The 40,590-nt window shown below is 69.7% G+C and carries 39 protein-coding genes; 17 read left to right on the top strand and 22 right to left on the bottom strand.

Annotated features, from left to right (window positions below):
- From EYA84_RS03125 to EYA84_RS03135, 3 genes are all read right to left on the bottom strand, one after another.
- The coding region (locus EYA84_RS03125; RefSeq protein ID WP_131051474.1) for a hydantoinase B/oxoprolinase family protein at window positions 1-1,887 on the bottom strand (1,887 nt) is incomplete at its 3' end.
- Window positions 1,884-3,944 carry a hydantoinase/oxoprolinase family protein gene (locus tag EYA84_RS03130; RefSeq protein ID WP_201272280.1) on the bottom strand — a complete coding sequence of 687 codons (2,061 nt, stop codon included), beginning with the start codon at window positions 3,942-3,944 and terminating at the stop codon, window positions 1,884-1,886. The genes EYA84_RS03130 and EYA84_RS03125, both read right to left, overlap by 4 nt.
- Before the next feature lie 121 nt (window positions 3,945-4,065).
- Entirely contained in the window at window positions 4,066-5,679 is a 1,614-nt protein-coding gene (locus EYA84_RS03135; protein ID WP_131051476.1) for an ABC transporter substrate-binding protein, read from the bottom strand.
- A 355-nt stretch (window positions 5,680-6,034) separates the two neighbouring features.
- Here EYA84_RS03135 and EYA84_RS03140 point away from each other — a divergent pair, with 355 nt between their 5' ends.
- From EYA84_RS03140 to EYA84_RS03150, 3 genes are read left to right on the top strand one after another with little or no spacing between them, the layout of a single operon-like run.
- Window positions 6,035-6,823 (top strand): cupin domain-containing protein, encoded by a 789-nt coding sequence (locus tag EYA84_RS03140; RefSeq protein ID WP_131051477.1) that lies wholly within the window; start codon window positions 6,035-6,037, stop codon window positions 6,821-6,823.
- Window positions 6,820-7,266 (top strand): dimethylsulfonioproprionate lyase family protein, encoded by a 447-nt coding sequence (locus EYA84_RS03145; protein WP_131051478.1) that lies wholly within the window; start codon window positions 6,820-6,822, stop codon window positions 7,264-7,266. Before EYA84_RS03140 ends, EYA84_RS03145 begins: the two co-directional genes overlap by 4 nt.
- 50 nt (window positions 7,267-7,316) lie before the next feature.
- Window positions 7,317-8,807: a CoA-acylating methylmalonate-semialdehyde dehydrogenase gene (locus EYA84_RS03150; protein ID WP_131051479.1), complete on the top strand. Its 1,491-nt coding sequence runs from the start codon at window positions 7,317-7,319 to the stop codon at window positions 8,805-8,807.
- 61 nt (window positions 8,808-8,868) lie between these two features.
- Here EYA84_RS03150 and EYA84_RS03155 read toward each other — a convergent pair whose 3' ends face one another.
- Window positions 8,869-9,378 (bottom strand): MarR family winged helix-turn-helix transcriptional regulator, encoded by a 510-nt coding sequence (locus EYA84_RS03155; RefSeq protein ID WP_131051480.1) that lies wholly within the window; start codon window positions 9,376-9,378, stop codon window positions 8,869-8,871.
- A gap of 108 nt (window positions 9,379-9,486) precedes the next feature.
- Between EYA84_RS03155 and EYA84_RS03160 the strand changes: the two genes are divergently transcribed.
- The 3 genes from EYA84_RS03160 (at window position 9,487) to EYA84_RS03170 (ending at window position 12,473) form a co-directional block, all read left to right on the top strand.
- A complete protein-coding gene (locus tag EYA84_RS03160) occupies window positions 9,487-10,458 on the top strand; it encodes an aldo/keto reductase (protein WP_131051481.1) in 972 nt (323 codons plus the stop codon).
- A 137-nt stretch (window positions 10,459-10,595) separates the two neighbouring features.
- The gene (locus EYA84_RS03165; protein ID WP_131051482.1) at window positions 10,596-11,264 is read left to right on the top strand and encodes a TetR/AcrR family transcriptional regulator; all 669 of its coding nucleotides are present in this window, start codon (window positions 10,596-10,598) and stop codon (window positions 11,262-11,264) included.
- A 225-nt stretch (window positions 11,265-11,489) separates the two neighbouring features.
- A complete protein-coding gene (locus tag EYA84_RS03170) occupies window positions 11,490-12,473 on the top strand; it encodes an NADP-dependent oxidoreductase (protein WP_161594893.1) in 984 nt (327 codons plus the stop codon).
- Between the two features lie 64 nt (window positions 12,474-12,537).
- Here the strand turns inward: EYA84_RS03170 and EYA84_RS03175 are convergent, their stop codons facing one another.
- The 5 genes from EYA84_RS03175 to EYA84_RS03195 all read right to left on the bottom strand — a co-directional run bounded on the left by EYA84_RS03175 (window position 12,538) and on the right by EYA84_RS03195 (window position 16,334).
- Window positions 12,538-13,065: a nuclease gene (locus EYA84_RS03175; RefSeq protein ID WP_236145570.1), complete on the bottom strand. Its 528-nt coding sequence runs from the start codon at window positions 13,063-13,065 to the stop codon at window positions 12,538-12,540.
- Window positions 13,066-13,241: 176 nt separating this feature from the next.
- A complete protein-coding gene (locus EYA84_RS03180) occupies window positions 13,242-14,138 on the bottom strand; it encodes a hypothetical protein (protein ID WP_131051485.1) in 897 nt (298 codons plus the stop codon).
- Window positions 14,135-14,515 carry a PadR family transcriptional regulator gene (locus tag EYA84_RS03185; protein ID WP_131051486.1) on the bottom strand — a complete coding sequence of 127 codons (381 nt, stop codon included), beginning with the start codon at window positions 14,513-14,515 and terminating at the stop codon, window positions 14,135-14,137. Before EYA84_RS03185 ends, EYA84_RS03180 begins: the two co-directional genes overlap by 4 nt.
- A 320-nt stretch (window positions 14,516-14,835) precedes the next feature.
- Window positions 14,836-15,606, bottom strand: a complete 771-nt coding sequence (locus tag EYA84_RS03190; protein ID WP_131051487.1) for a DUF6585 family protein — start codon at window positions 15,604-15,606, stop codon at window positions 14,836-14,838.
- A 281-nt stretch (window positions 15,607-15,887) separates the two neighbouring features.
- Window positions 15,888-16,334, bottom strand: a complete 447-nt coding sequence (locus EYA84_RS03195; protein ID WP_131051488.1) for a VOC family protein — start codon at window positions 16,332-16,334, stop codon at window positions 15,888-15,890.
- A gap of 235 nt (window positions 16,335-16,569) precedes the next feature.
- Between EYA84_RS03195 and EYA84_RS03200 the strand changes: the two genes are divergently transcribed.
- Window positions 16,570-17,010: a hypothetical protein gene (locus tag EYA84_RS03200; protein WP_131051489.1), complete on the top strand. Its 441-nt coding sequence runs from the start codon at window positions 16,570-16,572 to the stop codon at window positions 17,008-17,010.
- A 114-nt stretch (window positions 17,011-17,124) separates the two neighbouring features.
- Here EYA84_RS03200 and EYA84_RS03205 read toward each other — a convergent pair whose 3' ends face one another.
- Window positions 17,125-17,967 carry an alpha/beta fold hydrolase gene (locus EYA84_RS03205; RefSeq protein ID WP_236145572.1) on the bottom strand — a complete coding sequence of 281 codons (843 nt, stop codon included), beginning with the start codon at window positions 17,965-17,967 and terminating at the stop codon, window positions 17,125-17,127.
- Window positions 17,968-17,982: 15 nt separating this feature from the next.
- On the opposite strand from EYA84_RS03205, the gene EYA84_RS03210 reads away from it, so the two are divergent.
- Window positions 17,983-19,074 (top strand): YafY family protein, encoded by a 1,092-nt coding sequence (locus EYA84_RS03210; RefSeq protein WP_236145573.1) that lies wholly within the window; start codon window positions 17,983-17,985, stop codon window positions 19,072-19,074.
- Between the two features lie 115 nt (window positions 19,075-19,189).
- Here the strand turns inward: EYA84_RS03210 and EYA84_RS03215 are convergent, their stop codons facing one another.
- On the bottom strand, window positions 19,190-19,957 hold the full coding sequence (locus EYA84_RS03215; RefSeq protein WP_131051491.1) for a trypsin-like serine protease: 768 nt from the start codon (window positions 19,955-19,957) through the stop codon (window positions 19,190-19,192).
- Window positions 19,958-20,223: 266 nt separating this feature from the next.
- Between EYA84_RS03215 and EYA84_RS03220 the strand changes: the two genes are divergently transcribed.
- On the top strand, window positions 20,224-21,057 hold the full coding sequence (locus EYA84_RS03220) for a phytanoyl-CoA dioxygenase family protein (protein WP_131051492.1): 834 nt from the start codon (window positions 20,224-20,226) through the stop codon (window positions 21,055-21,057).
- A gap of 90 nt (window positions 21,058-21,147) precedes the next feature.
- Window positions 21,148-21,978, top strand: coding sequence for an RNA methyltransferase (locus tag EYA84_RS03225; protein WP_131051493.1), 831 nt, complete (start codon window positions 21,148-21,150; stop codon window positions 21,976-21,978).
- A gap of 69 nt (window positions 21,979-22,047) precedes the next feature.
- On the opposite strand, the gene EYA84_RS03230 is transcribed toward EYA84_RS03225, so the two are convergent.
- Both EYA84_RS03230 and EYA84_RS03235 read right to left on the bottom strand, forming a co-directional pair.
- Window positions 22,048-22,767, bottom strand: coding sequence for an alpha/beta fold hydrolase (locus EYA84_RS03230; protein ID WP_131051494.1), 720 nt, complete (start codon window positions 22,765-22,767; stop codon window positions 22,048-22,050).
- A gap of 273 nt (window positions 22,768-23,040) precedes the next feature.
- Window positions 23,041-23,580 carry a hypothetical protein gene (locus EYA84_RS03235; RefSeq protein WP_131051495.1) on the bottom strand — a complete coding sequence of 180 codons (540 nt, stop codon included), beginning with the start codon at window positions 23,578-23,580 and terminating at the stop codon, window positions 23,041-23,043.
- A gap of 706 nt (window positions 23,581-24,286) precedes the next feature.
- Between EYA84_RS03235 and EYA84_RS03240 the strand changes: the two genes are divergently transcribed.
- Window positions 24,287-24,673 carry a RidA family protein gene (locus EYA84_RS03240; RefSeq protein WP_131051496.1) on the top strand — a complete coding sequence of 129 codons (387 nt, stop codon included), beginning with the start codon at window positions 24,287-24,289 and terminating at the stop codon, window positions 24,671-24,673.
- A 9-nt stretch (window positions 24,674-24,682) separates the two neighbouring features.
- Here EYA84_RS03240 and EYA84_RS03245 read toward each other — a convergent pair whose 3' ends face one another.
- Entirely contained in the window at window positions 24,683-25,066 is a 384-nt protein-coding gene (locus EYA84_RS03245; protein ID WP_131051497.1) for a helix-turn-helix domain-containing protein, read from the bottom strand.
- A 205-nt stretch (window positions 25,067-25,271) separates the two neighbouring features.
- Between EYA84_RS03245 and cpt the strand changes: the two genes are divergently transcribed.
- On the top strand, window positions 25,272-25,799 hold the full coding sequence (cpt, locus tag EYA84_RS03250; protein ID WP_131051498.1) for a chloramphenicol phosphotransferase CPT: 528 nt from the start codon (window positions 25,272-25,274) through the stop codon (window positions 25,797-25,799).
- A gap of 49 nt (window positions 25,800-25,848) precedes the next feature.
- Here the strand turns inward: cpt and EYA84_RS03255 are convergent, their stop codons facing one another.
- The 8 genes from EYA84_RS03255 to EYA84_RS03290 all read right to left on the bottom strand — a co-directional run bounded on the left by EYA84_RS03255 (window position 25,849) and on the right by EYA84_RS03290 (window position 35,202).
- Entirely contained in the window at window positions 25,849-26,385 is a 537-nt protein-coding gene (locus EYA84_RS03255; RefSeq protein WP_131051499.1) for a hypothetical protein, read from the bottom strand.
- Between the two features lie 84 nt (window positions 26,386-26,469).
- Entirely contained in the window at window positions 26,470-27,747 is a 1,278-nt protein-coding gene (locus EYA84_RS03260) for a HAMP domain-containing sensor histidine kinase (protein ID WP_131051500.1), read from the bottom strand.
- Window positions 27,747-28,418 carry a response regulator transcription factor gene (locus EYA84_RS03265; protein ID WP_131051501.1) on the bottom strand — a complete coding sequence of 224 codons (672 nt, stop codon included), beginning with the start codon at window positions 28,416-28,418 and terminating at the stop codon, window positions 27,747-27,749. The genes EYA84_RS03260 and EYA84_RS03265 overlap by 1 nt, the downstream gene beginning before the upstream one ends.
- A 52-nt stretch (window positions 28,419-28,470) precedes the next feature.
- Window positions 28,471-29,739: a cation:proton antiporter gene (locus EYA84_RS03270; RefSeq protein WP_131051502.1), complete on the bottom strand. Its 1,269-nt coding sequence runs from the start codon at window positions 29,737-29,739 to the stop codon at window positions 28,471-28,473.
- A complete protein-coding gene (locus tag EYA84_RS03275; RefSeq protein WP_236145574.1) occupies window positions 29,736-31,073 on the bottom strand; it encodes a cytochrome P450 in 1,338 nt (445 codons plus the stop codon). Before EYA84_RS03275 ends, EYA84_RS03270 begins: the two co-directional genes overlap by 4 nt.
- Window positions 31,070-32,131 (bottom strand): alpha-hydroxy acid oxidase, encoded by a 1,062-nt coding sequence (locus tag EYA84_RS03280; RefSeq protein ID WP_131051503.1) that lies wholly within the window; start codon window positions 32,129-32,131, stop codon window positions 31,070-31,072. Before EYA84_RS03280 ends, EYA84_RS03275 begins: the two co-directional genes overlap by 4 nt.
- Window position 32,132: 1 nt before the next feature.
- Window positions 32,133-33,695: an NAD(P)-binding domain-containing protein gene (locus tag EYA84_RS03285; RefSeq protein ID WP_131051504.1), complete on the bottom strand. Its 1,563-nt coding sequence runs from the start codon at window positions 33,693-33,695 to the stop codon at window positions 32,133-32,135.
- A gap of 10 nt (window positions 33,696-33,705) precedes the next feature.
- Complete coding sequence (locus EYA84_RS03290) at window positions 33,706-35,202, bottom strand: aromatic amino acid ammonia-lyase (protein WP_131051505.1); 1,497 nt, start codon at window positions 35,200-35,202, stop codon at window positions 33,706-33,708.
- A 63-nt stretch (window positions 35,203-35,265) separates the two neighbouring features.
- Here EYA84_RS03290 and EYA84_RS03295 point away from each other — a divergent pair, with 63 nt between their 5' ends.
- From EYA84_RS03295 to EYA84_RS03315, 5 genes are all read left to right on the top strand, one after another.
- Window positions 35,266-36,810 (top strand): NAD(P)-binding domain-containing protein, encoded by a 1,545-nt coding sequence (locus EYA84_RS03295; protein ID WP_131051506.1) that lies wholly within the window; start codon window positions 35,266-35,268, stop codon window positions 36,808-36,810.
- Window positions 36,800-38,230, top strand: a complete 1,431-nt coding sequence (locus EYA84_RS03300; protein ID WP_131051507.1) for a class I adenylate-forming enzyme family protein — start codon at window positions 36,800-36,802, stop codon at window positions 38,228-38,230. Before EYA84_RS03295 ends, EYA84_RS03300 begins: the two co-directional genes overlap by 11 nt.
- A gap of 84 nt (window positions 38,231-38,314) precedes the next feature.
- Window positions 38,315-38,893, top strand: coding sequence for a hypothetical protein (locus tag EYA84_RS03305; RefSeq protein WP_131051508.1), 579 nt, complete (start codon window positions 38,315-38,317; stop codon window positions 38,891-38,893).
- A gap of 290 nt (window positions 38,894-39,183) precedes the next feature.
- Window positions 39,184-40,113 carry an ABC transporter ATP-binding protein gene (locus EYA84_RS03310; RefSeq protein WP_131051509.1) on the top strand — a complete coding sequence of 310 codons (930 nt, stop codon included), beginning with the start codon at window positions 39,184-39,186 and terminating at the stop codon, window positions 40,111-40,113.
- The coding region (locus EYA84_RS03315) for an ABC transporter ATP-binding protein (RefSeq protein WP_131051510.1) at window positions 40,110-40,590 on the top strand (481 nt) is incomplete at its 3' end. The genes EYA84_RS03310 and EYA84_RS03315, both read left to right, overlap by 4 nt.

A 40,590-nucleotide genomic window follows, 5' to 3' on the forward strand; every position in this document is an offset into this window, starting at 1 on the left:
GCCGGGTCCGGTGCCGCCGGTGGGCTGCGCGGACGCGCGGCTGGGTGCCGGTTCGCGGGGCGGTTCCAGGCCGGTCTCGGTCCGGCAGCGGGCCCGCAGTTCCTCGACCGTGCCGCCGCGGTGGAAGCGGGGCAGCTCCGCACGGTTCGCGGCGATCTCGGCGCGGAGTCTGCGGGTCTGCTCCTCGTCGACGCGGTCGCCGACCAGGACCACCCCGTAGCGGCGGGCGCCCTCGACGGTGACCAGTCCCCGTTCGACGTCGTGGCGCACCTGGTCCGGGTCGCGTTCCAGCGGGTCGCCCCAGCCGCCGCCACCCCACGTGACGAAGTGCAGCAGGTCGCCGGGGCGTACGCCGACGTGGTCGCACTTGGCCGGCACGGTCTGCTGCGATCCGTCGGCCCGTTCCAGGATCTTCGTGCCGCGCTGGCCCGGCTCACCGCCCAGCACACCCCAGGGTTTGGTGAACCACCGGTCGTCGTGGATGGAGACCTCGCCCGGTTCGAGGAACCGGTAGCCCACCCGGATGCCGTTGCCGCCGCGGTGGCGGCCGGCGCCGCCGGAGTCCGGGATCGACTCGTAGGACTCGATGCGCAGCGGGTAGTACGCCTCCAGGTACTCGTTCGGCACGTTGGTGAACGAGGGCCACATCGAGTGGCCGTCGAAGCCGTCGCCGATCGGTCGGGCGGGTACCCCGCCGAAGCCGATCTGGTAGAGCTGGAACCAGGTGCCGGAGCGGTCCAGGCCGGAGTACATCAGGTGCGGGCTGGACGAGAAGCCGGCCGCGCAGAGGAAGTCCGGCTGGCACTGGCCGAGCAGCCCGGCCAGGACGTCGAAGAGGCGGCCCAGGGCGTGCGTCCGGCAGGACAGTGCCGCCGGTCGTCGGGGCTTGAGCAGGCTGCCCTCGGGGATGCGGACGTCGACCAGTGGATAGAACCCGTCGTTGAACATGATCAACGGGTCGACGGCCATGATGGTGTACACGCCGAAGAACATCCGCAGCACGTTCTCGTTCAACAGGAAGTTGATCGAGCCCTCGGCCTGGTCGCTGGTGCCGGTGAAGTCGAGTACCACCCGGTCGCCGTCGCGCCAGAGGGTGCACCGGATGCGGAACGGCCCGCTGCCGCGCCCGTCGTCGTCGATGTAGTCCTCGAAGGTGACCGGCTGTTCGGGCACGACCTGCCGGAACAGCTTCGCCATGGCCTGCCGGTTGCGTTCCAGCAGCAGGTCCAGCGTCGATAGGTAGGTGTCCAGGCCGAAGCGCTCGCACAGTTCCCGGACCCGGGTCTCGGCGGTCCGGCAGGACGCCAGCACCGCGTTGAGGTCGGCCCGGTTCCAGTTCGGCAGGCGCACCTGGTTCAGGACGGTGTCCAGCAGCTGCTGGTCGAGCGTTCCGCCCCGGACCAGTTTCACCGGCGGGACGATGACGCCCTCTTCAAAGATCGACACCGCGTCGGTCGGGAGGCTTCCCGGCACCTTGCCGCCGACGTCGCTCATGTGGCCGAACATCGCCGCCCAGCCGACCAACGTCCCGTCGGCATAGATCGGCAGCAGCACCAGCCAGTCGTTGGCGTGGCTGATCGCGCCGTCACAGGCGTACGGGTCGGAGGTGAAGAAGACGTCGCCCTCCTCCACCGTGCCGTCGTAGCCGGAGAGGAAGCCGTCGATGAAGGAGCCGAACTGTCCGGCGACCATCCGACCCTTGCGGTCGGCGATCAGCGGGAAGGCGTCGTTCTGTTCGCGGATGCCCGGGGACATCGCGGTGCGCAGGACGACCGCGTCCATCTCGAAACGGGCGTTACGCAGTGCGTTCTCGACGATGTCGAGCACAGCGGTCTCGACCTCGACCGGACGCTGGGGCCGGGTCGTCTCGACGATGACGGCACTCATCGGAGCCCTTTCTCCTCGGCGGGCAGGATGAGCAGGTTGCCCAGCCTGTCGACGCGCGCGACGCAGCCCGGCAGGACCAGGCTGGTGGAATCCATCTCGACCACGATCGCGGGCCCGCGCAGTTCGTCGCCGGCACGCAGGGCGGTGCGGTCGTAGAGGGCCGCTTCCTGCCAGCCGCCGTCGACGTACACGCGTTGGCGGCCGATGACCGCGCGGGAGGCGTCGTGGTCGCCCGACTCGATCTCGACGGGTCTGATCCGTTCGGCGTCGGAGACCCCCACCGCGCGGATGTTGACGATCTCGTGCTGCTCGTCGAGGGCGAAGCCGAACAGGCGTCGGTGGGCCTCGTCGAAACCGTCGCGCAGCGTGGGGATCAGCGGCTCCTGGCCGGACGCCGGGACGCCGACGGGGACCTCGAAGCCCTGCCCGTGATAGCGCACGTCGGCCTCGAAGCGGACCGTCCGGGCCTCGGCGGGCACCTCGGCCCGGTCGAACTCGGTGTCGATCTGGGCGGCCAGGTCGGTGAACTCGCGCCGCAGGTGCGTCTCGTCGAGGTCGTCGAGGGGGCGGACCAGTGACTTGTTCGCCTCGGCGCGCACACCGGTGGAGGCGTCTCCGTAGGCGCAGAGCACCCCCGGGGACTGCGGGATCACCACCGGCCACGAGCCGAGGAGTTTGGCCAGGGCATTGGCGTGCAGGGGGCCCGCACCGCCGAAACCGAACAGGGCGAAGCGTCTCGGGTCGTAGCCGCGCTGCACCGAGACCAGTCGCAGGGCGCCGAGCATGTTCTCGTTGACGATGTCGATGATCGCGGCGGCGGCGGCCTCCACCGTCACGCCGAGCCTGGTCGCCACGGTGCCGACGGCGGTGCGGGCCTTCTCCACGTCGAGGGGCATCGCGCCGCCGAGCAGCGCGTGCGGCAGGTAGCCCAGCACGACGTTGGCGTCGGTGACCGTGGGCAGGACGCCGCCGCGACCGTAGGTGGCCGGTCCGGGCAGGGCGCCGGCGCTGGCCGGGCCGACCCGGAGCGCGCCGGTCAGTTCGGGCACGTGGGCGATGGAGCCGCCGCCGGCGCCGACGGTCTGTACGTCGATCGAGGGTGATCGGACGGCGAGGTCGGCCACGGTCGTCTCGCGGCGGATGACCGGGGTGCCGTCCTCGATCAGGGCGACGTCGGTGGAGGTGCCGCCCATGTCGAGGGTGAGCAGGTCCCGGAAACCGGCGGCCGGTCCGAGGGCCACCGCTGCGGCGACGCCGCCGGCCGGTCCGCTCATCAGCAGGCTGACCGGGATGTCCTCGGCCCGTTCGAAGGTCATCAGTCCGCCGTCGGAGCGCAGCACCCGGCGGTCGCCGACCAGTCCTTCGGCGACCAGTTTGCTGCTGAGGTTGCGCAGGTAGGCGCCGACGCCGGGCCGGACGTAGGCGTTGGCGACGGTGGTCAGGGTCCGCTCGTACTCGCCCAGCTCGGGCAGGACGCCGGCGGAGGTGGAGACCGGTACGTCGGGTGCCTCGGAGGCGGCGATCTCGGCGGCCCGCTGTTCGTGGGCGGGGTTGGCGTAGGAGTTGACGAAGCCGATGGCCAGGGCGTCCACACCCCGGTCGACCAGGTCGCGGACGGCGGCCCGCACGGCCGACTCGTCCAGCGGGTCGATCTCGGTGCCCCGGGCGTCCAGGCGGCCCCGGACCTCGCGGACGTCCTCCAGTGCGACCAGTTCGGCGGGTCGGTCCCAGACGATCCAGCCGCCGAGTCCGCCGGGCACGAACGACCGGGCGATGTGCAGGACCTGCCGGTAGCCGACGGTCACGATCAGGCCGACCCGGGCGCCCCGGCGTTCCAGGACGGCGTTGGTGGCCACGGTCGTGCCGTGCAGGAACTGACGGATGTCGGCCGCGCGGGCGGTGGCGTCGGCGAGGACCCGGGTCACGCCCTCGACGACGCCGACGGACTGGTCCTGCGGCGTGGAGGGCACCTTCGTGCGGCGGGTCCTGCCGGTCGCCTCTTCGATCAGAAGGACGTCCGTGAACGTGCCACCGACGTCGACTCCAAGTCGGTACATCAACGACCTGCTTTCTCGGGAACGTCAGCTGTCTCGGAACGTCGTCGTCGGCCCGACGGGGACCGGGTGTGGGCCCCGCCGGTCGGCGTCCCCGGCGTGTGCACCGGGGACGCCGGCCGGGTCAGGAGACGGAGATGTCGTAGTAGTTGACGTGGCCCTGGGAGTAGCTGACGAAGCCCGTCACACCGTCGCGGAAGGCGTAGAACTTCTGGGAGTCGACCAGCGGGATGGCCGGCATGTCCCCCACCATGAAGTCGTTGACCTGCTTGACCAACGCCTCCCGCTCGGGGCCGGGCTGGGTCTCGAGGATCTGCCGGGACAGCCCGTCGACGGTCGTGGAGCTGTAGTTCTGCAGGTTGGTCAGGCCGCCGGTGGAGTAGAAGACCTGCAGGTAGTAGGCGGGGTCGGGCACCAGCGGGGTGCTCGTGGCCAACCAGCTCTGCAGCTTGCCCTCGCGCTTGGCGGCGTCGAAGTCGGCGCCGGAGGCGACGTTGTTCAGTTTGACCTCGATGCCGACCTTGGCCAGTTGCGACCGCAGCAGGACGGCCACCTGTTCGCTGTGTGCGCCGACGTTGGCCGCGTTGTAGGCCAGCTCCATCGGGAAGCCGTTGGGCAGGCCGGCCTCGGCCAGCAGTTGCTTGGCCCGGTCGATGTTGTGGGTGAAGGGCTGCGCCGCCGCCGGGGCGCCGAAGTCGTCGTGGATGAAGTCGCTCGACGCCGTGGAGTACCCCTGGTACGCGGAGTCGACGATCGCCGTGCGGTCGACGGCGTAGGAGATGGCCTCGCGGACCCGCTTGTCGTCGAAGGGCTCGGCCTTGAGGTTCGGCACCAGCACGTCGATGTTGGGGTAGAGCACCCGTTCGAGCCGGACGCCGTCGCTGTTCTCCAGCGAGGAGAGCTGGTCGAAGGTGAGCGCGCTGGCGACGTCGACCTGCCCGCTCTGAGCCAGCTGGAGCCGGTTGGAGGTGTCGGCGACGGCACGCACCACCACGTCGGTCACCGTGGGCGTACCCCGGAAGTAGTTCTTGTTGGCGGTGAGCCGGACTTCCTTGCCCGGGTCGAACGAGCGCACCTCGTACGGGCCGAAGGTGGCGGTGTTCTCGCCCAGCCACTTGTAGGCGTACGGGTCGTCGCCGGTGGCGTGCTTCTTGGCCTCGACCGAGTCGTAGATCGTCATGAAGAAGGTGCTCAGGATCGAGACGCTGACCGCGTTCGGCTGAGCGACGTTGATCGTGACGGTCCGGTCGTCGGTGACGGTGACCGGGTTCTCGATGTCCCAGCCGCCGATGCCCATGAGGATCTTGGCGATCGGTACGCCCTCGCTGTTGACCATGCGGTCCACGGACCACTTCACGTCCTCGGCGGTGAGGGCGTTGCCGAACTGGCTCTTGGCGTCGCGGAGGGTGAAGGTCATCTGCTTGCGGTCGTCGCTGAGCTCCCAGGATTCGGCGAGCTCGGGCTCGATCTGGTCCGGGGTCTGGAGGGTCGTCGCGCCGGCCTCGGGCTTGGTGAAGCGCACGAGCGTTCCGGAGATGTTGGGTAGCAGGTCGATCGAGATGAAGCCCTGGTAGCGCTCGGAATCGAGGCTGGAGACCACGCCGGGCGCGGCGACGGTCAACGCCTGGCTGCTGCCGGCGTCCGTGTCGTCGCCGTCGTTTCCACTACAGCCCGCGACTACCAGGCTCGTCACGGCGAGCGCCGCCACGGCGCGCATCCGAACGGAAGTCGTTCCCATGCCGACACCTCCACATTGTGTGCAAGGTTGCTTTATCAGGCGTACTTGACTTGGTGAAGCGGATCACAGGATGCGATGTTTGTATACAGGTTGCCGGCTGTCAAGGCCTCGTTCAGCCAGATCGGGGCCACCCCGACGGGCCAGGAGCGGGCACCCGACGGTCAGCACGGCAGACGCCCGCACGCACCGGAGCACGTGCACCCCTGCCAGGCTTTGCATACATGGACTTTGCGACACCCTAGCGCCGCACTGAGCCCAGAGCTACTAGCTGCGAAGCCAGCGCGAGTGCCACTCGCGGACCTAGACGCCCTCCCACGGATTACATACAATCCGCCTCAACGTGAAGGAGGTCACCGTGACTCATGCCGGTAAGCGACGGGTCATCATCGATCAGGTGCCGCACCGCGTGTGGCGGGCAGCGGGTCTGCCCTTCGGACTTCTCACCCGCGAGATCAACGCCGACCCGGAGACCGGAGCGCAGACGCTGGTCGTCGACGTCCCGCCCGGCTGGCACATGCCGGCGCACTGGAACGGCGCCGACCTCGAACTGCTGGTCCGCGACGGCGACCTGACCATCGCCGGGCGCCAGTGCCGCCCCGGGCACTACCTCTTCCTGCCCTCGGGCACCGAACTCGGCCCGATCTCGTCGGAGCACGGCGCCACGTTGATCTTCTGGACCGACTCCCCCTTCGAGGTCCGCACGGACGCACCACCGGCACCGTCGACACCGCTGGGCGAGACCGTCGACATCTTCGACCAGGCCAACTGGCAGCCGGTGCGGGAGGCATTCGCGGGGGTCACCGACACCAGCAGCCACGGCGACCTCGAGGTCCCCACCCAGTGCATCCGGCTGCGCAAGGTCGAGGAGAGCGGCAAGGACACCATCCTGTTCGTCCTGCCCCGGAGGTTCGCCAAGACCGCCCTGGAGTTCCACCACAGCACCGAGGAGATCTTCTTCCTCGGCGGCTGGTGCGCCACCGACCCGGAGCACGTGTACCACGCCGGTGAGTACCTGTGCTGGGCGCCGGGCGTCATCCACGGCGTGGTCACCGGCTGGGAGGCCATCTGCCTCTCCAAGCACCACGGACCACTCACCAGCCCGCAGATCCCCCTCGGCGCCACCAGCGTGGACGCCGAACGGTGACCCGGTTACCCCACGAGGGCCACCGCCGCAGCGCACCGGGGACGCCGCGCCCGCCGTTCGTCGTGCGCCGCGACGAGCTGGAGTACGAACTGATCTCCGCCCTCAACCACAACCCCGACGACGAGGGACTGGTGCACCGTCTCGTCGACCGGGACACCACCGGCGATCCGGAGTGCGAGTTCCTCACCGGCGTCTACCGCATGGAACCCGGGATGGCCCACCCGCTGCACCTGCACGCCGACTCCGCCGAGTTCTACTACGTGCTCTCCGGGACGGCCCGGTTCACGCTGGCCGACGAGGAGTTCGAGGCGGGACCGGGCACCGCGATGTACATCCCCGCCGGCGTCGCCCACGCCATCGAGACCGGCAGCGCCGACGGCATGGAGCTCGTGTACTCCTTCAGCACCCCCGACCTGCGGGGAATCGGCACCAGGTGGCTCTAGCCGGACCCACCGCACATCGACGCAACCGTGGATCGACGAAGGAGACGAGGGTGCGCAGCATCGAACATTGGATCGCTGGGGCGTCCGTCGCCGGCAGCGGGTACGCGACCGTGTACCAGCCCGCGACCGGCGAGCCCCAGGCACAGGTCGCGATCGGCGCCCAGCCCGAGATCGACCAGGCCGTCGCGGCGGCCACCCGGGCCTTCGAGTCGTGGGGCGACGTGTCCCTGTCCCAGCGCGCGAAGGTCCTCTTCCGCTTCCGTGACCTGGTCGAACGGCACGAGGACGAGTTGGCGAGGCTGGTCACCGCCGAACACGGCAAGACCGTCGAGGACGCCCGCGGCGAGGTGATCCGGGGCCGGGAGGTCGTCGAGTTCGCCTGCGGCATCCCGCAGCTGCTCAAGGGCGCCTACTCCGACCAGGTCTCCACCGGTGTCGACTCGTACTCCCTGCGCGCGCCGCTCGGGGTCTGCGCCGGCATCACCCCGTTCAACTTCCCGGTGATGGTGCCGATGTGGATGCATCCCATCGCCATCGCCTGCGGCAACACCTTCGTCCTCAAGCCCAGCGAACGCGACCCGTCCGCGTCGAACCTCGTCGCGCAGCTCTACGCCGACGCGGGCCTGCCCGACGGCGTGTTCAACGTGGTGCACGGCGGTAGGGAGGCGGTCGACGCGCTGCTCGACCACCCGGACGTCGCGGCGGTGTCGTTCGTCGGTTCCACCCCGGTCGCCCGGCACGTGCACCAACGCGCCGCCGCCTCCGGCAAACGGGTGCAGGCGCTGGGCGGAGCGAAGAACCACGCCGTGGTGCTGCCCGACGCCGACCTGGCCGAGGCGGCACGGCAGATCACCTCGGCGGCGTACGGGTCGGCCGGGCAACGGTGCATGGCGATCTCGGCCGTGGTCGCGGTCGGCGACGCCGGTGACGAACTGGTCGACCTGCTCAGGCGGGAGGCCACGGACATCGTGGTGGGCCCCGGCGACCAGGTGTCGTCCCAGATGGGTCCGGTGGTCACCGACGAGGCGCGCGACCGCGTCATCACCTCCGTCGACGGTGCGCAGAAGGCCGGGGCCACAGTGGTCGTCGACGGCCGGGACCTGCGGGTGGACGGCCACGACAACGGATACTTCGTCGGCCCGTGCCTGCTGGACCGGGTGACCCCTGACATGGAGGCGTACCAGCAGGAGATCTTCGGACCGGTGCTGGTGGTGTTGCGGGCCGAGAGCCTGGACGAGGCGATCAGGATCATCAACGCCAACCCGTACGGCAACGGCACCGCCCTTTTCACCTCCGCCGGAGCGGCGGCCCGCCGTTTCGTGCGTACCGTCTCGGTCGGCATGGTCGGGGTGAACGTGCCGCTGCCGGTGCCGATGGCCTACCACTCCTTCGGCGGCTGGAAGGCGTCACTCTTCGGCGACACCCACATCCACGGCCAGGAGGGCGTGGCGTTCTACACCCGTGGCAAGGTCGTCACCTCCAGGTGGCCGGGCACCACCCCGACGGCCCGCCCGGACTTCCACTTCCCCACCGCCACCTGACCGGTCGGCGCTGACCGGCGCGGACCTTTCTACGCCGGTCAGCGCATCCGGCCCCTCGCGGCTATGGCGCGGATGTCCCGGACGGGGCAGTGGCGCTGATGGCGGCCTCGACCGCAGTCCCTATGCGGTTCAAGGCCGCCAGGTCGCAGGGTTCGAGCTGGTCGATCAGGTACTCGCGGACCGCCGTGACATGTCCCGGCGCCGCGGCCACGACAACCTGGTGGCCGGCCTCGGTGAGGGTCGCGTTGGTGGCTCTGCCCGCGCCGGGGATCCGTGAGCGCGCGATCAGTCCACGTTTCTCCAGCCGACCGACGACGTGCGACAGGCGGGACAGCGATGCCGCTGCCCGCGCTGCCAGACGGCTCATCTGCATCGTGCGCTCCGGCTCCTCGGACAGCACCGAGAGCACGATGTACTCGAAGAACGTCAGCTCAGACTCACGTTGCATCCGCGCGTCCAGGGCAGCCGGCAGGCTGATCATGATCGCCGAGTTGGCCAGCCATGCCGCCCGCTCGTCGTCACTCAGCCACCGGGTTCCGGTGGACCTCGCCGCTGCCCCTTCCCTGGTCATGAGGGCACCCTACGCGTCAGTTGTTGACGCTTCAAGTTCAGGCAGGTAGAACTTGAAGCGTCAAGTTAGCCGGGTGGCGCCGGTGGATCGACCGGGAAGGACCACGCAATGCACACCACCTCACTGGGCGGACTCGACGTCTCGCGCGTCGGCCTCGGGGCCATGGGAATGTCGGCCTACTACACCGGAGCCGGCCGCGACGAAGCCGAGTCGATCCGGACGATCCGGCGTGCTCTGGACCTCGGCGCCACCCACCTGGACACCGCCGAGGTGTACGGGCCGTACACCAACGAGGAACTGGTGGGTCGCGCGATCAGGGGCCGCCGCGACGAGGTCGTCCTGGCCACCAAGTTCGGCCTCGTCTCGCACACCGGCAGACCGGGAACGGACAGCACCCCCGCCAACATCCGCATGGCCGTGGAGGGCTCCCTACGACGGCTCGGCACCGATCACATCGACCTCTATTACCAGCACCGGGTCGACCGCGGCACCCCCATCGAAGACACGGTAGGAGCGTTGCGCGAACTGGTGGTCGCGGGCAAGGTGCGCCACATCGGCCTGTCCGAGGTGTCGGCGACGACGATCCGCCGGGCCCACACGGTGCATCCGGTGGCCGCCGTCCAGACGGAGTACTCGCTGTGGACCCGCGACCCCGACGGCGCCGTGCTGAGCACGCTGCGGGAACTCGGCATCGGCCTCGTGCCCTACTCGCCGCTCGGACACGGCTTCCTCACCGGCGACATCCGCTCCCTCGACGGCCTGGACGCCACCGACTGGCGGCGCACCAACCCCCGGTTCACCGGCGACAACCTCACCCGCAACCTGCGTATCGTCGAGGAGGTCCGCGACGTCGCCGGCGAGGTGGGTGCCACGCCCGCGCAGATCGCGCTGGCCTGGCTACTCGCGCAGGGTGAGGGCATCGCGCCCATTCCGGGCACCAGGCGCGTCGACCGACTTGAGGAGAACTGCGCCGCCGACGGCATCCGCCTCACCGCCGGCCAGATCGCCCGCCTGAACAACCTGACCCCGGCCTCCGGCGATCGACACGCCGCGGCCGACATGGCCGGCATCGAAGGGTGAGGACAGTGGCCGATCAGGGCGGTCGTGCTCATCGCGTAGATCCGGTGGAACGCACCGGCCCAGGCGTCCGGTTGGCACCGCGTGCGGGGTGAACCCCATAAGTAGAATTGCCCATTCCACTTGGTACGGTGAGGCCCATGCAGGAGTCCGTGGGATCCGGCCGGGCGTTGCGGCGTGATGCGCAGGCGAACCGGCAACGCATCATCGAGGCCGCCCGCCAGACGTTCGCGACGCGCGGAGTGTCCGCGACCTACGACGACGTGGCCCAGCAGGCCGGCGTCGGTGTCGCCACCGTCCACCGACGCTTCCCGACCAAGGAGTCGCTGCTCGCGGCCGCTCTCGAGGAGCGGCTGGAGCGGCATGCCGCAGCGATCGAGGCAGCGCTGCACGCACCGACCGGCTGGGACGGCCTTGTGCGTTTCCTGTGCCGTGCCGCGCAGTTGCACGCCACCGACCGTGGTGTCCGCGACGTCGAGCTGGGAACGGGTTTCGACGAGCGTTACCTGGCGCAGATCCGTGCCCGGATCATGCCCACCATCCGGCAGTTGGTCGAGCGGGCCCGCACAGAGGGCACGTTGCGTCCGGACGTCACCGCCGAGGACATCCCCGTGCTGCTGACCATGATCAGTGAGGTCGCGCACCACAGCCAACAGGTCCGCCCCGAGACCTACACCCGCTACCTGCGGCTACTCATCGACGGCCTGCGCGCCTCGCCGGAGGTGAGCGATCTGGGCACGCCGACCACCAGCGCCGATGTCGACGCGCTGCTACGGCAATGGCTACCCGGTGCTCGACGACGCCCCTGACGTCGTCCACGAACCCGGGTGTGGGCTCGCCTCTCCGGACGGCGCCTGGCACGCCGTCGATCCGGTGCCCGCCCGACCTCGCCTGGGCAGCACGCCGTCTGCCCCGAGACAGACATCGACCCGATCTGGAGACCTTCATTGCGCGCGTACGAGCTGACCAGATTCGGCGGCCCGGAGGTTCTCCGCCTCGCTGACCGCAGTGACCCGGTCCCGGGAGCCCACGACGTGGTCGTCGACACCCGCGCGGTCGGCCTAAACCCGATCGACGTCCTGCAACGCTCCGGCACCTTCCGGTTCGCCAATCCGATGCGGTTTCCCGTCGTACCCGGGAACGAGTTCTCTGGCGTCGTGTCGGCCATCGGCTCCCGTGTGACGGGCCTCGCCGTCGGCGACGCCGTCTTCGGCCGCACCAACAAGGCACGCCTCGGCGCACTGGCAGAGAAGGTCGCCATCGAGGCAGACCTGGTCGCACCGATGCCGCGCACACTCGACTTCACCGCCGCTGCGGCCGTCCCGCTGGCCGGCACCACCGCCCTCCAGGCCATCCGCGACGCCCTCGCGGTCCAGGCCGACGACAGGCTACTCATCACCGGTGGCTCCAGCATGGTGGGCATGTTCGCGACCGCACTCGCCGCCCAGGCCGGCGCCCACGTCGTGACCACCGCCTCCGCCGCGTCCGAACCGCTCCTGCGTAACCTCGGCGCCGCCGAGGTCATCGACTACCGATCCCGAGGCGCCGACGCCGCCCATGGGCAGTTCAGCAGGATCTTCGACCTCGTCGGCGGTCCTCAGATGACCGCATTGCTGGAGTTGGTGTCCCCTGGCGGCCGGTTCGTGACGATCACCTCGACCCCGACGCCCGGATCGATCCGGCACGACTACCCGATGCCCGCCTGGCGTGCCGCAGCCCTCGAGACGGCCCTGTGGCTCGCCACACTCGTGCCCCGGCGGCGCGCACGCGCCGGAGACTTCACCTACCGGTTCCTGTCCATGCGTCCCAGCGGACAGGACCTGCGTGATCTGGGCAGGCTCGTCGACAGCGGCACCCTACCGGTGAAGATCGACAGCACCTACCGCTTCGACCAGGCGGCGGAGGCGTTCGCCAGGGTCGAGACCCGCCGGGCCAAAGGCAAAGTCGTCGTACGGGTCATTGATGACCGCCAGGACAGCGAGCCTGACGAGGCGTCGGCGAAGGTGCCCGTCACCTGATCAGGGTCGAGCCAGGGGTACGGCGCCGGCCGCCCCTGCGGCCGGTCCCTGGATGCGGTCCGGCCTACAGGAAGCGCTCGGGGTCGAAGCTTTCGAGGTCGATGATGCGCACTCGCGGAAGCACGTTCGTGAAGCAGCCCGCGTCCTCTTCGATGTCGAATATCTGCAGGCCCGGCAGGTCGGCGAAGCCGGCGTTGAGGAACTCTTTGAATCCGACGATCGCGACCTGATGATCACGTTGCAGGAGTTCGCCGACCTGCGGTAGGAAGTCGCCGTCATGGCTTGCCAGCATGACATTGCCCGAGCGCCGGGCGATGGCCTCCAACGTCCGCTGGATGCCGATGTCCACCACCTTCTGATCCGGCGACCCCGCGAGCGGGATGGGCCGGTACTCCATGCTCAGGAGGGCCCGGACGAAGGGCATCGGCAGACCGCCACCCGAGGCGTTGAGGAAGAACAGTCCCTTCACCGGCCGCTGCCACGTGTCCCGCGCGAACTCCCGCAGACGCTCCCACCGGGGTCGCTCGGCGGGGGCCGGCCGGCGTTCCAGAACACTGTTGCCGAGCGTGGCATCGATGTTCTCCCCGTCCACGATGAGATATGTGACGGGTTCCGGTGTTTCGGGCATAGACGTGCCTCTCAAGTCGAACAGCGAGCGCGGACCGGTCGAGCCCGCGCGGTGACGCGCCGGAGAACACTGTGCTCATGGTCAGGGTATTGCCTACCAGCCCGGGCGGTCCGGCCGAGGCCGGACCGCCCGGGGATCGGTCAGGCGCGGGTGCGCTGCCGCAACCTGGTCGACGCGACCGCGCCGATCGCCATGAGGACCGCGACGACCAGGGACGGCAGGGCGTCCGGCCGGTACAGGAGTTCGCCCGACGGCCCGGCGTTGCCCAGTTGGTGGAGCGTGCCCAGCAGGAGGGTGGGAGCGGCGGCGATCAACAGGCGCTGGTCGGCCGTCGCCACCCACAGGAAGGCGGCCGCACCGGCTATCACCGTGCCGGCGGCAACGATCTGTGCGCTCGTGTCGACCCTGCGCAAGCCTCCGGCGGAGATCAGGTGCAGGGCGAGGATCCCGGCGGTGACCAGAACGGCGTTGGCCCGGGGTGCTGGCGGCACGTCCGCCGGACGCCGCAGACCCACCACGATCAGAGGCGTGGCGAGAACCGGCGCCCACCACTGTGGCAGGGAGTTGAGGAACAGGTACTGGGAGATCGCGGTCGGCACCACCGCCGCAGCCACCACCAGGACGGCAGCGGTGCGGGTACGTCCCGCGACGAGCGCCACCAGGGCCGCGCCCACCATGATCGTGTGGATGCCCTGATTCCGCAGGACGGCCAGAGGGTCCGAGAGTCCGCCGAACTGGAACGCCTCGACGATGTCGTCCAGGCCGATGAGCACACCCAGCGCCAGCAGCGCCATCGCGGCCAGATGGATGCCCTGCCAGAGCAGGACGGCGGTGGGTCGCGCCGCGGTGCTGCCGCCGTGTACCCGGAGGGCGCCCCGGATCAGCGAGGCCGCCTCCCGGACGCTGGGCCAGCGGCGGGTGGTCGGTTCGTCACCGATCAACGTGTCGATCAGCTCGTCGGCACGTTCGCGGCGGTAGCTGGCCGGGTACGCCCGCAGCAGCACGCGGTAGCGCTTCTCCAGAACATCAGAACTCATGCTGGTCTGATCCTCCCGATAGAAGGTCGGGCGCTCCCCTGGGGGGAACCCCCTTGCGGCAGGCGGTCCATGACCACCCGGGCGGCGCGGGCGAGCCGGTCGGCTTCCTCGGCGAGTACGTGGTAGCCCTCGTCGGTGAGCCGGTAGTAGCGACGGGCACGCCCGTTGACGATCTCTTCACCATCGGCGGTGATGAGTCCCTCGCCGAGCAGCCGGTCGATCACCGAATACAGCGAGCCGGCAGCGAGTGTCACCCGCTCGTCGGACAGCTCGGTCACCCGCTTGATCACGGCATAACCGTGGAGCGGGCCACCGAGCAGGGCAGCAAGGACGAAATACGACGGTTCTCGGAGCGCGGGACGCGAAGTAGATCGCATGACGCTCAATATACAAGCTAGATGAGTATCCAGCTAGGGTGACCATACCGTCCACTGGAGCTGGATCGAGCTGTGCGTCGCCACGCCCGCCGGTCGAGCGTCACCGTCGGACAATGACAGCATCTATGCAAATCGATCGAGAAGGGACTTGCTGGTCCTGTTGCCCCCCGGGCGACGGCCCAGAGGTCGCGCTGGGCTGATCGAATGCGACCGCAGAGGATCGTCGTTGTCGTGGCAGCGCGTCAGTGAAGTCGCCCGCGCTCGGGCGGGTTCCGGATGCCTGTCGCACTGCTTCCCCGACGCGTGTGCTCGGCTGTCCGTTACCGACTGATCTCGGTCGGTAGACCGTTGCGTTCGAGGAGCAACAACAGCACCCGCAGGTTCGGCACCCGGCGGACCTGGACCGAAACTGGCTTCTCGGCGCCGCGGATCCAGATCTTGAGCCGAACCCGACGCAGTCGAACCACGGCGACGTCGGAGAAGGACGCAAACCCGCCGGCCGAGGCGATCCCGTCCGGGGTCACCGTGAGCGGTCCGAACTCGACGCGTCCAGCCGACTCCAGTTCGGCGAGCACCTGCGGGAGGCGAACCGAGGCCGAACGGCGCTCCACCTGCTCACCCAGGTCCTCACCGTCGACCAGCGGCGGCTTCTCCAGGTTGATCCTGGTGCCGTCGGCGAGCCGCAACCGACAGCGGTGCATCGTCGTCGCGCCGCTCTCGCTGTACATGCGAAGGTGGTAACGCCAGACCTCGGCGATGTCGGTCCAGGCGATCACGTGGGTGAGTCGGGTGTGGTCCTCGGCGGCCAGCAGGCCGCCCTCGCACAGGTAGAACCGGCGCCTGATCAGCCGCCGGGTGTCCACCGCGCCCCACCCGGCGAGCAGCACGGCCGCACCGGTCAGACCACCCATGACCACGATCCCGACCGTGGCGGTGACTGCGGTCGTGGCGAAGCCGAAGATCACTGCGAACCCGAGGAAAGCCAAGGTCGAACTGACGCTGAGCGAGTAGGTCGGCCGGAAGGCCCGCTCCACCCGACCGAATCCGATCTCCCGCGCGGCGTCCCCTATCGAGTCTGGTAAGCCGGACATGCTTTCAGGCTAGAGCGCCCAGGCCACGTCGAGGTTCTGGAGACGCCGAAGCCGCCTGGCAGGTCCTTGGAGAGGCCGAGGAGTACCGGTCCCGGAGACTGACCAACAGCGACGCTGGCCGGAGAGACTCCGGCGGTGGACAGACCGCTATCGCTGACATCGCGCCCTGCCACGGCAGGAACGGGCATTGCCGGGAGGTAATCACAGTGGAGCCTGCGGGTTCGAGGGCCATCGTGGGGGTGGATCCCCCGCTGTGCTCCCGTCACGGCAGGTCCAGGGTGTCAGGACTGACCGAGCCGCTCGGCCAGGGAAACGATGATCCCTTCCGGCCCTCGGACGTAGGCCATCCGCCACGCTCCCTCGTACTCACCGATGCCGCCGACCAGTCCGTAACCCTCATTCGCCGCCCACTCGACAACGGCGTACACGTCATCGACCTCGAAGGCCACGTTGCGCAGTCCCAGCTCGTTGGCCATGGCGGTCGGCGAGCCCGTTACAGGCTCGGGCCGCACGAACCTTGAGAGCTCCACGCGGGCGCCGCCGTCGGGCGACGTCAGCATGACGATCTCGGTACGGGAGTCGGGAATGCCGCAGACCGTGTCCAAGAATTCGCCCTCCACGAACGTCCTACCCTCGACCTGCAGGCCGAGCGCCACGAAGAAGGCGCACGCCACATCGAGATCCGCGACGGTGATGCCGACGTGGTCGAAGCGCCGCACAAATGACATGAGCTGATCTCCAATCGCCCTGCCGACCGCGCCTCTGCCCCGGTCGGCGTTCTCGGCACCCGAGCCGATTCACCGGGCCTGTCGCCACCTTATGCATCCATGACTCGGGGAGGCCGAAGTCCAGGACCGTGTCGGTCTCCGGATCACGGCATTGCATTCCGGGAGCAGCCCGCACCGTTTCGTTCGCTCTGACCGCCCGACGCCGAGCCGGGGGCTGGCAGGCTAGGTTGCTCGGATGAGTCTCCTCGATGACGTCGCGAGGCGTGACAACTGGCGATGCTGGGTCTGCGACGAGGTGGTCGACGCCCACATGTCGGTGAACGACCCGCGCGGTCCCAGCGTCGACAGCCGGACCGCCGACAAGAAGGCCAAGGTCACCGAGCGGCTCGCGCATCGTGCCTGTAACACTCGCAAGGGCGCGGTCAAGGTGGTCATCGCCTGGCCGGACCGTCTGCACGTGGTGGAGCCCGCACCGCTCATCGCCGTCGCCGAGCGACTCGAACGCAAGGGGGGCCGCGAGTTGGTCGCCCGCTGTCCGAGCCGGAAGGATGCCCAGGAGGCGGCGGACTGGCTGGTCGACCGGTTCTCCCGGCTGGTGCCCGGGTTGCCGGTGACCGCGAGTGTCGACGCGGGCGGCGGGCAATACCTCGTCGCCTTGGCCACCGGTCGCCGCTGACCGACTGCCGGGTCGATCAGGTCGTCGCCGACCCGGGCAGCCCGCAGGATGATCAGCGACGACGGTCCGCACATCCTTCATGCGACCTGAAGCAGCGGATCTGCTGCGAAAGCGCTAGGCGGGATCCCGCTGGTCCAGCCACGCGAGGATCACCTGGTTTGTCTCGTCCGGCCTCTCCTGTTGGATCCAGTGACCGCAATCGAGGCTGACCACGTCGGCGTTCGGCACGAAATCTGTCAGTCTCTGCGACCTCGCGACCGTGTCGCGGTCGCCGTAGATCATGAGGGTGGGTTGTCGGATGATCGGGTCCACGTCCGCCAGCAGATGCCAGTTGCGGTCCAGGTTTCGATACCAGTTGACGCTGCCGGTGAATCCGGTTGCTTCGAAGGCGGAGACGAAGACGGCCAGTTCGCTGTCGCTCATGATGGGCTCGCCGGGTGGGGTTTTCCTCCTGGCGAGGTTGATCATCGCGTTGCCCGGCTGCGGCGCCGTGAGGGGCACGTCCCTGCGGTACAGGTTCCGCAGGAACTGGAACGTGTTCTCCTCGAAGACGGCGTCCGCGACGCCCGGCTGCCGGTTGAAGTGGACGAAGTAGAAGTCGCCTCCGAGCATCTCCTCCATGGCCTCGATCCAGGGCCTGTCCCCTCGCTCGAGGTACGGCAGGCTCAGGTTGATCACCGTGTTGACCCGCTTCGGATGCAACAGGGTCAGGCCCCAGACGACGGCGGCACCCCAGTCGTGGCCGACGAAGGTGGCGTCGGCGTATCCGTAGTGATCGAGCAGTGCGACGAGGTCACCCGACAGGTGGGTGATGTCGTAGTCGGTGACGTCGGTCGGGCGGGACGAGTTTCCGTAGCCTCGTTGGTTCGGGACGATGACGTGGTAGCCCGCTGCCGCCAGGGCGGGCATCTGATGGCGCCAGGAGAAGGCGTGCTCCGGCCAGCCGTGACAGAGCACGACGGGGTTCCCCGCGTGCTGCCGGCCGACTTCGAAGACTTCGAGTTCCACCCCGTTGACGGCGATGCGGGTGGGCTCGGGAAAACCGTTTGTCATGCCGGCATCCTGCCGACCGATACCGGTCACCTCCTGACCGGTTTTCGTGAAAGTGTCGGCGGGGTGCGAGCCGACCGGTTGATGGCCATCCTCCTGCTGCTGCAACGGCGCGAGCAGGTGACAGCAGCGGAGGTAGCCCGGGAGTTGGAGGTATCCGAGCGCACCGCCCGCCGCGACCTCGACGCCCTGGGTGTGGCCGGGGTTCCGGTGTACTCCGTGCAGGGCCGGGGCGGCGGCTGGCGCCTCGTGGGCGGTGCCCGCACCGACCTGTCCGGGTTGACCGCGGGTGAGGCCCGCGCCCTCTTCCTGGTCGCCGGCCCGGCTTCGTCCGCGACGCCGGCCGTGAAGGCGGCGCTGCGCAAACTCGTCCGAGCTCTGCCGGAACCCTTCCGGGTGCAGGCCGAGGCGGCAGCGTCGTCGCTCGTCACGGACCCGCAGCGATGGGGGTGGAGCCGGGTCGAGCCCCGACCGCCTCGCTTCCTCGACGCGCTCCAGGACGCGGTGATCCGTGGCGTCCAGGTCCGGCTCGGCTACGTCGACCGCGACGGCACTGCAACCGAGCGCACCGTGCACCCGCTGGGCATCGTGGCCAAAGGCCCCTCCTGGTATCTCGTCGCCAACACCGACGCCGGTCGGCGGACCTTCCGCATCGACCGTGTGTCCACCGCCGTTGCGACCAGCGACCCGGTGCACCGGCCCGACGACTTCGACCTCGCCGAGAGTTGGCGCGCGATCGCCGACGAGGTCGATCGCAGGCGGACACCTCTCGAAGTGCAGGCAGTGTGTACGCCGCAAGGGATAGGCGTGCTCCGGATCGGATTCGGCAGTCGGCTCGAGGTGGGAGGTTCCAGGCCCGACGGCCGCATCGAGGTCGTGATCCGCGGCAACGACGAACACACCCTCGCTGGCGAGTTGGCCGGGCTGGTCGAATGGATCGAGGTGACCGGCCCTCCGGGCGTACGAGGCCACCTGGCCTCGATCGGCAACGCGCTCGTCGGACGATACGGGTAGGCGTGGCGTGCCCTGGCTGGGGCCCGCGCGTACTCGGTCTCAGATGTGATCCGGACACGGCGCCGACGCGAGTGTCGGCGCCGTGTCCGGTGGGGCTGCCTCTGCCGGGTGGTGATCAGTTGGAGCGTGAGAGCAATTGGTCGGCGGCGCGTTGGATGCTCTGGCTGAAGTAGGCGACGTCGGTGTAGTTGGGGGTCGGCTCTTCTCCGTTGTCCCAGTCACAGTCCGAACCGGCGCTCACGATGCCGACCTGCTCCCAGATGCCGTTGGGGAGACGGTGCAGGGCGGGCCCACCGGAGTCACCGGCGCAGTGACTCTTCTGGTTCACCGACTTCGCGCAGATCGTCGACCTCGGGTACTCGGGGTGCTCATCCCACCAGGGATCGTCGAAGCACTGCTCGTCCGGCAGGAACGGCAGCTTCACCTTGTGGAGAAAACGTTCCTGAGGGTCGCCTGACTTCTTCGTGCCCCAGCCCGCCACGGTCAGCGTCCGCACCTGTCGGGGCTCGGTGGCCAGCCGCAGGGCGGGCAGGTCCAGTGGCCGCTCCAGCTTGACCACCGCCCAGTCCGGTCCATTCCACCACTCGGTTCCGCCGATGTGGGCGGTGGATCGGGTCGTCGTCCGGCGCGGGTGCTTGAGGTCGACGGCGCCCGAGACGACGGTGAAGCTGTCGCCGGGCTGTTCATCGACGCAGTGCTGGGCGGTGAGCACCAGTTGCGGGTGGATGAGGGTTCCGCCGCAACCCACCGGCAGGAGCCGGACCATCCACGGGAACTCACCGGGCGCGGCCCGTTCACCGCCGCTGATGGCGGCGGCCGGGGCGGCCGACACCAGCACGGCGGCCACCGCCACCACGGCGACCAGGAGTCGTTTCACACGCATCTGACACCCTTCGAAGATCTACCGGTACGGAGGTAGAACGGAACTCGAGGGCATCTTCGTTGCATTCCGGCGGCAATCGGCGCGCCGGATCGGAGAGCGCATCGCGCAACGCCCGAGCGGCACCTCCACTGAGCTGGCATTCCGCATCGCGCCACGGCTGTCGGGGTGGAGCCATCCTGGTGACCTCGGCGCACCGGTGGGCACCCGACACAAGAGGTACGGAAAGTGTCGGGTGATCGGGGCCGGCGCCGTCGCACGATGGGGGTATGGATGACAAAACCCTGGTATCCCGTTTTCTTCGGGACGGCTTCGTCAAGCTGGAGGGCGCCGTCGCGCCGCGTGTCGCGGCGGACTGCGCGCGGCTGCTCTGGCGGGAGACGGGTTGCGACCCGGACGATTCAGCGACGTGGACGCAGCCCGTGCACTGGGTGCCCGGCTTGGCGCAGGGGCCGTTCGCCGCCGCTCCGAACTCCCCGTTCCTCCATCACGCGTACGACCTGCTCGTCGGTGCGGGACGCTGGGAGCCGCGTTACTCGCTGGGCGCGTTTCCGCTGCGCTTCCCGCACGAGGAGGAGCCGGACGACGCGGGCTGGCACATCGAGGGCAGTTATCTGCCGGAGGGCGAGAGTTGGTACTTCACCAATCTGCGCTCCCAAGGGCGGGCACTGCTGATGCTGTTCCTGTTCAGTGAGGTCGGTGAGGCGGACGCCCCGACCCGGATCCGGGTCGGCTCCCACCTCGACGTGCCGAAGGTGCTGGAGAAGTACGGGGAGGACGGAGCGAGCGGACTGGCTCTTGCGCCTGACCTGGTGGCGGCGTCCGAGCACCGGCCACTCGCCCTCGCGACCGGATCTCCGGGTGATGTCTTCCTGTGCCACCCGTTCCTGGTGCACGCGGCGCAGCCGCACCACGGAACGCGGCCCCGCTTCATGGCGCAACCGCCGCTGATGCCAGCCGCGCCGTACGAGCTGGAGCGGGCCGATGGCGCATACTCACCCGTAGAGATCGCGATCCGTCGGGGTCTCGGACAGGATGCCCTCGGTCCGGACGGGGACGGCACCGACCGCAGCGCCGTGGCGACTCGCTCCGTGCGTTCCTGAGCGCCTGGCCGAAGGTCTTGTCGGTAACCCCGGGAGGCCGGAGGCCGGTGACGGGTGGCAGGCAGGGTATGGGCGAGTACGGAGACGGGGTTGGCAGTGGTTCTGCGAGTGAGTGGCCGCAACGCGCGGTTCCAGCAGTGGGAAGCTCTCCTCGGTAATCGGACCAAGCGGCAGCGGCGTGGCGAGTTCCTCGTGCAGGGCGTACGCCCGATCACCATGGCCGTCGAACACGGCTGGCAGATCAGAGAGCTGCTCTACGACAGCAGTGCTCAGCTGTCCGGCTGGGCCCGCGAGACCCTGGACGCCGTCCGGGCCGACACGTTCGCCGTCTCCCAGGACCTGATGCACGAGTTGGGAGGCAAGGCAGACACTGTTCCCGAGCTGCTGGCCGTGGTCGCGTTGCCGGAGGACGACCTGCGTCGTGTCCCGGTCGGTCCGACCATGCTCACCGTCGTGTTCGACCGGCCCACCAGCCCCGGCAACATCGGGACCCTCGTGCGGTCGGCGGATGCCTTCGGCGCCGGTGGTGTCATCGTCACCGGCCACGCCGCCGACGTGTACGACCCGAAGGCGGTCCGGGCGAGCACCGGCTCGCTGTTCGCCGTGCCCGTGGTCCGGGTGCCCTCCCACCAGGCCGTTCTCTCCTGGGTAGCGGACCTCCGCGCCCAAGGCATCGGCATGAGCATCGTCGGCACCGATGAGCGCGGCAGTCTGGACGCCGCCGAGTACGACTTCGCACAACCCACCCTGGCGTTGATCGGCAACGAGACCACCGGCCTCAGTTCCGGCTGGCGCGAGGCATGCGACCAACTCGTCCGGATCCCCATGGTCGGATCCGCCAGCTCCCTGAACGCGGCGACCGCCGCGACTGTCGTGCTGTACGAATCGGCACGTCAGCGGGCCGCCGTGGCCCGGCGGTAGGGTCCTCAGGCCACAACGTCTAGCCACGATAGCGGCCCAGGAAGGCCGACACGGGAGCGGTAGCTCGTGTCACCTGCGGACGTGGTTTGCCGGCGTGGCGGTCCGGGATTCGGCTGCTGTCTTGATGAGACCTGCCGCTTCATCGGGGTGAGAGACCATCGAGACATGACTGGCGGGGACCTCGACACTGGTCGCGCCCATACGGCTGGCGAACATGCGCTGGGCCTCCGGTGGGATCGCCTCGTCCTGCGTGCCGATCAGGTACCAGGACGGCAGGGACTTCCAGGCCGGCACCCCCATAGCTTCGGAGAAGATGGAAGCGGCGACGGGCTGCTGCACTGCGTGCATCACCTTGGCCTTGATGGGGTCCACGTCAGCGGCGAAGTGCCTAACGAAGTCGTCCTGCGATAGCCACGCGAAGCCCTGCTTGTCGGTGACCAGGTGCGCCAGCGCCGGTGGCGTCGGGCCCTGCGACTGCAAGGCGGCGAGAGACTCGCCTTCGTCGAGTCCGAACGCCGATATGTACGCCAAGCCGACCACGTTCGGTGCGTCGGTGCCCAGGGCAGTCATGATGGTGCCGCCGTACGAGTGTCCGGCCACGATCGTCGGGCCGTCCTGCATGTTCAGGACTTGGCGTAGCCGGCCGACATCATCGGCCAGCGCCGTCAGTGGAAACTGCGGGGCCGTCACCTGGTAGCCGTCGGCCTGTAGTCGCTCGATAACGCCGCTCCAACTGGAGCCGTCGGCCCACGCCCCGTGGACGAGTACGATCTTGGGTCGACCATTCATGTAGGTTCCTCCCCGATAACGTGAAGCGTCCTGTCTGCCGTGGTCGGCATGCCGGTTAGCTCCGGACCCCTCGCTGACCGTGGGGGTGTCGGAGATGAAGGACGCCGTCGTATACCAGATCGCCGTGCACCTAAACGTGCGCCGTAGGCTTCGCCGACAGCGACGACCGCGTCGATGTCGAGCGGTGCTGCATCGAGGTTCGTCCGCCGGCCAAGCCGGACGTCAGCGACAGCGCCCCGAGAGGTGTGCCCGTGACCGCCCGCGTGCCGGAGTTCAGCACGCGTTCCTTCCCAAGCGTGCGAACTCGTCGAGGGAAACGGTCTTCTGTACCTCTTCGTTGGCCACGATAGTGGTGATCAGGACCGATCCTGGTCTCAGGTCGGCCAGTTCAGGAAGCCGGAAGCTCACGTCGTGGGAGGTGAAGCTGTTGTTCCTGGTAAGAACCCGCATTTGGAAGACTGTGCCCAGGTCAGGGCCTGGCGAAGGCGGGAAGCCGGTCAGCTCGACGGTGGCCGGTGAGGTCGCGTCGCGCTGCGGTACGTCGTACCACCACTCCGGCCAGTTCACCGACGGAGCCGGTGCGGCGGACGGGGACGGCGATGCCAGATCGCCTGCGAGGCGGAGGACCACGACGTCCGGCGGCCGGTCCGCGCACCAGGCCAGAGCCGCGAGCGGCCGGCCGTCGGCGGCCGAGGTCAGGCCGGTGACGGCTCTGATCGCGGGTGTGCAGGACGTCAATCCCGCCAGGACCATCAGAGCGGCGGTCAGCGACGCGGCGGTTCGCTGCGCCGTCGTCATCGCGTGAACAGCCATGCTCCGACAATCGCAGCGTTGCGTCGATCTACGACCACGGTCTCGTCTCAGATCGATGACGGCTCGCGGCCAAAGCGAAGCGCCCGCTCAGCGGCAGATCCGTGCACTTCGTCGTCACCGTCTGCTGACGCACTCATGACGGTGAAACCTTGAAGTCCGGCCCGTCGTCTGGCACGACGAACGGAGAATGCCCTACGCCGACTGCGCGAGGGCCGGCTCCCTACCGATCGCCCGGGCCAGGGTGTGCCGGTTGGACTGGCGACGGCCGTAGGCGACCAGCGCCGCAAGTGCCTGCGGGGTACGGCCGGGACCGTTGCTACCATCCGAGCGTGAGCGGCTGTGTCGAAGCGAGGTGACACTGCCCGACCACCTTGATCGACTCGCCCCCCGGGGATCCTGGCCGGTTCGCCGGCCGTGCCCGGCGGACGTTCCCGACGAGCTGTAGCTCGTCCAGAGCATCGCGGACGCCATGGCCTGTCCGAAGCGAACAGGTCGCTTCCCGGCCCGAACGGGTCGCCCTTGGCGAGGCGGTAACGAGACCTCTGACAAAGCGGGTCCCGGACGCCTTTCGGTTGGCCCGTGTGGCTGGAAATCGCGGCGATGCGTTGATCGGTCGCAGCGCCGCACGACGCGGTTACCAAAAGGTGCCCTGGGCTCGGCAAAGTGCTCTCTTCCGGGCCTGGCTCCTTGCCCGTACGGTCGGTTCATGGCTGTTCACCTGATCGATCCACCCGGGTTGCCCGAGATCCCGATCTACAAGCAGGTGTCGGTGGCAACGGGTTCGAAACTTGTCCACGTCGCCGGTCAGGTCGCGTGGGGAGGCGGCGATCTGGCCACGCAGGTCGAAGAGAGCTACCTCAATGTGGGCACGGCGCTGGCCGGCGTCGGGGCTACGTTCGCTGACGTGGTCAAGCTGACGATGCACGTGGTCGACTGGAAGCCCGAGCTCATGCCGCAGGTGCTGGACGGGATCGCCCGCGCCTCGGTGAAGCTGGGTGTCACCATCGAGGCGCCCGCGTCGCTGTTCGGCATCGTGGCCTTGGACGTCCCCGAGCACTTGGTCGAGATCGAGGCGACGGCCGTGATCGACTAACCGCACCGATCAATTCGGGAAGCGTGTGCGCGAGTCCTCGATGTGGCCCAGGTATGTCTGGGTCCAGTCGCACATGCCGTCGACCACTGTGCGTAGCGCCTGGCCGGCCTCGGTCAGCGAGTAGTCGACGCTGGGCGGCACAGTCGGGTGCACGGTGCGCTCGACCAGGCCGTTGCGCTCCAACGTACGAAGGTTCTGCGCCAGCACCTTGTGGCTGATGCCGCCCACCTCGCGGCGTAGCTCGTTGAACCGCATGGTCCGCAGGCCGAGGAACTCGATGATGAGAAAAGACCACTTGTTGGCGATGTCCGAGAAGATCTCCCGCGCCAGCGAATCGGCCCGAGCCAGGTCGGCCTCGGGCGGCAACGCGCCGACCTCCTGTCTGTTCCCCATCCGGCCCACCCTAGTTCACCCCCGAGAAAGGGCGCCCGGACTCTGACTCCTGGGCGCCCCTGTCGACCTGTCGGCCGCCACTGCCGCAGCCGTTCGCGCCCGACGCTGATCGGGCGGGCGGCCAGTGCGGCGAGGCGGTCGGCGCGCGTGCGGACACTCCCAGATATCCAGCGACACTGCAGGTGCGGGACCGTACCGTGAGCTCATGCCCACGCAGGTGACCGTGCTCAACGGCGGATCGAGCGCAGGGAAGTCGGGGATCGTCCGGTGTCTCCAGGCGATCCTGCCGGATCCGTGGCTCGCCACGGGGGTCGACCGGCTTATCGAGGCGATGCCCGCGACCAGGCGTTCGCCGGAGAGTATCGAGCTTGCCGCAGACGGCACCGTCATCGTCGGGCCGGAGTTCGACCAGTTCCAGGAGGCGTGGATGGCCGGGGTCGCCGCGACTGCTGGCGCCGGTGCCCGGGTCATCATCGATGACGTCTTCCTCGGCGGCGCCGGATCTCAGCAGCGGTGGCGGGCCGTGCTCGACGGCCTGGACGTGAGATGGGTCGGTGTCCGCTGCGATGCGGAGGTCGCCGCCGGCCGGGAGATCGCCCGTGGCGACCGGATTCGAGGGATGGCCGTCGCGCAGGCTGACGTGGTTCACCGGGGCGTGGTGTACGACCTGGAGGTCGACACCACGCATACCGAGTCGATCCGGTGTGCCCACGAGATCGTGGCGCGCCTGTAGTAGTCCTCGGTATCCGACTCGCCGTGGAGCCCTATGAGCGGGACACGGTTCAGTAGCCGAGCAGGGCGATGATCAGGGAGGAGACGGCGGCCGTGAGGAGCACACCGCCGGTGCCGAGCCCGGTGACCGCGCTGACCGGCAGTGCACGGTTGCGGGCCACCGGCACGGCTGCGAGCGAGACCAGCGTGATCAACGCCGCCACCACGTGGATCAGCGGGTAGCCGATCAGGGCGGCGACCGGGAACAGGTGCACGCCGACGACGAACGCGATCCAGGCCGGGATGATGTCGCGGCGGCGTACGGCGGCAAGGATGCCGGCACCGAGCGCGGCGAGCCCGAATTCGATGCCGACCACGATGCCGAAGGTGCGGCTGGTCTCCGCGGTGAACGACGTGCCATCCGACCAGTGCCGCCAGGCCACGAGTGCTCCGAGTACCAGCACGAGCACGGCCGCGATCGAGGCGGCGACGAGTGGCTTGCGCCAGCGCGGTGGAGGTGCTTCCTGTGCCCAGCCGAACCAACTCATGGCGAAGAACCCGAAGACGACAGCGGTGGCTGCCGCATCGCGGACGTGTTCGGCGATCATCGATCTCCCACGGTGGCGGCGGCTCTGCGGTAGGAAGCTACCAGGTGGGCGGTCGCCGACCGAGCGGCCCACCTGGGCAGTTGTTCACGTACCGACTCGTAGCTGCCGTGTCCGGAGCTTTCTGATCCGTGCCGCTCTCCGCGTGCGGATCGGTGACCTCGTGGGGAGGCGCACCGTGAAGCGGGCGCCTCGGGCCGGATGGCCCTCGGCCTCGATGGTGCCGTGGTGGCTCGTGACGACTTCCTGGAGCAGCGCCAGTCCGAGGCCGAATCGGCGGTCTCCGGAGCCTGGGCCGCGGTGGAACCGGTCGAAGATCCGTCTGGCGTCCGCCTGGTCGAACCCTTTTCCGGTGTCGGCGATGACGAGTTCGGCGCAGTTGTCGACGGTCCGCAGCGTGACGGTGATCCGGCCTCCTGCGGGGGTGTGGGTCAGCGCGTTCGCCAGAAGTTCGCCGACGACGCGGCGCAGGGCCGACTCGACACCGGGCACCGGCAGCGGGTCGGCGGGGATGTCCAGGGCGAGGGTGATCTGACGTTCGGCGGCGCGTTCGGTCTCGGCGGCGACCGTCGTCGCGATCAGTGCGGTGAGGTCGACCGGCGGGTCTGGTGGCCGGTCGGCGGGGGCGGCGGCGAGGCGCGCGGAGAGCAGCAGGTCGTCGACGACTTCGCCGAGTCGGCGGGTGGTGCCGATCAGCCGCTCCAGGTCGTCGAGGTTCGTGGGGGTGCCGTCGTTGCGGGCTCGTCGGGCCATCAGTTGGGCTCGGGTGTGCACCTGGGCGATCGGGGTGCGCAGTTCGTGGCTGGCGTCGGCGACGAAACGGCGTTGTCGGGTCAGGGCTTCGGCGAGTGGTGCGACGGCGCGGCGGCCGACGATGACACCGGTCAGCATGGCGGCGAGTACGCCGACCGCTGCGGCGAGGCTGAAGGCGAGCAGAAGGTGCCGGCGGTCGGACAGTTGGAAGCGGGCGTCGAACACCGCTTGGATCACGCGGTCGCCGCGGGCTTCGGTGCGGATGTGGTAGGTGGTGCCGTTGCGCGTGAGCGTGGTGGTCTCGGTGGTCCGGGTGGTCGCCACGGCGTCCAGTGCGCCGGTCAGCGGGAAGCCCGGTGGCGGTGGGTTGAGGCCGGTGTGCACGGTGGTGCCGTCGTAGTGGAAGATCCAGCTGCAGGCGGGTGGGCCGGCGATCGAGCCGTGTGCGGTGCCCCACGCCAACTCGCGTTGGATCTGCGCTTCCTGGCTGTGGACCAGGATCGCGTAGGAGATGCCGCCGGCCAGGAGTAGTAGGGCGCCGATGGTCAGGCCGACGAACAGGCCGATGCGGAGTCGGGTCCGTCGGAGGATCGCGTGGTCGGTCGCCTGCATCAGAGGGTGCCGAGCCGGTAGCCGAGGCCGTGCACGGTGCGTATGACCGTGCGGCCGAGTTTGCGGCGGAGGTAGTAGACGTAGGTGTCGACGATGGATGCGGCGGCGGCCTCCTCGAAGACCCTGCGGCGCAGGGTGGTTCGTGGGTGGACGGTGGTGGGTTGGGCTGCCAGGACCCGAAGGAGTTCGAATTCGCGGGTGGACAGGGCTATTCGGGTGCCGTCGGGGAGGACCGCGTCGCGGGGTGCGAGGTCGAGGAGTCCGGCGCCGATACGGAGTACGTGGGTCGGCTCGGTGGTGCGTCGGCACAGGGCCCGGACGCGGGCGCTGAGTTCGTCGAGGTCGAAGGGTTTGATCAGGTAGTCGTCGGCGCCTGCGTCGAGTCCGGCGATCCGGTCGCCGACGGTGCCCAGCGCGGTGAGCATGAGGGTCCGGGCGGGGATCGCGCGGGCGCGTAGCCGGGTGACGAGGTCGAGGCCGTCGAGGGCGGGCAGCTTTCGGTCGATGACCATGACGTCGTAGGGTCGGGTGAGCCCGAGATGCAGTCCGCGTTGGCCGTCGGAGGCGCGGTCGACGAGGTAGCCGTCGTGGCTGAGCGTCTCGGTGAGTAACTCGGTCAGGTCGTCGTCGTCCTCGACCAGCAGTAGCCGGTTCGATCTTTCCCCCCGCATGTGTCCACGATCCCATAGATCCATGCCGATGCAATAACCAATAGTTGTCTCTTCAACTATGTGAAACCGCCATCGCGGGTGGGTGTGTGGTGTCGGAGTGTCGGGCTTCCCGACGCGCGATCCAGCTCAGCATCGGCGTGGTCATCAGGGTGGTGACCAGCGCGACCAGGACCAGCACGGTGAACAGGGCGGGGTTCACGATGCCCGCCTCCAACCCGACGTTGAGCGCGATGAGCTGCATGAGGCCGCGGGCGTTCATCAGTGCGCCGACGCGCAACGCGACACCCGACGGCTCCCCTCGAAGCCTGGCCGCAGCCCAGCAGGCGCCGAACTTGCCGACGATCGCCGCGGTCACGCAGGCCAGGGCGAAGAGCAGCACCGGCGGTGAGCCGAGCAGTCCGAATTCCGTGCGCAGACCCGAGTAGGTGAAGAACAACGGCAGGAAGAGCGTCGCCGCGACGGGCGTGAGGGTGTCCACCACCCGGTCGGTGTTGTCGGTGCGCGGCATCACCACGCCGACGGCGAACGCGCCGAAGACCGCGTACAGCCCGATCTCGTCGGTGTACCAGGCGACCAGGAAGAGCAGCGCGACGGTGCCGAGCAGCCGGGCGCGGTCGTTGAGAGCGCGGTGGGTCATCAGCGCGGTGGTGATCGGACGTCCGCCGAACCAGAGCAGAAGTCCGAACAGGAGCGTGCCGCCGGCGGTGACGATCGCGGGACCGGCGCGGCCGGAGGCGACAGCGAGGACGGCGGCGAGCATGATCCAGGCGGCCAGGTCGTCGATCGCGCCGCTGGCCAGGGAGAGTGTGCCGTGCCGGGTGCCGGCGTGGCCGCGTTCGGTGATGATGCGGGCCAGCATCGGGAACGCGGTGATGGCCAGGGCGACGCCGACGAACGCGGCGGAGACCCCGAGTGAGGTGCCGTCGGCTCTGACCGGGACGGCGTCGGCGGTCACCAGGACCAGCAGCACTCCCAGCAGGAGCGGCGCGAGGACCCCGGCCAGGGAGACCACTCCGGCGGTGCCGGCGAGGCCGGCGACCCGGTGGGCGCTGAACGCGTACCCGGCCTGGAACATGAACAGCACCAGACCGACCTGGCCCACGACGTAGAGGATCGGCAGCAGGGGTGCGGGGAACAAGGCGTTCTGCACGTCGGGCAGGAAGAGTCCGAGCAGCGACGGACCGAGCAGTACGCCGGCGAGCATCTCGCTGACCACGGCGGGCTGGCCGGCTTTGCCGAGGAGCCAGGCGACTCCTTTGCAGAAGATCAGGATCACCGTGACGGCGATGAAGAACCGTGGTGCCAGCTCTGTGGGGGTCATCGGACCGCCTTCTCGAAGTAGGTGGTGCACAACCGTTTCCGGCGGGCGTCGACGACCATGAAGGTGCCGAAGACCAGTTGTCGGACGCTGCGGCCCACATCGGCCCACCGGTCCCGCAGCCGCATGGCGGCCAGCCGCAGCCGTCCCGGGCCGGGGTGCCCGGGCGGGGTCAGGTAGGCGGGGCCTCGGCTCGGCAGCGACCGGGTGTGGGAGGCCGAGGAGGTCAGGGCGTACCGGCGCAGGACCTCGCGGGTCGCCGCGCGCAGCATGATCGGCGCGGTGCCGCGGGCCGGGCAGGCCCGGTTGGCGGGTACGCCGAACGGGATGAAGTGTGCGTCGCCGCGCGCGAGCGTGCGCCAGCGGTCCGGGGCGAACCGGCCATCGGCGGCGGCTCCCCCTCGGTGGAAGGCCGGGTAGTTGAACAGCAGCACCGACCCGGTGGGCAGGGACAGCCCCGTGGGCAGCGTGATCGGTGCCGAGGTGATCCGGTGGGCGACGCCGAAGAGCGGGTACACCCGCAGTGTCTCGTCGATGACCCGGTCGAGCGCGTCGTCGTCGGCATCGTGTTGGAGCTCGGGATGTGTGGCCAGCGCCAGCAGCACGTGCGCCATCGCCTCGGACATCTGCACGATCGCGGTGTTGAAGAAGGCGCCCTGTAGGTACCAGGCGGTGTCCTGGGTGGAGAACGGGGGTGGCAGTGTCACCGGACACGTGCCTGCCTCGATCCGGTCGCGCAGGTGTCGGGTCAACCGGTCGCGTCGGTGCATGTGGCGCGGCCCGAGGCACTTGAGCGCGGTGACGACGTCGTCGGCGTTGGCGACGATGAGGGCCCGGGCGGCGGGTGTGGCCACCTCGTCGAAGACCAACTCGTGGTAGACCTCGGCCCAGACCGGCATCATCAGGTCACGCAGCCGCACGTGGCTGGTTCGGTCAGCGGGTAGTTCGTCGAGCACCCGGCGGGTGGCGGCGGTGGCGAGGGCGTCGGCGCGTTCCCGGCGGATGGCCAGGACCCGTCTGGTGGTGGCGGCGACCGTCCGGTAGCGCTCGCCCGGCTCCAGGTGTTCCTGGTGCATCTGCGGCCCGGGTGCCAGCCAGTACCAGAACAGGTCCGACAGTCCGGCTCCCCGGCTGCGGCCGTCGGCGGCCGGGTCCGCGTACACCCGCTCGAAGTGGTCCATGCCGACGGTGGGGCCCGGGACCGGAATGCCCTCACTGCCGTTGACTCTGGCGAAGACCCATTCCCGGAGTCGGACGACGGCCGGTGGCAGCCAGTACGGGACGGTCCAGGCGGCGCCGCACACCATCAGGACGGTCAGGACGGTCGTGGTGCTCATCCGGGTGCCGCCGTGGTGACCAGGTCGCCGGTCAGGTCGCCGGGTACGGCGGCGCCGGCCAGCGCCATCGCCCGGTCCAGGTCGGCGTGCAGCAGGTCGAGGACGTGCCGCACGCCGTCGGTGCCGCCCACGGCGAGGCCCCAGAGCACCGGGCGTCCGATCAGCACTGCGGTCGCGCCGAGTGCGAGCGCCACCAGGATGTCGGTTCCCCGGCGGATGCCGCCGTCGAGCAGCACCGGTAGTCGACCCTCGACGGCGGCGACGATGCCGGGCAACGCGTCGAGGGTGGCGACCGCTGCGTCGAGTTGTCGGCCGCCGTGGTTGGAGACCAGCACACCGTCGATGCCGTGTGCGACGGCCAGCCGGGCGTCGGCGGGGTGCAGGATCCCCTTGAGCAGGATCGGCAGCGTCGTCAGTTCCCGCAGCCGGCCGACGCGTCCCCAGTCGAGCCCGGCGTCCATCTCGATGTCGCGGATCCGGCCGCTCGGGTCGCGCATGTTCTCGCAGACCAGGCCGGGTGGCAGGTCGACGAAGCGGTGCCGCAGGTCGCGTTCGCGTCGGCCGAACACGGGCGAGTCGACCGTGACGACCAGGGCGCGGCAACCGGCGGCCTCGGCGCGCCGGACCAGGGCGGCGGTGAACGCGAGATCCGACTGTGGATAGAGCTGGAACCACAGCGGTCCGCCGACGGCGGCGATCTCCTCGACCGGCCGGGTCGCGGCCATGCTGACCACCATGATCGTGTCGACGTCGGCGGCGGCGCGCGCGGTGGCTACCTCTCCCTCGGGGTGGGCCAGCCGGTGGAAGGCGGTCGGTGCGATCAGCACCGGCATCGAGACTCGACTGCCCAGAAGTGAGATCCGCAGGTCGCGGTCGCGCGTGCCGCGCAGGATCCGGGGCAGGATCCAGCGTCGGGTGAAGGCGTCCTCGTTGGCGCGCAGCGTGCGTTCGTCGCCGGCCCCGCCGGCGAAGAAGTCCCAGTGCACGGGGTCCAGGCGACGCCGTGCACCGTCGGCCACGTCGGCCAGGTTGAGCTGCGTTCCGTCCAGGGTGAGCATGTCAGCCCTGTGCGCTGCTCAGGCAGCGGTCGAGGAACGCGGTCAGCGGCGCGACGTGGACATCGGGTCGGTCCCACTGGTTCTCCAGGTTCTCCGCCAGGTGGTGGGTGTCCACGACCTGCCCGTCCCGGTGGTAGCGGACGACGGGGTGCAGGTAGGCGGCGGCGTGGGCCTGGCCGACGACGTTCTGGGCGACCCGGCCGACCGTGATGTCGAACGGATCCACCTGGTCGTGCTCGGGGCCGTACTCCAGGGTCACGACGAAGGCGTGCCGGTGGTCGTGGTCGGCGGTGCGCAGGCCGGTCTCGGTGAAGTAGTCGACGGGTACCTCGTCGTGGTAGCGCGCGTGTGGTCCGGCGACGGTGACCACGTCGGCGAGGAAGCCGAACTGCTGCCACAGGGCGGAGGTGCGGTTGACGCGGGCGATGATGGCGTCGGTGATCGACTCCGCGGTGGCGTCCAGCGCCGCCGACGGCCAGGGCGTGTCGTCGTACCGTCGTTCGAGGATCTTGTGCAGGGCCCGCACGGCGTACCGGAAGCCGTGGATGAAGCCGCTGGTGGAGCGTTTGAAGTCGCGTTGCTGGCTGAGGGTGCCGGCGAAGTAGAGGTCGGGGACGTTCACCGACTCCCAGGCGGGGGTCTGGGCCGGGAAGCGGTCCTTGATCGTCAGTTCCGGGCGGCAGGTGTCGTCGAAGATCGACGGGTCGAAGGCGAATCCGGTGCAGGCGAGCACCCGGTCGTACCAGAGTTCCTTGGTCACCTCGTCGGCGCGGGAGAACGCGAACGTGACCCGGAAGCCGGTGCCGTCGCGCTCGATGCGTCGGACGTCGCCGTCCAGGATCGCGTTCGCGGACTTCAGCTGGTAGGTGTCGAGGAAGTTGTTGTTGACCGCGCGCAGGTGCCCCACGTAGTGGGTCCGCCAGGCCATCCGGACCGAACTCGGCCCGGCGAGATGGATCAGGGTGGTGGTCTCCATCAGGTTGTCCGCGGTCTCGAAGGCGGAGTTTCCCTTGCCGATGATCAGGACCTTCTGGTCGAGGTAGTCGCGCGGGTCGACGGACATGTCCGCGTACTGTTCGGCGAGTTCCAGGCCCGGGATCTGCGGGAGGTACGGCCGGGAGACACCGGTGGCGACGATGAGGCGCCGCGCCCGGTAGGTCTGTCCGGCCTGGACCTCGAAGATCCCGTCGACCTTGCCGACCGACGTCACCCGGGAGTCGTAGCGGACCTTCGCGCCCGTCTTCGCGGCGAAGTCCGCCAGGTAGCGCAGCATCACGTCGGCGTGCGGGAAGTACCGCTCGGTGTAGCCGGTGAACCGCAGTGCGGGATCGTCGCTGAGCAGCGAGTTCCAGTCCAGCCGCAGATTCGCCTCGGGATCGTCGGAGCCGGTGTGCGGCTTGTTGATGGAGATCAGTTGCCGGTGGCGGGGATAGCGGGCGAAGAACGCCCCCGGGATGTCCGCGCCCTCCAGCACCAGATAGTCGTGCTTACCGTCGGCCTCCAGCAGGGCGGCGAGCTGCAGGCCGGCCGGCCCGGCCCCGATGATCAGATAGTCAAGCGTCACAGCAGCCACCTCAGGTGAGAGAGTTCGGAGAAACGTCGACAGTCGCGATGACGTCGGCGGCGCGCCGTACGTCACCGTCCAACGGCCGGTCCGGGTCGACCGGCGGTACGGCCGCGACCAGCGCGGCCAGCACCTCGGCGCAGCCGGGCGCGGTCGGTTCACGGGCACCGACGTACGCGGCCTGGCGCAGCCCCACCGCGAGCGACCCGACGATCAGGTGCAGCAGCCGGGCCTGGTCCAGCGCCCGCAGCGCGGCCTGGGTGCCCAGCGGGATGACGTCCTGGTTGTGCAGGTTGGTCGGCAGGCTCTGCATGCTCGCCGGTACGGCGTCGCGGCGGATCTCGGCGACCAGCGCGGTCGCGGCCAGTTGCACGCCCTGTAGGCCGTGCTGCTGTCCCGGTCCAGCGGCCAGCATCGGTGGCAGACCGCCGTTACGGTGCGGGTCGACGAGCAGGTCGAGTTGACGTTCGGCGAGGTTGCCGACCTGCGCCACGACCATCGACAGCAGGTCGGCGGCGAACGCGGCCGGTTGGCCGAAGAAGTTGCCGCCGTGCACGACGAGGTCCTCGTCGGGAAAGAACAACGGGTTGTCGCTGACGCCGTCGAGGTCGGCGGTGACGACGGAGTCGACGTAGCGCAGGGCGTCCTGCGCCGCGCCGAGCAATTGTGGTGTGCAGCGGATGCTGTAGGGCTCCTGTAGTGGGCGTGTGCCGGACGGCACGAGCCCGGCGCTGACCCGGCGCATGTACGCGCCCACGTCGGTGGCACCCGGGTGGCCGTAGGCGCGCAGGAGCCGGGCGTCGAGGAACTGCGGGTCGCTACCGAGCAGGTCGGCGAGCAGGCAGGTGAGCATCTGGACCGCCCGGTGCGAGGCGCGCACCGAGTCCAGGGCGAGGGCCGCCGCCGCGGTGGTCAGCGACGTGCCGTTGACCAGGGCCAGGGCGTCGCGGCCGTCCAGTGGCAGGGGTGTCAGACCCGCCTTGTCCAGCGCCTCGGCGGCGGGCAGTCGTACGCCGTCGAGGTAGGCGTACCCGCGTCCTCGCAGGGCCTGGGCGGCCGCGCCGAGTGGGATCAGGTCGCCGCTGGCGCCGACCGATCCCAGTCGGGGCACCGCAGGGACGAAGGTGGTCGCGAGCATCGCGGTGAGGGCGTCGATGACGTGCGGGGAGACTCCCGATGCGCCTCGGGCCAGTGACCGGGCCCGGATCAGCAGGGTCGCGCGGACGACCTCCGGTCCGAGGTCCGGGCCCTGCCCCGCACCGAGGTGCGCGAGTGTGTTGTCGGCCTGATCGCGCAGCTCGGCCCGGCCCGCGTACCCCACCAGGGCACCGAAGCCGGTGGTGGCGCCGTACACCGCGCGGTCGTCGCCGAGCACGTCGGACAGGAATGCGCGGGCGGTCGCGACCCGTTGCCGGACCTGCGGCCCGACCACGACCGTCACCGGGTCGCGAGCGGCGCTCAGGTCGGCGATCCGCAGCGGGGCCGCGAGATCTACCTTTCTCGTCATGCGACCGGACCCTAGAGGCGGAATCTCAGAACGCTCTGAGATCAGCTCGTTACGTTGCGCTGCATGCCGCTCGATTACCTGATCATCGGAGCCGGACCGGCTGGACTCCAGCTCGCCGCCCTGTTGCAGCACGACGGTCGTGACTATCTGGTGCTGGAAGCCGGTCCCACACCGGGCACCTTCTTCACCACCTATCCCCGGCACCGGCAACTCATCTCGATCAACAAGATCTGGACCGGTTCCGAGGATCCGGAGTTCAACCTGCGGGCGGACTGGAACTCGCTGCTCACCGACGATCCGGCGCTGCTGTTCAAGAACTACAGCCGGCGCTACTTCCCCCACGCGGACGACCTGCTGCGGTACCTCGCCGACTTCGCCCACGGCCTACAGGTCAGATACGACACCCGGGTCACCCGGGTCGCACGGGACGGCGACGTGTTCACCGTCTGCACCGGCGAGGACACCCTGACCGCCCACCGTGTCGTGGTCGCCACCGGGGTCTCCCAGCTCTACGTCCCGCCGATCGAGGGCGTCGCACTCGCCGAGCGGTACGACACCGTCAGCGTCGACCCGGACGACTTCACCAACCAGCGTGTGCTCATCATCGGCAAGGGCAACTCGGCCTTCGAGACCGCCGACGCGCTCGTCGAGACCGCCGCGGTCATCCACGTCGCCGGCCCGCACTCGATCACACTGGCGTGGCAGTCCCACTACGTCGGGCACCTGCGCGCGGTGAACAACAACTTCCTCGACACCTACCAGCTCAAGTCACAGAACGCCGTCCTCGACGGCACCGTCGAACGGATCACCCGACGCGACGACGGCGGCTACCGCATCGACTTCCGCTACGCCCGCACCGTCGAGTCGACCCGGCACCTCGACTACGACCGGATCATCCTCTGCACCGGGTTCCGATTCGACGCGAGCATCTTCGACCCCTCCGCCCGACCGCGACTCGTGCACAACGATCGCTTCCCCGAGCAGAACTCCGCCTACGAGTCGGTGAACGTCCCGGGCCTGCACTTCGCCGGCACCCTCACCCAACAACGCGACTTCAAACGCTCCACCAGCGGATTCATCCACGGCTTCCGGTACGGCGTGCGCGCCCTGCACCGCATCCTGACCGCCCGCCACCACGACTCACCCTGGCCGTCCACACCACTGGAGAACACTCCGGAGGCGATCGCCGACGCCCTCATCGCCCGCCTCAACCGCACCTCGGCACTGTGGCAGCAGTTCGCCGTCCTCGGCGACGTCGTCACCGTCTCCGGTGACACCGCGCGCTACCACGAGGAGGTACCGGTCGACTACCTGCACGACGGCGGCCTGGGACCCGCACCGCTCGCCGTCGTGGCCACGTTGGAGTACGGACCGGACCACGACCAGGTCGACCCCTTCGACATCACGATCCCCCGGATCGCCGAGAACGACGCCGAACACGCCCACGACGCCAGCTACCTGCATCCGGTCATCCGGGTGCACCGCGGCGGGCGGCTCGTCGCCGAGCACCACCTCGCCGAGAACCTTGAGAACCACTGGGACCTTCCCGCCGTGCACCACCAGCCACTCGTGCTCTTCCTCAAAGGCGTGCTGTCCGATGCCGACTGAGATCTGGCCACAGCCCGTGCTGGACCTGCTCGCCACCGGCGGCGACCGACCGGTCTTCCGCGACGGCGACCGGACGGTCACCGCCGCGCAGATGTCCGGACTGGTCCGCCGGATCGCCGCCGGACTACGCGCCGCCGGAGCCGGGCCCGGTGTCGGAGTGGCCCTGCAACTCGGGGTCACCGCCGAGGCGTTCGCGACGATCATCGCGGCCTTCGCCGTCGGCGCCCGGGTCTCCGGCATCCGTCCCGACCTGCCTGCGGCGCAGCTCACCCACCAACTCGACGACAACCCCCTGCACGTCACCGACGCGCACGTCACCGACCTGGCGGCCACCCCCGACCCCGGGACCACGCTGGTCGCGGCCGGACGCCTGGGCGACATCGCCCGGATCACCTGGACCAGCGGCAGCACCGGCACCCCGAAGGGCTGCGCCCAGACCTACGCGGCGATGAGTGCGGCCTGGGCCCCGTACCCGGACCGCTGGCCCCCGGCGGTCGCCGACCTCGCCCCCCGCCTCCAGCGCTACCTCGTCTTCGGCTCGCTGAGCAGCCAGGTGATGCTGGAGTACGCCGTCCTCGCCCTGACCGCAGGTGGCACCCTGATCGCCGACCGGTCCCCCGGCTTCCCGGGGATGATCAGCCGGAACCGGGCGACCGCCAGCGTGATCACCGTCGGTAAACTGCACCAACTCGTCCAGGACCACCGCACCGCACCCACCGACCTGAGCAGCCTGCAGGCACTGCTGGTCTCCGGCTCCCCCCTCGCGCCGGGTCGGCTCGCCGAAGCACTCGACGTCCTCGGCCCCGTGATCTTCCACGGTTACGGCCAGACCGAGACCGGCATGATCACCATGGTGACGCCGGCCGAGATGCTGGTCTCCCCGAGGGTGCTCGCCTCGGTCGGCCGAGCACCCTCGGTGACCGAGCTGTCCATCCGTGACGCCGACGGCCGCCCCGCCACCGAGGGTGAACTCTTCGTGCGGACACCGGCGCAGGCCACCGCCTACCAGGGCGACCCCGTCGAGACCGCCGAGGTCTTCGTCGACGGTTGGGTCCGCACCCGTGACCTCGCCCGCCTGGACAGCGACGGCTACCTGCACCTGCTCGGCCGGATCCGGGACGTCATCATCGTGCACGCCACCCTCGTGTACGCCGGGCCGATCGAGCGGGTCCTCGTCGCCGACCCCACCGTGGCCGAGGCCTACGTCGTCGGCCGACCCGACGACCTCACCGGGGAGGCGGTGCACGCCTACGTGGTGCCGGCCGACGGCCACACACCCGACGCGGCACGACTGCGTGCCCTGGTGGCGGAGACCCTCGGAGGGGCGTCGGCGCCGCAGACGATCCAGTCGATCGAGCGGGTGCCGGTGGGGCCGAGCGGTAAGCCGGACAAGCACACCCTGGCACGCATGAGCTACTAGCAGCACTACGATGCCCCGCATGTGGTGGGATCGCGGCAGTGGCGGGGCCAGCCGGCCGTGTCCCGGTCGAGACGGGCTGGCCTGATGAGCCCCGGTGGCACCGACGTGAGCCTGCTGGAGCTGGTGGCGGGTTTCCTCGTCGCGATCACGCTCATCACGGTGATCACGATCGTCCTGCGCCGCCGCAGTGGCCGCCAGGACCTGCTGGGCACCCAGGTACGCGAGATGCAGACGCGGGCGGCGGCGTCCCCGGACGCGGACACCCGCCTGCGGGACGCGACCACCCGGATCGCCGACGCCCGCATGCGCGAGGCGGCCTCCCGTGATCCCGTCCCCGCTGAAGCCCCTTCTGACGCGTCGACGTCCGACGTGTCCGACGCGGATGCGGCGGCACCCGGCGTCAGTTACCCGGATGCCACGGCGCAAGACCGATCAGCTCAGGACGCCACTGCTCCGCCGGCCGGGTGGCCGTCGGCGCCCGGCGGGAAGAACGACGCGATGGCCGACACGTTCGCCTGGCTCCGGATCGCGGCACTGGTGGAGGCCGGGCAGCGCGAACAGGCGATCGAGCTGCTCAGCACCACGATGGCCATCTCGACAGACGAGGCGGAGATCCTCGTCGACGGCCTGAACGACACGGGCCGCGAGCAGCGCCCCGGCTGACCGCCGGTGGCGGGAAGATCCGCGCCGCCCGTTTCATCGCCCGTGCGTCGGTCCGCCGAGGCCGTCAGCGGCAGGTCCTCGTCCGGGACGCAGAAAACCGACCCAGGGGCATGGTCAACGCCGCCGCCAGTTGCGAAACTGCTTCAATCCGCGTCAGCGCGGGCAATCGGGGCTCTCGACACATCGGCAACCATCCGTACCGCCCAGGCGACACCACGTGCCCGATCGGTGGGTGTCCGACGGAACCCCGAGGCTGGCTCGGCGTCGGCACCACCCGGACGGAGGAAGCAATGTCCCGCACACCGCTGTCCCTGCCGCAGCCACCCGCGCGGGCACCCGAGTTCGGTCGGGACGCGCTCATCGTCTGCGAGAACCTGGTGCGGATCTACCAGACCGGTGCGATCGAGGTGCAGGCACTGCAGGGACTGGACCTGACCGTGGACAGCGGGGAACTGGTCGCCGTCGTCGGTGCCTCCGGGTCGGGCAAGTCGACGCTGCTGTCCATCCTGGCCGGCATCGACGCCCCGACCGCCGGACGGGTCCGGGTCGACCGGTGGAACCTGCTGGGGATGTCCCGCACCGACCGGGTGCACTACCGGCGGCACACCGTCGGGTTCGTCCGGCAGCAGACCGCCAGCAACCTGATCCCGTACCTGACCGCACGGGAGATGGTGGACCTGCCGATGACGGCGGCCCGCACCGCGAAGGCCGAGCGCCGGGACCGCGCGGCCGAGCTGCTGGACAGCCTCGGTGTCGCCGACTGCGCCGATCGGCGCCCCGGTCAACTCTCCGGCGGGCAGCAGATGCGGGTCGCGATCGCGGTGGCGCTGGCCAACCGACCACGGGTGCTGCTCGCCGACGAGCCGACCGGCGAACTGGACGCCGCCACGTCGGCGGAGGTCTTCGGCGTACTGCGGGACGTCAACCGGCGCTACGGCGTCACCGTTGTCGTGGTGACACACGACCCGCAGGTCAGCGGTCAGGTCGAACGGACCGTCGCGATCCGGGACGGGCGCACCAGCAGCGAGGTGCTGCGCCGCACCACCACCGACGCGGTGGGCGACACGCACATGGTCGCCGAGGAGTACGCCGTGATGGACCGCGCCGGGCGAGTGCAGGTGCCCCGCGACTTCCGCCAGGCGCTGGCGCTGACCCGACGGGTCCGGCTGGCCCTGGAACCCGACCACATCACGATCCGGCCCTCGGGAGACGGCGAATGAACAGTGAGCCGCTGTTGCGCGTGCGCGCCGTGCACCGGCGCTTCCGCACCGGGCCGAGCGTCGTGCACGCCCTGCGTGGTGTGTCGTTCGACGTGGCTCCCGGTGCCATGGTGGCACTCGTCGGCCGGTCCGGGTCAGGCAAGACCACCCTGCTCAACACCATCGGCGGCCTGGATCGCCCGGACTCCGGCACCGTGCACGTCGACGGCACCGACGTCACCGCGCTCGACGAGGACGGTCTGTCCCGGCTGCGGCGCGAGAAGGTGTCGTACATCTTCCAGAGTTTCGGATTGATCCCGGTGCTCTCGGCCGCGGAGAACGTCGCCGCCCCGCTGCGGCTGGCCCGCATGGCCCCGACCGAGCGCGAGCGGCGGGTCGCGTTGCTGCTGGATCTGGTCGGTCTGGCCGACCACGCCCGGCAGCGACCGGCCGAGCTCTCCGGCGGCCAGCAGCAGCGGGTGGCGATCGCCCGTGCGC

The organism is Verrucosispora sp. SN26_14.1 (assembly GCF_004307965.1).
Classification (GTDB): Bacteria; Actinomycetota; Actinomycetes; order Mycobacteriales; family Micromonosporaceae; genus Micromonospora.

What these genes read in the sequence shown, in the direction of transcription:
- EYA84_RS03130 (WP_201272280.1), bottom strand. Translation starts at nt 3,944, where the DNA reads ATGTACCGACTTGGAGTCGACGTCGGTGGCACGTTCACGGACGTCCTT.
- EYA84_RS03135 (WP_131051476.1), bottom strand. Translation starts at nt 5,679, where the DNA reads ATGGGAACGACTTCCGTTCGGATGCGCGCCGTGGCGGCGCTCGCCGTG.
- EYA84_RS03155 (WP_131051480.1), bottom strand. Translation starts at nt 9,378, where the DNA reads ATGACCAGGGAAGGGGCAGCGGCGAGGTCCACCGGAACCCGGTGGCTG.
- EYA84_RS03160 (WP_131051481.1), top strand. Translation starts at nt 9,487, where the DNA reads ATGCACACCACCTCACTGGGCGGACTCGACGTCTCGCGCGTCGGCCTC.
- EYA84_RS03165 (WP_131051482.1), top strand. Translation starts at nt 10,596, where the DNA reads ATGCAGGAGTCCGTGGGATCCGGCCGGGCGTTGCGGCGTGATGCGCAG.
- EYA84_RS03180 (WP_131051485.1), bottom strand. Translation starts at nt 14,138, where the DNA reads ATGAGTTCTGATGTTCTGGAGAAGCGCTACCGCGTGCTGCTGCGGGCG.
- EYA84_RS03185 (WP_131051486.1), bottom strand. Translation starts at nt 14,515, where the DNA reads ATGCGATCTACTTCGCGTCCCGCGCTCCGAGAACCGTCGTATTTCGTC.
- EYA84_RS03190 (WP_131051487.1), bottom strand. Translation starts at nt 15,606, where the DNA reads ATGTCCGGCTTACCAGACTCGATAGGGGACGCCGCGCGGGAGATCGGA.
- EYA84_RS03195 (WP_131051488.1), bottom strand. Translation starts at nt 16,334, where the DNA reads ATGTCATTTGTGCGGCGCTTCGACCACGTCGGCATCACCGTCGCGGAT.
- EYA84_RS03200 (WP_131051489.1), top strand. Translation starts at nt 16,570, where the DNA reads ATGAGTCTCCTCGATGACGTCGCGAGGCGTGACAACTGGCGATGCTGG.
- EYA84_RS03215 (WP_131051491.1), bottom strand. Translation starts at nt 19,957, where the DNA reads ATGCGTGTGAAACGACTCCTGGTCGCCGTGGTGGCGGTGGCCGCCGTG.
- EYA84_RS03220 (WP_131051492.1), top strand. Translation starts at nt 20,224, where the DNA reads ATGGATGACAAAACCCTGGTATCCCGTTTTCTTCGGGACGGCTTCGTC.
- EYA84_RS03230 (WP_131051494.1), bottom strand. Translation starts at nt 22,767, where the DNA reads ATGAATGGTCGACCCAAGATCGTACTCGTCCACGGGGCGTGGGCCGAC.
- EYA84_RS03235 (WP_131051495.1), bottom strand. Translation starts at nt 23,580, where the DNA reads ATGGCTGTTCACGCGATGACGACGGCGCAGCGAACCGCCGCGTCGCTG.
- EYA84_RS03240 (WP_131051496.1), top strand. Translation starts at nt 24,287, where the DNA reads ATGGCTGTTCACCTGATCGATCCACCCGGGTTGCCCGAGATCCCGATC.
- EYA84_RS03245 (WP_131051497.1), bottom strand. Translation starts at nt 25,066, where the DNA reads ATGGGGAACAGACAGGAGGTCGGCGCGTTGCCGCCCGAGGCCGACCTG.
- cpt (WP_131051498.1), top strand. Translation starts at nt 25,272, where the DNA reads ATGCCCACGCAGGTGACCGTGCTCAACGGCGGATCGAGCGCAGGGAAG.
- EYA84_RS03255 (WP_131051499.1), bottom strand. Translation starts at nt 26,385, where the DNA reads ATGATCGCCGAACACGTCCGCGATGCGGCAGCCACCGCTGTCGTCTTC.
- EYA84_RS03260 (WP_131051500.1), bottom strand. Translation starts at nt 27,747, where the DNA reads ATGCAGGCGACCGACCACGCGATCCTCCGACGGACCCGACTCCGCATC.
- EYA84_RS03265 (WP_131051501.1), bottom strand. Translation starts at nt 28,418, where the DNA reads ATGCGGGGGGAAAGATCGAACCGGCTACTGCTGGTCGAGGACGACGAC.
- EYA84_RS03270 (WP_131051502.1), bottom strand. Translation starts at nt 29,739, where the DNA reads ATGACCCCCACAGAGCTGGCACCACGGTTCTTCATCGCCGTCACGGTG.
- EYA84_RS03275 (WP_236145574.1), bottom strand. Translation starts at nt 31,073, where the DNA reads ATGAGCACCACGACCGTCCTGACCGTCCTGATGGTGTGCGGCGCCGCC.
- EYA84_RS03280 (WP_131051503.1), bottom strand. Translation starts at nt 32,131, where the DNA reads ATGCTCACCCTGGACGGAACGCAGCTCAACCTGGCCGACGTGGCCGAC.
- EYA84_RS03290 (WP_131051505.1), bottom strand. Translation starts at nt 35,202, where the DNA reads ATGACGAGAAAGGTAGATCTCGCGGCCCCGCTGCGGATCGCCGACCTG.
- EYA84_RS03295 (WP_131051506.1), top strand. Translation starts at nt 35,266, where the DNA reads ATGCCGCTCGATTACCTGATCATCGGAGCCGGACCGGCTGGACTCCAG.
- EYA84_RS03300 (WP_131051507.1), top strand. Translation starts at nt 36,800, where the DNA reads ATGCCGACTGAGATCTGGCCACAGCCCGTGCTGGACCTGCTCGCCACC.
- EYA84_RS03305 (WP_131051508.1), top strand. Translation starts at nt 38,315, where the DNA reads ATGAGCCCCGGTGGCACCGACGTGAGCCTGCTGGAGCTGGTGGCGGGT.
- EYA84_RS03310 (WP_131051509.1), top strand. Translation starts at nt 39,184, where the DNA reads ATGTCCCGCACACCGCTGTCCCTGCCGCAGCCACCCGCGCGGGCACCC.